This window comes from Ensifer adhaerens (assembly GCF_000697965.2).
In the GTDB taxonomy this organism is placed as follows: domain Bacteria; phylum Pseudomonadota; class Alphaproteobacteria; order Rhizobiales; family Rhizobiaceae; genus Ensifer; species Ensifer adhaerens.
This window is the reverse complement of the sequence record NZ_CP015882.1, coordinates 170,841-225,348: the sequence shown is the minus strand read 5'-3', so window position 1 is coordinate 225,348 and position 54,508 is coordinate 170,841. Positions and strand designations below refer to the sequence as shown.

Annotated in this window: 58 protein-coding genes and 6 pseudogenes (2 of these 64 only partly in view); 35 read left to right on the top strand and 29 right to left on the bottom strand. The window is 59.9% G+C overall.

Annotation, left to right across the window (positions count from 1 at the left end):
* Nucleotides 1-44 carry the 5' portion of a hybrid sensor histidine kinase/response regulator gene (locus tag FA04_RS28610; protein WP_234798862.1) on the bottom strand. 1,963 nt of this gene lie to the left of the window's left edge, so the window shows 44 of its 2,007 coding nt (coding positions 1-44); the start codon lies at nt 42-44; the stop codon falls past the left edge of the window.
* A 28-nt stretch (nt 45-72) separates the two neighbouring features.
* Nucleotides 73-1,581: an ATPase domain-containing protein gene (locus FA04_RS28605; RefSeq protein ID WP_034799898.1), complete on the bottom strand. Its 1,509-nt coding sequence runs from the start codon at nt 1,579-1,581 to the stop codon at nt 73-75.
* 98 nt (nt 1,582-1,679) lie between these two features.
* Between FA04_RS28605 and FA04_RS28600 the strand changes: the two genes are divergently transcribed.
* Complete coding sequence (locus tag FA04_RS28600) at nt 1,680-1,889, top strand: hypothetical protein (protein WP_034799896.1); 210 nt, start codon at nt 1,680-1,682, stop codon at nt 1,887-1,889.
* 98 nt (nt 1,890-1,987) lie between these two features.
* On the opposite strand, the gene FA04_RS28595 is transcribed toward FA04_RS28600, so the two are convergent.
* Nucleotides 1,988-2,959, bottom strand: a complete 972-nt coding sequence (locus FA04_RS28595; protein WP_034799895.1) for a fatty acid desaturase — start codon at nt 2,957-2,959, stop codon at nt 1,988-1,990.
* Nucleotides 2,960-3,199: 240 nt separating this feature from the next.
* Here FA04_RS28595 and FA04_RS28590 point away from each other — a divergent pair, with 240 nt between their 5' ends.
* The 5 genes from FA04_RS28590 to FA04_RS28570 are packed head-to-tail and all read left to right on the top strand — an operon-like array spanning nt 3,200 to nt 8,559.
* Complete coding sequence (locus FA04_RS28590; protein WP_034799894.1) at nt 3,200-4,762, top strand: ABC transporter substrate-binding protein; 1,563 nt, start codon at nt 3,200-3,202, stop codon at nt 4,760-4,762.
* A 42-nt stretch (nt 4,763-4,804) separates the two neighbouring features.
* Nucleotides 4,805-5,782 (top strand): ABC transporter permease, encoded by a 978-nt coding sequence (locus FA04_RS28585; RefSeq protein ID WP_034799892.1) that lies wholly within the window; start codon nt 4,805-4,807, stop codon nt 5,780-5,782.
* Nucleotide 5,783: 1 nt separating this feature from the next.
* Nucleotides 5,784-6,617, top strand: coding sequence for an ABC transporter permease (locus FA04_RS28580; protein ID WP_034799891.1), 834 nt, complete (start codon nt 5,784-5,786; stop codon nt 6,615-6,617).
* Nucleotides 6,614-7,588 (top strand): ABC transporter ATP-binding protein, encoded by a 975-nt coding sequence (locus tag FA04_RS28575; protein WP_034799889.1) that lies wholly within the window; start codon nt 6,614-6,616, stop codon nt 7,586-7,588. The genes FA04_RS28580 and FA04_RS28575 overlap by 4 nt, the downstream gene beginning before the upstream one ends.
* A complete protein-coding gene (locus FA04_RS28570; protein ID WP_034799888.1) occupies nt 7,588-8,559 on the top strand; it encodes an oligopeptide/dipeptide ABC transporter ATP-binding protein in 972 nt (323 codons plus the stop codon). Before FA04_RS28575 ends, FA04_RS28570 begins: the two co-directional genes overlap by 1 nt.
* On the opposite strand, the gene FA04_RS28565 is transcribed toward FA04_RS28570, so the two are convergent.
* Entirely contained in the window at nt 8,541-9,347 is an 807-nt protein-coding gene (locus tag FA04_RS28565; protein ID WP_034799887.1) for a phosphate/phosphite/phosphonate ABC transporter substrate-binding protein, read from the bottom strand. The genes FA04_RS28570 and FA04_RS28565 overlap by 19 nt on opposite strands.
* Before the next feature lie 89 nt (nt 9,348-9,436).
* Between FA04_RS28565 and FA04_RS28560 the strand changes: the two genes are divergently transcribed.
* Both FA04_RS28560 and FA04_RS28555 read left to right on the top strand, forming a co-directional pair.
* Nucleotides 9,437-11,044: an FAD-dependent oxidoreductase gene (locus FA04_RS28560; RefSeq protein ID WP_034799885.1), complete on the top strand. Its 1,608-nt coding sequence runs from the start codon at nt 9,437-9,439 to the stop codon at nt 11,042-11,044.
* Nucleotides 11,044-11,364: a 4Fe-4S dicluster domain-containing protein gene (locus FA04_RS28555; protein WP_034799884.1), complete on the top strand. Its 321-nt coding sequence runs from the start codon at nt 11,044-11,046 to the stop codon at nt 11,362-11,364. Before FA04_RS28560 ends, FA04_RS28555 begins: the two co-directional genes overlap by 1 nt.
* 216 nt (nt 11,365-11,580) lie before the next feature.
* Here the strand turns inward: FA04_RS28555 and FA04_RS28550 are convergent, their stop codons facing one another.
* Complete coding sequence (locus tag FA04_RS28550) at nt 11,581-12,588, bottom strand: LacI family DNA-binding transcriptional regulator (protein WP_234798861.1); 1,008 nt, start codon at nt 12,586-12,588, stop codon at nt 11,581-11,583.
* Between the two features lie 135 nt (nt 12,589-12,723).
* On the opposite strand from FA04_RS28550, the gene FA04_RS28545 reads away from it, so the two are divergent.
* Nucleotides 12,724-13,560 (top strand): phytanoyl-CoA dioxygenase family protein, encoded by an 837-nt coding sequence (locus FA04_RS28545; protein WP_034799881.1) that lies wholly within the window; start codon nt 12,724-12,726, stop codon nt 13,558-13,560.
* Between the two features lie 102 nt (nt 13,561-13,662).
* Here FA04_RS28545 and FA04_RS28540 read toward each other — a convergent pair whose 3' ends face one another.
* Together FA04_RS28540 and FA04_RS28535 are read right to left on the bottom strand one after the other, a co-directional pair.
* Nucleotides 13,663-13,914, bottom strand: coding sequence for an Atu4866 domain-containing protein (locus FA04_RS28540; RefSeq protein WP_034799880.1), 252 nt, complete (start codon nt 13,912-13,914; stop codon nt 13,663-13,665).
* The gene (locus tag FA04_RS28535; protein ID WP_034799876.1) at nt 13,911-14,468 is read right to left on the bottom strand and encodes a hypothetical protein; all 558 of its coding nucleotides are present in this window, start codon (nt 14,466-14,468) and stop codon (nt 13,911-13,913) included. The genes FA04_RS28540 and FA04_RS28535 overlap by 4 nt, the downstream gene beginning before the upstream one ends.
* A 134-nt stretch (nt 14,469-14,602) precedes the next feature.
* Here FA04_RS28535 and FA04_RS28530 point away from each other — a divergent pair, with 134 nt between their 5' ends.
* Nucleotides 14,603-15,529, top strand: coding sequence for a LysR family transcriptional regulator (locus tag FA04_RS28530; RefSeq protein ID WP_034799874.1), 927 nt, complete (start codon nt 14,603-14,605; stop codon nt 15,527-15,529).
* A gap of 90 nt (nt 15,530-15,619) precedes the next feature.
* On the opposite strand, the gene FA04_RS28525 is transcribed toward FA04_RS28530, so the two are convergent.
* From FA04_RS28525 to FA04_RS36300, 4 genes and pseudogenes are all read right to left on the bottom strand, one after another.
* The gene (locus FA04_RS28525; RefSeq protein ID WP_034799873.1) at nt 15,620-16,375 is read right to left on the bottom strand and encodes an SDR family NAD(P)-dependent oxidoreductase; all 756 of its coding nucleotides are present in this window, start codon (nt 16,373-16,375) and stop codon (nt 15,620-15,622) included.
* Between the two features lie 254 nt (nt 16,376-16,629).
* Nucleotides 16,630-16,994, bottom strand: a pseudogene (locus tag FA04_RS36705) (short-chain fatty acyl-CoA regulator family protein); the annotation flags it as partial.
* A gap of 283 nt (nt 16,995-17,277) precedes the next feature.
* Complete coding sequence (locus FA04_RS36305; RefSeq protein ID WP_051659516.1) at nt 17,278-17,631, bottom strand: LysR family substrate-binding domain-containing protein; 354 nt, start codon at nt 17,629-17,631, stop codon at nt 17,278-17,280.
* Nucleotides 17,628-18,224 (bottom strand): LysR family transcriptional regulator, encoded by a 597-nt coding sequence (locus FA04_RS36300; protein WP_051659515.1) that lies wholly within the window; start codon nt 18,222-18,224, stop codon nt 17,628-17,630. The genes FA04_RS36305 and FA04_RS36300 overlap by 4 nt, the downstream gene beginning before the upstream one ends.
* Before the next feature lie 252 nt (nt 18,225-18,476).
* Here FA04_RS36300 and wrbA point away from each other — a divergent pair, with 252 nt between their 5' ends.
* The 6 genes from wrbA (at nt 18,477) to FA04_RS28485 (ending at nt 22,607) form a co-directional block, all read left to right on the top strand.
* Nucleotides 18,477-19,076, top strand: a complete 600-nt coding sequence (gene wrbA / locus FA04_RS28510; protein ID WP_034799872.1) for an NAD(P)H:quinone oxidoreductase — start codon at nt 18,477-18,479, stop codon at nt 19,074-19,076.
* A 91-nt stretch (nt 19,077-19,167) separates the two neighbouring features.
* The gene (locus FA04_RS28505) at nt 19,168-19,935 is read left to right on the top strand and encodes an SDR family NAD(P)-dependent oxidoreductase (RefSeq protein WP_034799871.1); all 768 of its coding nucleotides are present in this window, start codon (nt 19,168-19,170) and stop codon (nt 19,933-19,935) included.
* A gap of 24 nt (nt 19,936-19,959) precedes the next feature.
* The gene (locus tag FA04_RS28500) at nt 19,960-20,397 is read left to right on the top strand and encodes an ester cyclase (protein WP_034799869.1); all 438 of its coding nucleotides are present in this window, start codon (nt 19,960-19,962) and stop codon (nt 20,395-20,397) included.
* Between the two features lie 30 nt (nt 20,398-20,427).
* Nucleotides 20,428-21,198, top strand: a complete 771-nt coding sequence (locus tag FA04_RS28495; RefSeq protein WP_034799866.1) for an SDR family oxidoreductase — start codon at nt 20,428-20,430, stop codon at nt 21,196-21,198.
* Nucleotides 21,199-21,386: 188 nt separating this feature from the next.
* A complete protein-coding gene (locus FA04_RS28490; protein ID WP_051659514.1) occupies nt 21,387-22,340 on the top strand; it encodes an alcohol dehydrogenase catalytic domain-containing protein in 954 nt (317 codons plus the stop codon).
* Nucleotides 22,341-22,358: 18 nt separating this feature from the next.
* A complete protein-coding gene (locus FA04_RS28485) occupies nt 22,359-22,607 on the top strand; it encodes a hypothetical protein (RefSeq protein WP_034799861.1) in 249 nt (82 codons plus the stop codon).
* Between the two features lie 401 nt (nt 22,608-23,008).
* Here the strand turns inward: FA04_RS28485 and FA04_RS28480 are convergent, their stop codons facing one another.
* Nucleotides 23,009-23,923, bottom strand: a complete 915-nt coding sequence (locus FA04_RS28480; protein ID WP_034799859.1) for a LysR family transcriptional regulator — start codon at nt 23,921-23,923, stop codon at nt 23,009-23,011.
* Between the two features lie 100 nt (nt 23,924-24,023).
* On the opposite strand from FA04_RS28480, the gene FA04_RS28475 reads away from it, so the two are divergent.
* From FA04_RS28475 to FA04_RS28465, 3 genes are all read left to right on the top strand, one after another.
* Entirely contained in the window at nt 24,024-24,920 is an 897-nt protein-coding gene (locus tag FA04_RS28475; protein ID WP_034799854.1) for a pirin family protein, read from the top strand.
* Nucleotides 24,835-25,545 carry an NADPH-dependent F420 reductase gene (locus tag FA04_RS28470; protein WP_156553104.1) on the top strand — a complete coding sequence of 237 codons (711 nt, stop codon included), beginning with the start codon at nt 24,835-24,837 and terminating at the stop codon, nt 25,543-25,545. The genes FA04_RS28475 and FA04_RS28470 overlap by 86 nt, the downstream gene beginning before the upstream one ends.
* Nucleotides 25,546-25,767: 222 nt before the next feature.
* Entirely contained in the window at nt 25,768-26,817 is a 1,050-nt protein-coding gene (locus tag FA04_RS28465) for an LLM class flavin-dependent oxidoreductase (protein ID WP_034799851.1), read from the top strand.
* A 70-nt stretch (nt 26,818-26,887) separates the two neighbouring features.
* Here the strand turns inward: FA04_RS28465 and FA04_RS28460 are convergent, their stop codons facing one another.
* Nucleotides 26,888-27,532: a TetR/AcrR family transcriptional regulator gene (locus FA04_RS28460; RefSeq protein ID WP_234798860.1), complete on the bottom strand. Its 645-nt coding sequence runs from the start codon at nt 27,530-27,532 to the stop codon at nt 26,888-26,890.
* 20 nt (nt 27,533-27,552) lie between these two features.
* On the opposite strand from FA04_RS28460, the gene FA04_RS28455 reads away from it, so the two are divergent.
* On the top strand, nt 27,553-28,371 hold the full coding sequence (locus tag FA04_RS28455; RefSeq protein WP_034799841.1) for an SDR family NAD(P)-dependent oxidoreductase: 819 nt from the start codon (nt 27,553-27,555) through the stop codon (nt 28,369-28,371).
* Nucleotides 28,372-28,807: 436 nt separating this feature from the next.
* Nucleotides 28,808-29,242 carry a DoxX family protein gene (locus tag FA04_RS28450; protein ID WP_034799839.1) on the top strand — a complete coding sequence of 145 codons (435 nt, stop codon included), beginning with the start codon at nt 28,808-28,810 and terminating at the stop codon, nt 29,240-29,242.
* Between the two features lie 57 nt (nt 29,243-29,299).
* Here the strand turns inward: FA04_RS28450 and FA04_RS36450 are convergent, their stop codons facing one another.
* From FA04_RS36450 to FA04_RS28425, 6 genes are all read right to left on the bottom strand, one after another.
* A complete protein-coding gene (locus FA04_RS36450; RefSeq protein WP_257785215.1) occupies nt 29,300-29,434 on the bottom strand; it encodes a hypothetical protein in 135 nt (44 codons plus the stop codon).
* 29 nt (nt 29,435-29,463) lie between these two features.
* The gene (locus FA04_RS28445) at nt 29,464-29,748 is read right to left on the bottom strand and encodes a DUF1330 domain-containing protein (RefSeq protein WP_034799837.1); all 285 of its coding nucleotides are present in this window, start codon (nt 29,746-29,748) and stop codon (nt 29,464-29,466) included.
* 41 nt (nt 29,749-29,789) lie between these two features.
* Nucleotides 29,790-30,338, bottom strand: coding sequence for a flavin reductase family protein (locus FA04_RS28440; RefSeq protein ID WP_034799835.1), 549 nt, complete (start codon nt 30,336-30,338; stop codon nt 29,790-29,792).
* Nucleotides 30,339-30,394: 56 nt separating this feature from the next.
* Nucleotides 30,395-31,144 (bottom strand): SDR family oxidoreductase, encoded by a 750-nt coding sequence (locus tag FA04_RS28435; RefSeq protein ID WP_034799834.1) that lies wholly within the window; start codon nt 31,142-31,144, stop codon nt 30,395-30,397.
* 146 nt (nt 31,145-31,290) lie between these two features.
* Nucleotides 31,291-32,220, bottom strand: coding sequence for an AraC family transcriptional regulator (locus FA04_RS28430; protein ID WP_034799832.1), 930 nt, complete (start codon nt 32,218-32,220; stop codon nt 31,291-31,293).
* A gap of 292 nt (nt 32,221-32,512) precedes the next feature.
* Nucleotides 32,513-33,487, bottom strand: a complete 975-nt coding sequence (locus FA04_RS28425; protein ID WP_034799830.1) for an MBL fold metallo-hydrolase — start codon at nt 33,485-33,487, stop codon at nt 32,513-32,515.
* A gap of 98 nt (nt 33,488-33,585) precedes the next feature.
* Here FA04_RS28425 and FA04_RS28420 point away from each other — a divergent pair, with 98 nt between their 5' ends.
* Nucleotides 33,586-34,563: a LysR family transcriptional regulator gene (locus FA04_RS28420; RefSeq protein ID WP_034799910.1), complete on the top strand. Its 978-nt coding sequence runs from the start codon at nt 33,586-33,588 to the stop codon at nt 34,561-34,563.
* Between the two features lie 516 nt (nt 34,564-35,079).
* Here the strand turns inward: FA04_RS28420 and FA04_RS35385 are convergent.
* Nucleotides 35,080-35,226 (bottom strand): annotated as a pseudogene (locus FA04_RS35385) (IS1595 family transposase); the annotation flags it as partial.
* A 245-nt stretch (nt 35,227-35,471) separates the two neighbouring features.
* Entirely contained in the window at nt 35,472-36,371 is a 900-nt protein-coding gene (locus FA04_RS28415) for a LysR family transcriptional regulator (protein ID WP_034799828.1), read from the bottom strand.
* A 95-nt stretch (nt 36,372-36,466) separates the two neighbouring features.
* Between FA04_RS28415 and FA04_RS28410 the strand changes: the two genes are divergently transcribed.
* A complete protein-coding gene (locus FA04_RS28410; RefSeq protein ID WP_034799826.1) occupies nt 36,467-36,787 on the top strand; it encodes a nuclear transport factor 2 family protein in 321 nt (106 codons plus the stop codon).
* Nucleotides 36,787-37,566: an SDR family oxidoreductase gene (locus tag FA04_RS28405; protein WP_034799824.1), complete on the top strand. Its 780-nt coding sequence runs from the start codon at nt 36,787-36,789 to the stop codon at nt 37,564-37,566. The genes FA04_RS28410 and FA04_RS28405 overlap by 1 nt, the downstream gene beginning before the upstream one ends.
* A gap of 19 nt (nt 37,567-37,585) precedes the next feature.
* Here FA04_RS28405 and FA04_RS28400 read toward each other — a convergent pair whose 3' ends face one another.
* Nucleotides 37,586-38,053 (bottom strand): MarR family winged helix-turn-helix transcriptional regulator, encoded by a 468-nt coding sequence (locus tag FA04_RS28400; protein ID WP_034799823.1) that lies wholly within the window; start codon nt 38,051-38,053, stop codon nt 37,586-37,588.
* Between the two features lie 142 nt (nt 38,054-38,195).
* Here FA04_RS28400 and FA04_RS28395 point away from each other — a divergent pair, with 142 nt between their 5' ends.
* Together FA04_RS28395 and FA04_RS28390 are read left to right on the top strand one after the other, a co-directional pair.
* Complete coding sequence (locus FA04_RS28395; protein ID WP_034799821.1) at nt 38,196-38,978, top strand: alpha/beta fold hydrolase; 783 nt, start codon at nt 38,196-38,198, stop codon at nt 38,976-38,978.
* 199 nt (nt 38,979-39,177) lie between these two features.
* Nucleotides 39,178-40,806: a GMC family oxidoreductase gene (locus FA04_RS28390; RefSeq protein WP_034799819.1), complete on the top strand. Its 1,629-nt coding sequence runs from the start codon at nt 39,178-39,180 to the stop codon at nt 40,804-40,806.
* Between the two features lie 380 nt (nt 40,807-41,186).
* Here the strand turns inward: FA04_RS28390 and FA04_RS28385 are convergent, their stop codons facing one another.
* Complete coding sequence (locus FA04_RS28385; protein ID WP_034799817.1) at nt 41,187-42,362, bottom strand: MFS transporter; 1,176 nt, start codon at nt 42,360-42,362, stop codon at nt 41,187-41,189.
* Nucleotides 42,363-42,408: 46 nt separating this feature from the next.
* On the opposite strand from FA04_RS28385, the gene FA04_RS28380 reads away from it, so the two are divergent.
* From FA04_RS28380 to FA04_RS34575, 4 genes and pseudogenes are all read left to right on the top strand, one after another.
* Nucleotides 42,409-43,026 (top strand): winged helix-turn-helix transcriptional regulator, encoded by a 618-nt coding sequence (locus FA04_RS28380; RefSeq protein WP_234798859.1) that lies wholly within the window; start codon nt 42,409-42,411, stop codon nt 43,024-43,026.
* Nucleotides 43,027-43,122: 96 nt separating this feature from the next.
* Nucleotides 43,123-43,212: pseudogene (locus FA04_RS36050) on the top strand (helix-turn-helix domain-containing protein); the annotation flags it as partial.
* 372 nt (nt 43,213-43,584) lie between these two features.
* Nucleotides 43,585-43,763 (top strand): annotated as a pseudogene (locus FA04_RS28370) (transposase); the annotation flags it as partial.
* An 18-nt stretch (nt 43,764-43,781) separates the two neighbouring features.
* A pseudogene (locus FA04_RS34575) lies at nt 43,782-44,115 on the top strand (exonuclease/endonuclease/phosphatase family protein); the annotation flags it as partial.
* An 8-nt stretch (nt 44,116-44,123) separates the two neighbouring features.
* Here FA04_RS34575 and FA04_RS28365 read toward each other — a convergent pair.
* Entirely contained in the window at nt 44,124-44,999 is an 876-nt protein-coding gene (locus FA04_RS28365; RefSeq protein WP_034799908.1) for a hypothetical protein, read from the bottom strand.
* A gap of 423 nt (nt 45,000-45,422) precedes the next feature.
* On the opposite strand from FA04_RS28365, the gene ku (FA04_RS28360) reads away from it, so the two are divergent.
* The 3 genes from ku (FA04_RS28360) to ligD (FA04_RS28350) are packed head-to-tail and all read left to right on the top strand — an operon-like array spanning nt 45,423 to nt 48,266.
* Nucleotides 45,423-46,328: a non-homologous end joining protein Ku gene (ku, locus tag FA04_RS28360; protein WP_034799814.1), complete on the top strand. Its 906-nt coding sequence runs from the start codon at nt 45,423-45,425 to the stop codon at nt 46,326-46,328.
* 11 nt (nt 46,329-46,339) lie between these two features.
* The gene (gene ku / locus FA04_RS28355; RefSeq protein WP_034799812.1) at nt 46,340-47,152 is read left to right on the top strand and encodes a non-homologous end joining protein Ku; all 813 of its coding nucleotides are present in this window, start codon (nt 46,340-46,342) and stop codon (nt 47,150-47,152) included.
* 55 nt (nt 47,153-47,207) lie between these two features.
* On the top strand, nt 47,208-48,266 hold the full coding sequence (ligD, locus tag FA04_RS28350) for a non-homologous end-joining DNA ligase (protein WP_034799810.1): 1,059 nt from the start codon (nt 47,208-47,210) through the stop codon (nt 48,264-48,266).
* 6 nt (nt 48,267-48,272) lie between these two features.
* Here ligD (FA04_RS28350) and FA04_RS28345 read toward each other — a convergent pair whose 3' ends face one another.
* The 4 genes from FA04_RS28345 to FA04_RS28330 form a co-directional block, all read right to left on the bottom strand.
* Nucleotides 48,273-48,650 (bottom strand): DUF4112 domain-containing protein, encoded by a 378-nt coding sequence (locus FA04_RS28345; RefSeq protein ID WP_034799808.1) that lies wholly within the window; start codon nt 48,648-48,650, stop codon nt 48,273-48,275.
* A 30-nt stretch (nt 48,651-48,680) separates the two neighbouring features.
* On the bottom strand, nt 48,681-51,323 hold the full coding sequence (gene ligD / locus FA04_RS28340; protein ID WP_034799806.1) for a DNA ligase D: 2,643 nt from the start codon (nt 51,321-51,323) through the stop codon (nt 48,681-48,683).
* A 342-nt stretch (nt 51,324-51,665) separates the two neighbouring features.
* Complete coding sequence (locus FA04_RS28335) at nt 51,666-52,076, bottom strand: hypothetical protein (protein ID WP_034799804.1); 411 nt, start codon at nt 52,074-52,076, stop codon at nt 51,666-51,668.
* A 358-nt stretch (nt 52,077-52,434) separates the two neighbouring features.
* On the bottom strand, nt 52,435-52,752 hold the full coding sequence (locus FA04_RS28330) for a hypothetical protein (protein WP_034799802.1): 318 nt from the start codon (nt 52,750-52,752) through the stop codon (nt 52,435-52,437).
* A gap of 272 nt (nt 52,753-53,024) precedes the next feature.
* Here FA04_RS28330 and FA04_RS36045 point away from each other — a divergent pair, with 272 nt between their 5' ends.
* The gene (locus tag FA04_RS36045; protein ID WP_234798858.1) at nt 53,025-53,495 is read left to right on the top strand and encodes a DUF6438 domain-containing protein; all 471 of its coding nucleotides are present in this window, start codon (nt 53,025-53,027) and stop codon (nt 53,493-53,495) included.
* A 112-nt stretch (nt 53,496-53,607) separates the two neighbouring features.
* Nucleotides 53,608-54,126, top strand: a pseudogene (locus FA04_RS36040) (NAD(P)H-dependent oxidoreductase); the annotation flags it as partial.
* 78 nt (nt 54,127-54,204) lie between these two features.
* Here the strand turns inward: FA04_RS36040 and FA04_RS28315 are convergent.
* Nucleotides 54,205-54,508, bottom strand: partial view of an SDR family oxidoreductase gene (locus tag FA04_RS28315; protein WP_034799800.1) — the 3' end only. 479 nt of this gene lie beyond the right edge of the window; only the last 304 of its 783 coding nucleotides appear in the window; its start codon lies off the right edge, out of view; its stop codon occupies nt 54,205-54,207.

Here is a 54,508-nt window from a genome sequence, read left to right as displayed (position 1 = left end):
GCTTCCGACAAAAGCGCGGCCGCGATCTGCGCGTCCCTTCCCAAAGGGGCATGGATCAGAGCAATGGCGTCTCTATTTGGAATCGTCCTCGCCCTCACTTGACTTCAGCAGCGGTTGGTTTTCACCGACAAAGGTCGGGACGCCGCGTAACACGCCCTGGAAATCCGAAAGAGGATCTCCAAGCGAAAGGCCGCCCTGGCCGATCGTAAACTCCCTTATCGTGTCCTCGTGTTTGCCGGTCCGCTTTTTCACGACGGAGATCGCCCTCCTGACCTTGCCGACCGCCTCGAAGTAGCGCAGCAGAACGACGGTGTCGGCGAGATAGGTCACGTCTACCGGCGACTTCATGTCACCGACCAGCCCATGCTGCGCCACCGTTACGAAGGTGTTTGCGCCCTGGCGGTTCAGATACTGCAGCAGCTCGTGGATGTGGAGGACGAGCGCGCTTTCCTCCGGCATGGAGGCCTGATAGCCGTTGATGCTGTCTATGACGACCGTCTTTGCGTCAAATCTGGTAACGTGCTCGCGCACACGCTGGGCGAACTCGCCAGGTGAAACCTCAGCTGCATCCAACTGCTCGATGTGAATCGAGCCGTCCCGCTGGTAGTTTTCCAAGTCAAAGCCAAGGTCTTTCATGCGCCGGAACAGCAGCCCCAGTTCTTCATCGAAGATGAAGAGGGCGGCCTTTTCGCCACGCTTGACGGCCGCTTCGACGAATTGAAGCGCAAAGAGACTTTTACCCATGCCCGCAGGACCGATCAACAGCGTGCTCGATCCCCGCTCGATGCCGCCACCCAGCAACGCGTCAAGTTCAGCGATCCCGCTCTTTAACGTAGAGCGCTCGAACTCCGTGCGGTGCTCGATCGCTCGCAATCGCGGAAAGACGGAAACACCTCCAGTCTTGATGATGAAGTCGTGATAACCACCGCGGAATGCCTGACCGCGGTACTTGGTAATCCTCAGGCGGCGTCTTTCCGAACCATAGCTCGGCGCCAGTTGTTCAAGGTGAATAACCCCGTGCACTACGCTGTGAACCGTCTTGTCGAGACTGTCGGAGGTCATGTCGTCGAGGAGCAAGACCGTGGCGCCTGTAGACGAAAAGAAGTGCTTCAAAGCCAGAATTTGCCGGCGATAGCGAAGGGAGCTTTGGGCAAGCAGCCTGATTTCCGACAGGCTGTCGAGCACGACGCGGTTCGGCTGAACCCTTTCGAAAACCTCAAATATCATTTTGGTGGTCTCGCCGAGTTCCAGATCCGACGAGTAGAGCAAGCTCTGCTGTTGTTCGGCGTTCAACAGGCTCTCAGGCGGAACGAGCTCGAATATTTCGATATTTCTATGGATTTCCATCCCGTGCGAGAGCGCACTGTCGCGTAGCTCATCCTCGGTCTCGGACAACGTGATATAGAGACATTTCTCACCGAGCGCGGCGCCCTGCTGAACAAACTGCATGGCGATCGTGGTCTTCCCCGTGCCCGGCGCCCCCTCGAGAAGGAATACGTGTCGACGTGACAAACCGCCCGAAAGGATGTCGTCCAGCCCTTCGACACCTGTTTTGGCCTTCGACATAACGCTTGTGTCCATTTTTGCCCTCCGTTGATCACAGGTAACTAGTGTCGAGCGGAGCGAAGGCAACAGGCGAGTCGTCACCATACGCATGACACCTACGGCTGAACCGAGGATTGGCGACCACGATCATGGCGCCGTATCCGAACCTCCCGGTTGTCCTGGCGACCGGCTACGCGGACGTCGAACGCATCGGCGCCACGTCACGTTTCCGGCCACTTGCAAAGCCCTATGCGCGACGGCCGCTCGCTGAGGCTTTGTCGGCAACGGCCGTGAAGGTTGAAACCCTGCCGGCATGCGGTTTCTGCGAAACCACCAATATTTAAGCGATATAGAATGCTCTGCGCATCGGAAATACCCACCAGCATTCCGGCCGTGCACACTGGAATCCCGCCGCCGAAGATCTGTCGTGCAATCCTCTCCTCTACAGATACTCGCTAGAGATCATTGACGACGAGCTTCTGTGAAGGGGATGACGCAGGTCGTCATGCGGCCGGAAGAAGTAGCGGCGCGCCACGTCGAGATAGCCGTCATAGATGAGCCCGCCATTGATCAACACAAGCGTCTGCTTGTGCCGTTGGTAAAGCGCCGGGATCCGGTACCAGGGAACACCCGGCCGCTGGTGGTGGAGGACATGCAGGTTGTTGTAGAGAAACAACAAACCAAAGAGCGTGCTGTTTTCGACGATCGCTGTGCGCTCGTCGTGATGATCGGCGTAACGGTGCTCCGCATAGGAGCGCAACCGGGTCAGGGCCGCGCCGACATAGACAAAGCCGAAGAGGTAGAGCCACAGAGGCATGCCGCAGACGGCGATGACCCAGACCAGAACGGCGGCTACGCCGATCGCGTGACGGATCCAGAAGTTGCTGCGGGCTCGGTCCCCTTCGAGGAGGAGTGCTGCCTCCTGCGCCAAGAAACTGACGATCATCACCAGCGGACCCAGGATCAAGCGCCCGAACAGGGTGCTGTTCCACCTGGCCAGAGACCGCCCGACGAGACCCAGCCGATCCCAGCCTGCCTGGGTGAGATAGGATGACTCCGGGTCCTCTATGGGATCCGTCAGATGTTCATCGCGGTGATGGGTCAAGTGTCCCTCGCGGTAGATCGCGTAGGGCAGCCAAAGCGACAGCGGCGGCCAGCCGATGGCGTCGTTGATGCTCCGATTTCGGGTTGGATGGCCATGGATGACCTCGTGTTGCAGCGATCCATGCCAGGCAATCAGCCATCCGCCGAGCGCGATGACAACCGCAAGGGGGAGCGATTGCCAAAACCAGGTAAGCCCAAGAAAGCCGCCATAAATGACGAGCGCGAGAACGGCGGTCTGCCACTCAATACGGGTGATGCTGGAGAGGGACGATTGTGACGGAAGGTCTTCTGAAGACCGAGAATTGGACATGTCGTGTTACCCGGAAAGCGAAAAAAGCAATAGAATTCAACCGCCAATATAATCGCGCTGCACCGGAACCCGCGCCGCATGTCTTTGCAAGACGGCGCTGAAAAACGGAAAACTGGTTGCGTCAGAAGAACGAAACGTAAAATATTTATTCTATGTAATTGATGTATTATTAGCTCTAATGCGCCCATCGAATTGACGCGCTGCCCTGCCCTGGGGAGCGCCAATCCTGGAGGACATGCCATGACATTCAACCCCACGCGACGGCAGGTACTTGTCGGCGGCGCTTCCCTCGCGACGATCGTTGCGCTTGGTGGCGTCCATCCGGCCTTTGCCGGCGCCGATCGCACCAAGATCACCGTGCGCGTCGAAAAGGATCTCTCGAACCTCGATCCGGCCAATCGATCCGGTCCGATCGACCTCAACGTCATCTGGTCGGTGCAGCAGGGGCTGATCTCCTTCAAGCCCGGCTCGACCGAATGGGAATTGGATGCGGCCGAAGAACTGGAACAGGTGAGTGATACTGAAATCCGCTTCAAGCTGCGCAGTGGCCTCGCCTTCACCGGCGGCTACGGCGACCTGACAGCGGAAGACGTGAAGTTCTCTTTCGAACGCTTCATCACGCCAGACGCGGAAGGCAAGCCCGTCACCTACGCGAAGGACTGGTCAGCGCTCGATCGCGTGGAGGTAACCGCGCCGCTCGAGGGTCGGATCATCCTCAAGAATCCGGCGCCGGCGCTCTATACGATCGCGCTCGCCGACGGTTCCGGCCGCATCGTCTCGAAGAAGGCTTTCGAGGCGCTCGGCAAGGATATCGCCACCAAGCTCGTCGGAAGTGGACCCTACGTGCTCAAGGAATGGACGCCGCGTGAACAGTTCGTGCTTGAGATCAACCCGGACTACAAGGGACCGATCAAGGCGCATTTCCATCAGATCGTCGGCAAGCCGATCGGCGAGCAGAAGACCGCCGAAATCGCCTTTAAGTCCGGCGAGATCGACTTCACCGCGATCGATCCCGAAAACGGAAAGTCGATGGCGGCGCTGCCGGATGCAAGCATCACCGAGATCCCGGCGATCGACTATGTCTGGTTCGGCCCGAACATCGAGAAGGCGCCGTTCGACGATATCCGCGTGCGTCAGGCCATCCGCTATGCCGTCGATATCGATGCCATCCTGCAAGGCGCCTATTCCGGCCTTTATCCGCGCGCTAACGCTCTGCTTGCCCCGAGCCTGCTGGGCTACTGGAAGGACGCGCCGGTCCATGCCCGTGACCTCGATAAGGCGCAGGCGCTGCTTAGAGAGGCGGGTCACGCCGACGGTTTCAAGACGAAGCTCACCATCGAGGCCAATGCCCGCTATGAGGCGATCGCCCAGATCATCCAGGCAAACTTTGCCGAAGTGGGTATCGAGGTCGAGATCGAGGCGTTAGAATCGGCCGCCTACTGGGCGCTCGGCGAAAACGACGCCAGCAAGGACCTCGAACTTTCGCTCATCAAATTCAACGGCAAGTTCGACCCCGGCTTCCAGACACAATGGTTCACCTCGGCACAAGTCGGTCAGTGGAACTGGCAACGCTGGAAGAATGCCGATTTCGATGCCTTGCACGAGAAAGGCGGCGTCACGGTCGATCCGGCCGAGCGCGAGAAGATCTACATCGAAGCGCAGAAGCTGCTCGACGAATCGGCTGCCTTTATCTGGATCACCCACAACCTCAACGCGTTCGCTTCGCGAAAGTGGCTGAAGCCCGGCGTCCTGCCGAACGGCAATAACTGGCTTTACACCGCCTTTACGCAAGCGACGGCTTGACCTGATGGCAGCCTGCGTTGCGACAGAAGAGGATGCGCTGCAATGAGGAGCGCGTCCCTTCAAATCCATCTTGGCTTCAAGCTGGCGACGGCGGCACTTGCCGTGGCCGGTTCAGTCGTGCTCCTGATGGCCCTGACGCGGCTAATCCCCGGGGATCCCGCGACCGTGATCCTTGGGTCGCGCGCAACGCCTGAAGCGGTCGCGACACTCAATGCCCGCATCGGCCTCGACAAGCCGCTGATCGAACGGGTTTTCACCTTCTTCGGCAGGCTCGCCTCCGGCGATCTCGGAGAGGACGTCTTCAACGGGCGGCCGGTCCTCAGCCTGGTTCTGAATGCGCTGCCGAACACGGCCGCGCTTGCGGTCGCATCAATGCTGTGCGCCGTAGCCCTCGGCTTGCCGTTGGCGCTTTTCAGTGCCCGCTGGCCGGGCGGCAAGACAGATCGAATGGTCGCGTTCCTGAGTGTCGGATTCATTTCGACGCCGAGTTTCGTCGTATCGGTCTTCCTGCTGATGGTGTTTTCCGTGCATCTGCGCTGGTTTCCGGTGCTGGGCGCCGGGGAAAGCGGAAACCTCGGCGACCAGATTTGGCACCTCGTATTGCCGACGGCGGCGCTCGCGGCCGGCTGGGTCGGCTACATCGCCCGGCTCCTGCGCTCATCGCTGCTCGAGGTCCTTGGGGAAAACCACGTTCGCACGTTGCGTGCCTATGGTGTCAGCCAAACCAAGATCATGATGAAATACGCACTCAAGCCGGCAATCCTGCCGACCCTGGCGGTGCTTGGCATGGGTTTCGGCGAACTCCTCGGCGGCGCCGTGTTTGCCGAAGTGATCTTCAACCGCCCGGGCCTCGGCTCGCTGATCTACGACGCCATTCGCACACGCAACTATCCGGTCGTCCAGGGCGGCGTCTTCGTCATCGTCATGCTCTATGTGCTGACCAATCTGATCGCCGACCTCTCCCAGAGCCTGATCGATCCACGCGAGCGCGCCCGCCTTACATCTGGTCAGGGACACTGAGATGCAAGCCTTCATCGCTCTTTCCCGTCGCCCGGGTGGCACGTTTGCAATGCTTGCGGTGACGCTTCTCTGTCTGGTGGCGATCGCCGCACCGGTGATTGCGCCCTATGGCCCGAACGCAATAGCGCCGGCGAACCGGTTGATGGAGCCGTCGTGGCAGCACCTGCTTGGAACGGACCATCTCGGTCGCGACATCCTCAGCCGGCTGATCTATGGAGCACGGGTGGCGCTCGGCATTTCACTCTCGGTCATTGCCATTTCCTTGAGCGCCGGCGTCACTTTCGGGATTGCGGCCGCCCTTTCGCCGCGTGCAATCGATCTCGCCGTGGTCGGCGTCTTCGACATCGTCACTTCGTTTCCCAGCATTATACTGGCCTTGGCATTGGTGGCCGTGTTCGGCCCTGGCCTCGGTAATGTCGTGCTGCTTGTCAGCATTGTTTTCATTCCCCATTTCGGCCGAGTTGCCCGCGCCCAGACGATCGCCATTCGCAACAGTCCCTTCATCGAGGCCGAAAAAGTGCTTGGGGCAGAGACCTGGCGGGTCGTGCTGCATCACGTAACCCCGAACATCATTGGTCCGATCTTCGTGCTGGCCTGCATGGATATCCCTGTTGTCATCACCATCGAGGCGGGCCTGAGTTTTCTCGGGCTTGGCGTGCGTCCGCCGCTGGCAAGCTGGGGCAACCTCTTGAATGACGGCTATACCTATCTCGACCAGTCGGTTTGGCTCGCGACCTTTTCCGGACTGGCGCTCGTCCTTGCTACCCTCGGCTTCGCGCTTCTCGGCGAGGCCTTGCGCGACACGCTCGACCCGAAGCTGAGGAAAGCCCTTTGACTGACGCCCTTCTCACCATCGAAGACCTGCACGTGTCCTACCGGGGTCACGAAAGCACGGCTCACATCCTCGACGGCGTCGATATAACCATTGGTCGCGGACAGTCCGTCGGTCTCGTTGGCGAAAGCGGCAGCGGCAAGTCAACGGTCGCCTTCGCCCTGCTCGGGCTGCTTGACGGCAACGCGCAGGTTTCCACGCGTCGGGCCGCCTTCGATGGGCGCGAAATGCGCTTTGGCGTAGACGAAACCAGGGCGTTGCGAGGGACCGACATCGCAATGATCTTCCAGGATCCCATGACCGCGCTCAATCCGATGTTTACCATCGGAACGCAGCTCGTCGATATCCAGCGGCGGCGCTTCCCCCGGGAGAGCCGCAACAGGCTCTGGGGCCGCGCGCAAGCAATGCTTGTCGATGTCGGCGTGCCGGATGCGGCAGCGCGCATGCACCGCTATCCGCACGAGTTCTCCGGCGGCATGCGCCAACGCGTGGTGATCGCCATGGCACTCCTGGTTGAACCGAAGCTGTTGATTGCCGACGAGCCGACAACCGCGCTCGACGCGACGATCGAAGCGCAAGTGGTCGAGGTGCTGGACCGGCTACGACAGCGCACGTCCGCCTCCATGCTGGTGATCAGCCATAGCATGGGCCTGATCGCCGAACTCTGCGACAGCGTAATCGTCATGTATGCAGGCACGGTGGTGGAACACGGACCCGTGCGCGTCGTCTTCAGCCGCCCGCGCCATCCTTACACCCGCGCGCTGCTCGCCTGCGAGATCGATCCCTATGCGGCCTTCGATCCCTCGCAGGATCTGGCAACCATTCCCGGCACCGTGCCCGATCCTGCACGCCGTCCCCAAGGCTGCATTTTTGCCAGCCGTTGTCCTGCCCGCCACGACCGCTGCAATGAAAGGCCGCCCCGGCGGCAGACGCGAGAGGGGCGAACCTATTCCTGCTGGCAGGAGGCTGCGTAATGGCCCGCCCCATTCTAACCCTCGATAACGCGATGGTACGCTACGATCGGCTCACCGCGGTCGACAACGTCTCGCTTGAACTGCGGCGTGGCGAAACCCTGGGACTCATTGGTGAAAGCGGTTGCGGCAAGTCCTCGATCGCCCGCGCGATCGTCGGGCTGCAGCCGCTTTCCGAAGGCACGCTTGCCGTGGAGGGCGAGACACTAAAGGATGCCTCCAGGCAACACCGCCTCATCCTGCAGCGCCGGATCCAGCTCCTGTTTCAGGATCCCGTCGCGTCCCTTTCGCCTCGTCTGACGGTCCGAGCCTTGCTTAGCGAGCCCCTGAAGATCCGCAACGCCTTCACGGCCGAGAACTGGGGGCGGATCATGCGGCTGGCCGAAAGGATCGGGCTTGGCGAGCAGCTTCTCTCTCGCTATCCCCATCAGCTCAGTGGCGGGCAGGCGCGGCGCGTGGCTCTGATCCGCGTGCTTGCAGCCGAACCGTCGATCGTCGTCGCCGACGAACCGACCGCCGGCCTCGACATCTCGGTACAAGGCGATCTTTTGAACCTTCTGCGAGGGCTCAAGGATCACCTGGGCCTCAGCTATCTGCTGATCTCCCACAATCTCAATGTCGTCGGGCGGGTCGCGGACCGGGTTGCCGTCATGTATCTCGGACGCATCGTCGAGAGCGGGCCGACCGCCGCTTTGTTTCGCGGCCCCGCGCATCCCTATACCCAAGCGCTTCTTTCGGCCAATCTGACGCTCGATCCCAGCCGCCGACACGAACGAATCGTTCTTTCCGGAGAATTGCCGAGTCCCGCCCATCCGCCGGCCGGATGCCGGTTCCATAGCCGCTGTCCCTTGGTGCAGCCGATTTGCGCAGCAGAAGCCCCTGCCCTTCGGGCGGGCGAAGACGGACGCGCTGTCGCCTGTCACTTTCCGCTGGCCGCAAGGCCGGCCGTCATCCCTCAGACGATAGCAGGGTAACCATGGCGTGCAGCGTCCCGATCAAGCTCGGCCAGTGCCTCGTAGTCGGAATCGCCCAGGAGGCTGATACCTTTGAGCGAGAGCGTGTCGCAGACGCCGCCGAGTTCAGGATCGCCGATCGTCTCCGCCAGTGTACGACGCAGGATCATGAGGTCTTTGGCCGAGGTCAAGGCGGATGTGATGAAGGGCAGTCCGGGTCCTTTCGTCGTCTCAGCAAGAACACGGACCGCGGCCACGCGATCGGGATCGAAGCGCAGTGTGTTGCCGAACGTAACGCAGTCGATTGCCGCGACGTCGGCCGCGCCAGTCGCTACGGCATCGATGCTTGCTCGGTGCCCGCCCGTCTCGATGACCGACGAGAAAAAGCGGCCGTCGACCGCATGTGGCGCCACCGCAGCTCGAAACAGGTTGTAGCCGGAATTGCTGCCCGGTTCATTGATCGCCGCACGCATCCCGCGCAGATCGCCGAGCGAGCTGGCCGACGACCGGGCATTGACGATGATGAAACTGCATTTGTGCGGGCCGTCGCAGCCAGGCAAGTCGTAAACGGGCGTCGCCACCAGTTGAACCCTCCCGCGAAGGTGCTGGACATAGGGATATCCGCAGGTCTGGCCGAACAGCAGGTCCGGACGAAACCACGCCTCGTTGTAGGCGACGGTCTCGTCAAGCGCCCCGGGCGCATCAAGGCCATACCCACGCAATCGGTCCCCCAATGCTTTCCAGAAAAGCCGCGTCGCCTCCTCGATCGGCGGCGGACTTACATACATGGCGAGGCTGGCGAGAGGCATGGGCGGGCTCCGGCAAAAACGACTCAAAAATCTATGCATTGCATAGATTTAAATCGCAACGATATTTCTTGGTCGAGAGGATCCCTGTCATGAGTGTGCCATTGCAACAGTCAGGTGAGGCAAGCGTCGCCGCCGTCGAAATCGGTTGCGACGTGCTCGTGATTGGCGGTGGACCCGCCGGGTGCTGGGCCGCCACCGAAGCTGCATCCAGCAACGCTAAGGTCGTGCTGGTCGACAAGGGATATTGCGGCAGCTCCGGTGCCACGGCTTCGGCCGGCACCCAGATCTGGTATGTGCCGCCGGACCCGGCGGAACGGGAGGCAGCCATGGCCAGCCGCGAGGCGATGGGCGGTTATCTGTCCGAACGTTCCTGGATGGTGCCCGTCCTCGACAAGACGTTCGAGAGTGTTAATCGGTTGGCGGACTGGGGCTACCCCTTCCCCCGTAACGACGACGGGGAAGAGCAGCGTATCTCGGTCCAGGGGCCGGAATACATGCGGCTGATGCGGCGCCGGGTAAGGAATGCCGGGATCACCATTCTCGATCATCATCCGGCGACGCAACTGCTGACACTGGAAGGACGCGTCGTCGGCGCAAGCGGCCTGCGGCGCCAGGCCGGCGGTCATTGGGTGGTGAACGCCGGCGCCGTCGTTCTTGCCGCTGGCGGCTGTGCCTTCATGAGCAAGGCACTCGGCTGCGACGTCTTGACCGGAGACGGCTATCTGATGGGCGCGGAGGTTGGCGCCGAACTCTCGGGCATGGAATTTTCCTCCGCCTATGCGATTTCGCCCGCCTTCGCCTCGATCACCAAGACGGCGCTTTACCGCTTTGCGCAGTTCTACCGGAAGGACCACAGCCTGATCGAGGGAGCGGGTTCGGCCCGTGGGCGCTCGATCATCGCCCGCACCTTGCTTTCGGAGCCGGTGTTTGCGCGGCTGGACCTTGCCGGGACTGATGAGGTCAAGGCGATCCTCAGGCGCGCGCAGCCGAACTTCTTCGTTCCGTTCGATAGGCGCGGCATAAATCCCTTTACCGATTTCTTCGAAGTCAAGCTGAGGCTTGAAGGTACGGTCCGTGGTACAGGTGGATTGAGGCTGACCGGCCTCGACTGTTCAACGACTGTTCCGGGGCTTTACGCCGCTGGCGACAACGCCACCCGCGAGCCGATCTGCGGCGGGTTCACCGGCGGTGGCAGCCACAACGCGGCCTGGGCGATCGCCACAGGTGCCTTTGCTGGCGCGGCTGCCGCGTCCTATTCATTGCAGCGGGTAAGCGCTACCGATTTCGGCCCGGCATGCATCGCGCTCTCTGACACGAAGGGCATCGACCCGGCAGAGATCATCAAGGCTGTCCAGAACGAGGTATTCCCCCTCGACATCAATTACTTCCGCACGCATTCGGCCCTTTCGGCATCTCTGAAGCGGCTGGACGCGCTTTGGGAAAACGTCGGACGGGCAACCGCTCTCAACGAGGATCATTCCCTCAAGCTACGGCAGGCGCAGGCCATGCTGGCAACGGCGCGTTTCATGTATCGCGCGGCGCTTTCTCGTACCGAAACGCGCGGTATGCACAGACGGGAGGATTATCCGACGCAGAACCCCGCCCAACACCACAGGCTCATCCTCAGCGGCCTCGACCACATCGCCGTTCGGCAGGAAGCGGTCGATCCCGGCGTATACAAGCAAGCAGCAGAATAATGATTGAAGTTCTAGACACCAACACATGCACCGACTGCAATCTTTGCGTCCAGGTCTGCCCCACCAACGTGTTCCAAGCACAGCGCGAAGGACCGCCGCTCATCAAGCGTCAGGATGCATGTCAGACCTGCTTCATGTGCGAACTCTACTGCCCCGTCGATGCGCTGTATGTTGAACCGGATGCTGAGGCCGTCCACGGCCTGACCGTCGAAGGCGTGCATGAAAGGCAGCTTTTCGGCAGCTACCGAAAGGCAATCGGCTGGCACAAGGACACTCGCCACCGCCGTCTCATCGACGACCATTTCCGATTACCGCAATAGACAAGAGCCACGTCGTGACGTCACGCGCCGCCGGATCAGGCGTCAAGACCGGCGACGCGCGCCGATGGCTCGGAGTGGGATAGCTGGTAAGGTTTCGGGGGCGATGCATTTCTCTTGGCCATTTCCGTCTTACGCGGGTGAGCAACACGCGCGCTCTTGGAGCGCAATTTCCAAGATTTTCGTCCGCTGAAATAATTACCCATCGCCTTGATCTTGTCAGGCCGATTTACGACTGACCGAGCCCCGGACGACCAACGTGCAGCCAAGCTTTTTTAGGCTGTGATGGCCTGAGCGCGGCTTCTTTGCAAGGTGCTCAATCGCCCAGGCGCCCATCGGCCGGTGCGGAAGCTCCAGGGTAGTCAGTTGCGGTCGCAGATGGCGCGACAGTTCGTCGTCATCGTAGCCGACGACAGAGATGTCCCGCGGAACGCGCAGACCTGCTTCGCCAATTGCCATTAGGCAGCCCATCGCCATCTTGTCGTTCTGGCAGAAGATCGCCGTAGGCGGCTCTCGAAGCGACAGGAGTTTTTGGGTAGCCTCGAAACCGGATGTCGGTGTCCAGTTTCCTTCAGCCACCAGGCCGTCATCATAGGGCAGCCCCGCCTCCGCCAGCGCCTCACGATAGCCCGCGAGGCGATCCTGCGCCGCCTCCATGAAGCTCTCCCCGACGATCGTTGCGATGCGTGTATGCCCCTTCCTGATAAGGGTCGCCGTCGCCATGCGCCCGCCGGTCACCTCATCGGGAACCACTGCGGGAAAACGGTTATCACTGGTATAGCAGTTGAGCAGCACGAGCGGAACGGGTAGGTCCTCGAAGACCGGGTCGAGCGATATGCGGCGGGTGAAAACGGACATGTAGACGATCCCCTGCGCACCGGCCTGCAGAAGGCTGGCCACCGCTTTGCGCTCGTGCGTGGCCCGTCCCTGCGTCTGCGCCACGAGAATTGTAACATCGTTCTCCCAGGAAGCGTGCCGCGCGCCCTCGATGGCGTTGACGGCTTCCGGGGTCGTCGCGAGCTGATCGACGATGAAGCCAATACAGCCGCCGCGAAGATCCTCAAGGCCCGCGCGACGGATGGGGCTTGCAAGCCCGTAGCCAAGCCTATGCGCGACATCCAGCACGCGCGCCCGAAGCTCAGGGGATATCTTGATGTCCGTGACATTGTTGAGAACCACCGAGACCGTCGCCTGCGAACAGCCGGCCGCCTTGGCCACATCCATCATGGTTACGCGCGTCTTCTTTTTTCCACCGCTCATGTCGCCCCCGTTTTGCCCTCTCTACACCAACTAATAAAAATCGGCCATTGACTAATATTTATTAGTCGCAGTAGCCTTGTTGAAAATTGGGAGGAGAACCGGATGAAAACGAAGCCAGCACCCGACTACGATATTGCTGCGCAGATGGCGCAGCTGGCGGCAGACGGCATCATCGGGCTGAAGGGTGCTTTCAGTCTGGCATGGGCCGACGATATGCACGAGGACATGATGACGGCCTTCTGGTCGGCCATTCAAAGGCCCGGCGGCGCGGTCAGCCGGGGACCGCGCCGCTGGTATGTCGAAATCCATCCCCAGGCCTTCCGCGGCTTCGTCGATCTCATCACCCATCCATGGGTGGTGGATGTCTGCACCAACGTGCTTGGATCGGACTACCAGATCGTGGAGATAGGCCTCGACGTGCCGTTCCAGGGCGCGAAATACCAGCCGTGGCACCGCGACTTCCCCTCGCCTGTAGATACCTATCGAGACCACCAGATTACCTCGCTTGCCTTCAACCTCACCGGCGTTGACGTCACCGAGGATATGGGGCCGTTCGAAGTGGCGCCGGGAACGCAATATGACGATGGCCGGGAATGGAAGCACGAAATGTTCCCGGACAAGGCGCTCTGGAGCCGGTTTCAAGAGCGTGCGACACGCAAGTATCCGCAGCGCGGCGACATTTCCTGCCGCTCGGCGCTGACGGTGCACCGAGGCACGGAGCATCAGTCCCCTATTGCACGACCCGTCATGGTGCTGGGTGTGGACAGGCCGGGCGCTGGGCATGCAGAGTTGCACGACATGATGGTCACGCGGGATTGGTATGATGCCCTGCCGGAAATCGGCAAGAAGCACCTCGTCTGCCGCGTGGTGGACGAGCTCGTGCCGATTACGCAAAAGCACGACATCGAGGGACTAGTCATGGGCGCCGATCCAAGTTGATCATTGGCCCAGCCGATTGCTCCGAAGAGGCCCTGACGCACGCCCGGATCGGGCACGAAGAAGGCGGCCCGCTGAAAGCCGCCTTCTGATCGTGGGGATGCTTCACGGTTTGCGATACAGCACCATGCCCGCATGATAGAGCACGCCATCGACAAAATCGCCATCCGCCGTGAACCCGGTATCATCCCAGTATTCGATATGGTCGCCGGTCACTACATAGCGCCCCTGATAGGCGCTTTCGCGCCGCCCGCGCGCCTCGTCGTAGCGGCCGTTCGGCAGAAGCGCGTGCCGGATGTTGCCATCGGCCGTGACCCACATGCCGGCATAGGGGTGTGGTGAGGTTTTCCCGGTCATTGTGCCTTCCCCAGGAATTTTTCGATTGTTTTGGGCTCGACCGTCCAGGCGTAGTTCAGCTCATGGCGGATCTTCCATGCCCCCTTCACGCATTGCCAACCCAACTGCGAACGACCGTCGAAAGCAATCACTTTTCCGTCGAGGCGTTCGATCCGGCCGACAAAGCCCAGAGTGGTCGAGGCAACGCTGTCTCCGATGATCTCATCGTGCCCGTCGGTCAGGCCGTGGGCAACGGACCGTGCCGCATTCTGCAGGTCTTCCCAGTTTGCACCGTAGCGGGCCGCATTGCGGAAGAGCTGTTTCTCACCGGGCGCAAAATTATCGTAGAAAACGCCGGTGGTGTTCTCCAGGTCGTAATATGCGCGCATTTTCTCGGCGAATACGAAGCGGGGATCACCCTCATGCCGTTCCCATCCCGTCATGATCCAGCTCTTGTGGAGCGACAAGGGAGCTTTGTCGCCCTGCTGGGGGCAAGCGGCGTCCCGGGCGGCGGCCGGAGCTGTGAATGCGCCAGCAATGGCGGCTGCAGCCAGCATAAGCTTCAAAGAGGTCATCGTTCTTCCTTTCATCCTGGGTGGGTTTCGATCTCCACTCGCCTTGTGCGTTGTGGGATGAAAGAAGGATAGACGGCGTTGATTGTCGTCGGTATCCCATTATACATAACCATATTGGTTAGCAGGACGCGACAATGACAATCGACTTAAACCTGTTACCCCTCTTCCTCGCGGTGGCCGAGGAGGCGAACTTCGTGGCCGCCGCTGCTCGCCTCGGTGTTACGCGCTCGGCCGTCAGTCAGGGCATCCGGCGGTTGGAAGATGGCTGTGGGATCGCGCTCGTCACGCGCACGACGCGCAGCGTCAGGCTCACTGAAGCGGGCGAGCGCCTTCGCGACACGCTTTCTCGCCCCCTGGCCGAGGTCCTGTCCGCGCTTGAAGACGTCGGCGGCAACGTCAACCCCCACGGCGTGCTTCGCATCGCGGCGACCTCGATTGCCGAAGAATTTCTCTCTGGCCCGCTCATTGCGTCGTTTGCCGAGGCTTACCCCAATATTGTCTTGGATGTGACGGTGACGGACGACACGTTTGACATCGTCTCCGCCGGTTTCGATGCGGGGGTACGTCTGGGGGACATCATTGAACAGGATATGGTGGCCATTCCGCTATCGGGCGAACAAAGGGAAGTCGTCGTGGCGAGCCCGGCCTATTTCGAAGCCAATGGATTGCCGACCCACCCAAGGGATTTGATTCATCATCGTTGCATCGGGTGGCGCCCAGCGCCGGACACTGCACCATATCGGTGGGAATTCGTGCAGGAGGGAGAAGCCTTCGATGTTTCCGTCGAACCCCAGATAACGACCAATGACCTGCGCCTGATGATGCGGACGGCGCTCTCCGGCGGCGGTATCACATTTGCGCTGGAGGAGACGTTTCGACCCTATCTCGAACGGGGCGAATTGATTTCAGTGCTGAAGGATTTTCTGCCGCCCTTTCCGGGGCTCTTTCTCTATTTCCCCAGCCGGCGCAACATGGCGCCCAAGCTGCGGGCGCTTATCGCGCATGTTCAGCGCTTTCGACGGGAACACCGAACCAGAGCGGACACCACGTCTGTGGCGTGAGGCATAAGGTTTCCGGGGCCATCGGCAAATAGCTGCCGAAGGCCCCGAAATTTACGGACCACTAACAATTTTCGGGCAATGGCCCCTTCCTTACTTGATCTGGACGCTATAGCCGCCATCGGCCATCACGACGGAGCCAACGATGAAGCTTGCGCGGTCGGACGCGAGGAACGCCACAATTTCCGCGATCTCCGACGGCTGGGCGGCACGGCCGATCGGCGCACCCTTGCCATGCTCCGTGAGAAAGCCGGGACCGTCTTCCATGAAGCTGTTCAGCAAGTTGGTGACGACATCACCCGAGCCGATCGCATTGACGCGGATGCCATGCTCGGCAAGCTCCAGCGCCAACGTCCGGGTCAACTGTGCCAACGCGCCTTTGGACGACGTGTAGGCGGCGATTGTCGGAAAGGCGAAGTAGGAGGCATAGGACGCGATATTCACGATCGCTCCGCTCTTCTGCTTGATCATCACCTTCGCCGCTTCGCGGGAGTGAAGGAAAGCACCGGTAACGTTCGTCTCCATCACATAATCCCAATCATGGCGAGTCATCTCCACGACGGGCTTGTAGACGATGCGGGCCGCATTATTGACCAGCAAGTCGAGCTTTCCGAAATGCTCCAGAGCAAGCGCGACAGCCTCCTCGGCGCTGCCATCCCTGGAAATATCGGCCACCAAAGGCACGATTCCGTCCGCTTTTAGCGATCTCACGTCGGGATCGACATCTTCGGCGATGACTTTCGCGCCGCGCGCACGCAGCAGTTCGACAGTTGCCTTGCCGATTCCGCTCGCGGCACCCGTTACGATAGCCACCTTGCCTTCGACTTCATTTACTTGATTCACAGTCATTTTCGCTCTCCTGGTTGGAATGTCCTTTATCGGACACAGCCAGACTAGGGGCCTCGAACAAATGCTGCTCTCGCACGCTTGCTACCATCATCGGGCTCTTGCGCTTTTATGAGCGCGGTTCGCTTTAGGGGCACAAACGACTGGCTGACCGCTGAAATCCAAGCACGAATTGTTTTCTCCCGTCGTGGTAGCTCGAAGCAAATGTTCGGGAAGCACGAAGGACGACAGTTTTTCGCCCGCTGGGCGGATTGAGCAGGGATAGCTCGGCGCTTGTTGTGCTCCATTACCAGCCGCCCTTTCAAGGGTGGCACGGCGCGGCTGCCGCATTGGGTGCGCTCGCAGATGCGCCAGGAAATAGCGGTCGAATTTCAAACCGTGGAAACTGTCTGCGCAGGAAACCTCACAGCTGAGTGCCAGCACATAGTGTTGGCGACCGCCGCGCGAAACATGCGTGGAAAGGCAGAGTAACGCACCCCGTCCGGCGTTTCGGCGAGCTGGCCGAAAATTCGGCCGGGATTTTCGAAGGCCTGGTGCCCGTTCCACAGCGGACAGGCGCAAAAGCGGACGAATTGAAACGCGTGCCGCTGTGGTGCTTGGTGCTGTTGTCGGCCTGGTCGACTTCGATCTCGCTACCCATCGCGGCTATGACTCGGATCATTCCCGCGTCGTCGGCCGGTGTCCGAAAAAGGCCTCATCCCTGATGCTCGGTACATATTGCCAGAAATCCGGCGGTTCGTTGGTCCCGGCACAAATGTCATCGATGCCGGCCGCGCCGTGCTCGACCTCGAGGGCCGTCTGAGGAATCGACGGGGGAAGCCCCTGCCGGAGCACTCAACCACATTGTTACCGTCCTTCCCGACATTGCCGCCGCCGCAACCCCTATGCATGTCTGCAGGCGATGATTAATGACCTCGTGATCGGGATTCGAGATCAGAGCCTGCCGGCGCGCGGCGTGCCGCTGAGTGCCATGTGCACGACATCATGTGCCCCTCGCGGAATGTGACGGCCGACGGGTTCGGTTCGTCGTCCTTCCAGGCGAGCAGCAGTTCATAGGGCGTGGAAAAATCCGCAAGATCGCGAAACACGACGCCTGGCTGGGGAAGCTTCGCCACCCATTTCGGCACCAGCGTCACGCCAAGTCCGGCGCTGACGAGCGAGAGCAGCGTGTGCAATTGTCCGCCCTCTTGCGTCACGCGCGGGGCAAAACCCGCACCCGCACAGGCCGTCTTCAGCAGATCGAGAATGCGGCTGTTCATTTGCAGGGAAAGGTCACGAAGGGTTCCGCTGCCAGCTCCGCCATCTCGACCTTGGACCTCAATGCCAGCACGTTCGCGGATGGTAGCGCGACCATGAGCGGCGCCGATATCAACACCTCGGTCCTGACGGCCGCGGCAAGATGAGAGGGCGCCGGGATCATGCCGATATCGATCGTGCCCGCAGCGATAGCCTCGACCTGAACGCCGCGGTCCATGGGGATAAGCTTCAGATCGACATGCGGCCAGCGTTCACGAAAATCGCGGATGATCGGCGACAGCAGCGTCCACAGCACATTATCCACGAAGCCGATGGACAGGCGTCCGACAATGCCGCTCGCTGATGCCTTCAGCCGCCGCACCGCCTCCTCCGTTCGTTGCAGGATTTCGCGCGCCTCGGGTAGAAAAACCTCGCCCAGCAAAGTCAGGCTAACATCCTGGCGCGAACGCCGGATGAGGGTGAAACCGAGTTCGTCCTCCAAAAGCTTTAGCTGTTGGCTGATGGCCGATTGAACGACATGCGCCCGCTCGGCGGCCCTACCGAAATGAAGTTCCTCAGCCACGGCAACAAAGTGGCGAAGTCTGCGCAAATCCATGACCGGCTCCCTCGATCGCACCGCTTCTTGCGTCGTCGAGAAGGCTACACCTCTAAAAAATCGGCAACAGCGGCAAAGATTCGAGGGTTATGGTCGATTAAATAGAACGTCCGAACAAATGCAGCCATCGCTATATCGTTCGATTTTTTCGACCGTAACCAATCATTTTATTCGACTATTCCCCCAAGCGGTTCGATGCGAGTTTTTTGCCAAGCCGCAAGGGCGACTGCCTCAAATCAAAGGAGAACAAAAATGGCGAAGGTACTGGTCCTTTATTATTCGACCTACGGACATATCGAGGCGATGGCCTATGCCATCGCAGACGGCGCCCGCAAGGCTGGCGCTCAGGTCGATGTCAAGCGGGTCCCCGAGACTGTTCCGGAGGAGATTGCCCGCAACAACCATTTCAAGCTCGACCAGACAGCACCGATCGCCACAGTCGCGGAACTTGCGGATTACGACGCCATCGTCGTCGGCACCGGCACCCGTTTCGGTCGCATCTCTTCACAGATGGCAGCCTTCCTTGATCAAGCCGGCGGCCTCTGGGCGCGCGGCGCCCTGAACGGCAAAATCGGCGGCGCCTTCTCCTCCAGCGCCACCCAGCACGGCGGGCAGGAGACCACCCTGTTCTCGATCATTACCAATCTCCTGCACTTCGGCATGATGATCGTCGGCCTTCCCTATAGCCACCAGGGCCAGATGAGCGCCGACGAAATCGTCGGCGGTGCCCCGTATGGTGCAACCACGGTGGCCGGCGGCGACGGATCGCGCCGGCCGACCGAGATCGACCTCGCCGGCGCCCGTCACCAGGGCGAACTGGTGGCGGCCGCGGCTATCAAGGTCTTCAGCTAAGCCGATCTGCCGGAGGTTCACGTCTCCGGCCCCACTCCCCCAACAATCAACCGGAAACATCGTCCCGCACGGGCGGGCGAGGAGCGAAGCCATGTCTGCGGATTTCGACGGCAAAGTGGTACTGGTCACCGGCGCAGGCTCGGGGATAGGCCGGGAGGCGGCACGGCTGTTTGCCGAGCGCGGCGCCCATGTTTTCGCGGCCGACCTCAACTTGGACGGCCTTGAGGAGACCAGGGACATCTCCGCAGCCGGGAAAATCGAGATCTTCGGTGTCGACGTTTCGAGCGAAGAGCAGGTGAGGGCCTTCCTTGCGCGCATCGAAAAGGATGCGGGACGGCTGGATGCAGCATTCAACAATGCCGGCATCACCGGCGGCACCTACCGCATCGAGGACTACCCGATCGAGGATTTCGACCGGGTGCTGACCGTCAATCTGCGCAGTGTCTTCCTCGGCATGAAATATGAGCTTCCGCTGATCGCCAAGACCGGCGCCGGCGCGATCACCAACACCGCCTCCGTTGCCGCGCTGACCGGACCTGGCGGCATGAGCGCCTATGCCGCCTCCAAACACGGCATCCACGGCCTCACCCGCGTCGTGGCGATGGAAAACGCCAGCCGCAATATCCGCGTCAATGCACTCGCGCCCGGCTGGACCGAAACGCCGATGGTCGTGTCCAACAGCGCCCAGAACCCGGCTTTCGCCGATCTTGCACGGAAAGCCATCCCCGCCAAGCGGGGCGGACAGCCGCGCGAGCTCGCCGAAGTGGCCGTGTGGCTGAGCTCCCCGGCCGCAAGCTACGTCTTCGGCCAGATGATCGTCGTCGATGGCGGCATGACCATCGGCGGCTTCGAACTTTGACCCCTGACATCGAAGGATAAGACCATGACCAGAAGTGCAGAAAGCGAAGCGGCGATCGCAGTGGTCCGCCGGAACACCGAAGAGGTGCAAGGAAAGGGCAATTTCGCCATCTTCGACGAAGTCTTTTCGGAGGATTTTCTCGATCACACGCCGCAGCCAAACATGGTGCCGGACAAGGAAGGCGTGCGCGGCCTCTATGCCGGCCTGCGCAAGGCTTTTCCGGATTTCCATGCGGTCATCCACTGGCAAACGGCCGACGGCAATCTCGTGACAACCTTCAAGACCTACTACGGCACCCACAAGGGAACCTTCCTCGGCATTGAACCAACCGGCAAGACGATCCAGTTCGAGACGGTGGATGCCATGCGCGTCGTCGACGGCAAGATCACCGAACACTGGGGCGTCGCCAATCTCTATTCGCTCGTCGGCCAGCTCGGCCTCCAGCTTCAGCCGAAGGGCTGAGCCATCCCATTTTTCTGAAGGAACAGTGCCATGAGTGACATTCTGAAGAACAAGGTGGTCATCGTGACCGGCGCGTCGAGCGGCATCGGCCGCGCCATCGCCATCCGCGCCGCCGAACACGGGGCGAAGGCCGTGATCGTCGCCGACATCACCGAGGCCCCGCGCGAAGGCGGCCGGCCTACGGTCGAGGAGATCGAGGCGATCGGCTCGGCCGCCCGCTTCGTCAAGACCGACGTCAGCAAACGCGCCGACAACGATGCGCTCGTCGAAGCCTCGGCCGAGTTCGGCGGCGTCGACGTCATGGTCGCCAATGCGGGCATTACGCTCCGCACCGATGGCGCCGACGTGCCGGAAGACGACTACCACCGCCTGCTGTCGATCAATCTCGACGGCCCGCTGTTCGGCGCGCAGGCCGCTGCCAGGCAAATGAAGGCGAACGGCAAGGGCGGCAGCATTGTGCTGATGGCCAGCATGGGCGGCATATCCGGCGCCGGAATCACCGTGGCCTATTCCACCAGCAAGGGCGGCGTCGTGCTGATGGCAAAATCGCTTGCCGACGCGCTCGGCCCGGACGGTATCCGCGTCAACGCGGTCGCACCTGGCACGATCGACACCGAGCTTTTGCGCACTAGCCCCGGCATTGCCGAGGCTTCAGAAGGCTTTCGCAAGCGCACCCCGCTGCGCCGCCTCGGCCAGCCCTCCGAAGTGGGCGACGCTGTGGCCTATCTCGGCTCGGACCTCTCCAGCTACGTCTCGGGCATCGCCCTCCTCGTAGATGGCGGCCTGCTGGCCGTCCTCTGACCCATAAGGGAATCGGCGATAAAACGCCGAACGTGCTGGTTCATCAGGACATTGCCGTCCGGTGCCAGGCTTGGGCCAGCTCGGCATTCGAGGGCTAGAACCCCGAGGCCGGCCGTCTCAGGCGACGGCAAACCCTCATCATTTGAATCCGCTTGGCGGCAGGTCATGCCTGCCTAATGGAGAAGACCATGTCCTACGTCGTCAAATACAGCCAGTGGGGCGGCCCGTCCGTCCTGCGCATCGAGCAGGAAAATGCCCGCGCCCCGGGCGTCGGCGAGGTTCTGATCAAACAGGAAGCCATCGGCGTGAACTTCGTCGATACCATGTTCCGGGATGGAACGTTCAAGGTCGCCCTGCCTGCCGTCGCCGGCGTGGAGGGTGCCGGCACTGTGGAGGCGGTCGGACCGGGCGTCACCCGCTTCGCCGCTGGCGACCGGGTCGCCTACTTCTTCGCCCCCGGCAGCTATGCCACCCAGCGCATTGTCAGCGAAGACGTCCTCGTGAAGGTGCCCGACGACATCTCCGCAGAGAAGGCAGCGACAATCCTTACGAAGGGCCTCACCGCGTGGATGGCAATCAATGCCATGGCGAAGCCCGACAAAGACGACCGCGTGCTCGTTCAGGGCGCGACGGGCGGCGTCGGCAATCTGCTTGCCCGCTGGCTGAGGGCGCGCGGCATAGCGGTCATCGGAACCGGTTCGAGCCGCAAGCTCGCCGATCTGGAGCAGGCGGTCGACCATGCGTTTGCATATGAAACACTCGCGCTTAACGACCACATCCGCAGCCTCGCTCCCAATGGCGTCGATGTCGTTTATGAATTGGTGGGAGCAACGACTTTCGCATCGACGCTCGGCTCCATCCGTGACGGCGGGACGATCGCCGTGATCGGCGCCGCATCCGGTGGCGCCGCCATCGACGAGGCGGAACTCAGCCGTCGCGGCATTCGCCTCGTGCGCGGCAGCACCGGGCAGCATGTGACGAAGGCCAACCTGCAATCCGCTGCCGACGAGGTGTTCGATGCCTGGCGCACCGGTGTGTTCGGTAAGATCAGCGCGCGGAAATATCCGCTCTCCGAAGCGCAGCGCGCCCATGCCGACATTCTCGAACGCCGCAGCAGCGGTCCGATGGTGCTTATCCCTTGATGCTCGGAGGAAACCGTCATGTCCGATTGTGACAAACTTCATCCCGCCTTCCGGAATCTCGAGACGATCGAGGAGGCCCACCGCCGGCGCCTCAGCCCGTCGCTGGTGGAAGCTGTGGCGATGGCTGTCGTCCTGCTGCTGTTGCTAGCGACCAACTTCGATCGGTGGACCGGCAGTGCCAATGCCCCCTCAAAGGTCGCCGTTATCCACGAGAATGCGCTTGAACTCGATGATTGCCGGGCCGCTTTCCTGCCCGGCGACTGCTAAAGACAGCGATGGCGTCGCCTCGGAACGTGACGCCATTTTACCATGCGCCCTCTAGACCGAGCACCTGCCTTCGGCTGCAAAGGCACGGTTGCCGCGGTGATGCAAGCTACGCCTTGCGCTCAGTCTCGATCCATAACCGCTCAGTATCCAGAATGAAGAGGTTATGGGCTTCACGGGCATCGACTGCGCATTCCATGCTGGCAAGGCACTCCTCGATCAGCGGCACGGCCGGGCTTCGGCGTCAGGCCGAAACATTTGAACTTGTCGACTGCCCAGCCCGTTCAATTGCGAACCAGGCATCTCTTCTGCTCATTGAGGACGTCGTTCCCCATATCGAGAATGACAGTACGCTCGTGCCCACGCCAAGCGGTCGAAGCCGGAAGAGGGGGTCAACGCGTCTGCTAAGCAGCGGCGATGGGCTCATCCACATCCTGACTTCGGAAATGGTCAACCAGGAAACTGGCCGCAGGGCCAGGGGGCGCATCAGTGCGATACACTGCCTGAAGGCGATAGGGGCCGCCTTTGCAATCGGGAAGGTCAAGCTGCACCAAACGACCCGCCACGATGTCATCACGTACCATCGGCTCGGGCATGTTGCCCCAACCAATGCCCTCTTTGAGAAGCATATGCTTTGCGCCCAGGTCGGCCAGACGCCACGTGTGATTTCCGACAACAGCAAACTCATGTCCCTGAGTGAGCGGAGACCTGTCGGTCAGGACCAACTGAATGTGTCTTCGTGCGGCTCCGGGCGGATGTGAACCGCCCGCCAGCGGATGGTCACGCGAGGCCACCGGTATCAGTTTGACGAACCCCACGCCGATGCGTTCAAGCCCGGCGATTTCGACATCGAGCGGGCCGCTAATGCCGATCCCGGCGTTTCGGTTCAGCACCATCTGGGTGACCGCTCCGAGCGCCTCAACATACAAGCGAAGCGATACGCTCGGGAACTCCTTCCGAAACGCCTTCAGCGCATCCATGACGCGCGCGGCGGGCAGCATGACATCAAGTGCGAGGTGAACCTCCGGCTCTACGCCGCGAAGCATGCTCTTCACCTTGGCACGGAGGTTATCGATGCCATGAGCAACGCTCTTCGCCTCAGCAAGGACTGTCCTGCCCTCCAAGGTTAGCTGCGGCTTCTTCGTCGATAGCCGATCGAACAGCGTCACGCCCAGTTGCGCTTCAAGATTGGCGATCGTGTAGCTGATGACCGAGGTGGCTCGGTTAAGCTTGCGGGATGCGGCCGCGAAACTCCCGGTTTCAACCACGGTGATGAACACTTTTAGCTGATCCAGCGTCGGCTGGCCGGGATCTGACATTTCGAATTCCTCGATCGTTTCCGCCGAAATTATCTGAGTTTTCCGAAACGTCTAGTGGACTTATTTTCAGCTCATCGAAATTCAACCGTCGGAGCTGACGATGTCCTATTTGTCGAACGCTGATATCGAACAGGTGATCTTGCCTTCGAGCCGAGACCTTGGAGGTTTCTCTGTCCGCCGCGCGCTTCCTTCGGCCATGCGCCAGATGGTTGGTCCGTTCATATTTCTCGACAGTTTCGGACCGGTTCGTTTTGGGGCCGGCGAGGGGATCGATACCCGCCCCCATCCGCACATTGGACTATCGACCCTCACCTATCTTCTCGAAGGCGAACTGCTGCATCGTGACAGTGAAAGCTACGTACAATCGATCAGCCCGGGCGAAGTCAATCTGATGGTGGCCGGCTCCGGCATTGTTCACTCTGAACGCACGCCGGAGCACATTCGCAAGGACGGAGGGAAGCTCGCAGGCCTGCAGAGCTGGATTGCTCTTCCGAAACAGTCCGAAGAGACGACACCACGTTTCCAGCACCTAAGCGTCAACGAATTGCCGACGGTCAGTGGCGAGGGCATCAACATGAAGCTTCTCGCCGGCACCCTGCACGGCCGGCGCGCACCCACCACCACCTTCTCTGATCTGTTTTCCGCCGACATTCAGCTTCAGGCCGGCGCCCGCTACAGGATCGATGGCGAGCATATCGAGCGAGCGATCTTCGTTGTCGACGGTGCAATCGAGATCACCGGTCAGGACGGGACCCACGGGCCTGACCGTCTGATCGTGTTCAAGCCCGGCGCAGAAATCGTAGTGAAGGCGAGGCAACCATCCCGGTTCCTTGCGTTTGGAGGAGAACCGCTTCCGGAAAAGCGTTTCATCCGCTGGAATTTCGTAGCCACCGATCAAGATCGCATCCGCCATGCCGCCAATCTATGGCGCGAACGGCAATTCCCCGGCGTGCCGGGAGACGACGAGTTCATTCCCCTCCCCGACAACTTCAACTGACAATCGCAGCATATCAAGGAGAACGACTATGACGACATATGCAATCATTGGTTCTGGCGCGATCGGCTCTGCACTGGCAGAACGTTTCCACGCCGCAGGCATCGATGCCGTTATCGCCAACACACGCGGTGCGGCTTCGCTTCAGACGATCACCGACAAGTTTGGCAGCACGGTGAAGGCTGCGGAACTGGAGCAAGCTCTTCATTCCGACGTCATTATTTTGGCAGTGCCGTATGATGCTGTACCGCAAGTCGCTAAGAGAAAATCGGACTGGGAAGGCCGCATCATTGTAGATGCGACGAACGCTATCGATTTTCCTGCGTTCAAGCCGCGCGATCTCGGCGGCCGCCTGTCTTCGGAAATTGTCGCCGAACTGTTCCCCGGTGCTGAGCTCGTGAAGGCGTTCAACACGCTCCCGGCCGCTGTTCTGGCTGCGGATCCGGTCAAGGAAAGCGGTAGACGCGTGTTGTTCCTTTCCGGAAACTTTCAGGAAGCGCGCACGACGGTCGCTGACCTGATCGCTCGCCTTGGTTTTGCGCCTTCCGATCTCGGCAGCTTCAAAACTTCTGGCTCTCTGCAGCATTTCGGACAGCCGCTCGTCGCGTTGACCCTGCTGAAGGATTGAAGAATGGAGCCGCCCGCCCGTCGGGCGGCTCTCCCCCGCACTCAGGCTCCGAAAGCCAGGCCGAGACCGAACCGCGCAACTCTCATGTAGAGCTTTTCGATCATTTCCAGCCTCATGATCGGAGATTAGGCCGATCGACCTGGAGATTGGAATTCTTATGTTCCAAAGCGAGGTCGTGACCTTCAATCCGGCGCGACTGGACAGGCGTCGAAAGGAAACAAAATGAAAACCACGAACATCGAGTTCGGTCTGGACACCTTCGGGGACGTTACCCTTGATAACGCCGACCAGCCGGAACATCACGCGCAAGTCATCCGCAATCTTGTCGAGGAGGCCATTCTTGCCGATCAGCTCGGCATCGACTTCTTTGGTATTGGCGAGCACCACCGTGAAGATTTTGCCGTGTCCGCCCCCGAAATCGTGCTTGCGGCGATCGCCGGCGTGACCTCCCGCATAAAGCTGGGTTCCGCCGTGACGGTGCTGAGTTCGGATGACCCCATCAGGGTCTTCCAGCGCTTTTCCACCCTCGATGCTGTTTCGAACGGTCGTGCCGAAGCGATCCTCGGCCGCGGTTCCTTTACCGAGTCCTTTCCGCTGTTCGGTTTTTCACTCAGCGACTACGAAACTCTCTTTCAGGAAAAGCTGGACCTGTTTTCCGACCTGCTGGAGCAGAGGCCGGTAAGCTGGTCCGGGACCACCCGGCCGCCATTGAGCGAGCAGAGCGTGTTCCCGCACGTGGAAACCGGTCGACTGAAGACATGGATTGGCGTCGGCGGCAGTCCCAACTCCGTGATACGCGCTGCGCAGTACCGGCTGCCTCTGATGCTCGCCATCATCGGTGGAAGCCCATATCGCTTCAAACCCTATGTCGATCTCTACCACGAGGCGACACGAAAGCTCGGCTTTGAACCGCTGCCCTTTGGCATCCATTCGCCTGGGTACATCGCCGACAGCGACGAGCAAGCAAGGGACGAGTTCTGGCCGCACTATCGAGCGATGCGCGACAGAATAGGAAAAGAACGCGGTTGGGGCCCAATTACCATGGACGAATATGTCGCAGAGATCGAGAACGGTTCGCTCTATGTCGGATCAGCGGAGACGGTGGCGGCAAAGCTGGCTCCCGTTCTCCATACTTTGGGGGCTGAACGGTTCCAGCTTAAATACAGCGCGGGAACGCTTCCTCACACATATCTCATGCAAAGCATCCGACTGTACGGCGAAGAAGTGATCCCCGCCGTCAAGGCGCAACTCGCCAGCAAAGAAGCGGCGTGAGCTATCCCGACGGGATTGGTGACACCTGATAAACCGCCAGGCGTCGCCGCATGCTGCTCCTTGGCGGGGATCAACTGATGGCTTTGGCAGCCAATCTGGCAAGCCCTTCCAGCCGTTCGCGACCGGCCCCGTCGCGGGCCTGTACTGCCATGCCTTGAATAACCGCGGAAAGATAAACTGCCCTGTCAGCGGCGGCTTCCTCATCGAGCCAGCGCTGCAGCTTTCCTGCGAGCAACGCTGTGAAGGCCGTTCGACGTTCGGAAAGCTGCGCTGCAATCTCGGCGTGATCCGGATGACTTGTCAGCATGCCCATGTTGAGCATGCAGCCCGCTTCGGTGGACGGATCGCTCAGGCCGTGTGCCGTTGCGATAAGGAGAGCAAGCACTGCATCGTCAGCAGTCTCGTATACATCCATGAAGGAGAGATCCGTGGCGCCTCGCAGGCTTCGATATCTGTCGACGGCTTCGAGATAAAGCGCGCTCTTGTTTCCGAACGCAGCGTAAAGGCTGGGTGCCGCAACTCCCATGGCAGCGGTGAGTTGTTGGAACGAGACACCTTCATAGCCGTGTCGCCAAAACAGCCGCATCGCGGTCTCCAATGCCGCGTCACGATCAAATTCTCTAGGGCGACCGCCACCGGGTGATTTCTTAGGTTTCATAACGGTCATTAAATAATGTTTGACAGCGATCGTCAAGCTGTGTTGTTTAACGATCATTATAAAACATGGAGCGATATATGACCAACCATGAAAAGCCAGTGGCTCTCGTCACCGGTGCGTCCTCCGGCATCGGCGCTGGGTATGCCGACCGCCTTGCACACCGGGGATATGATCTCATTCTGGTCGCCCGACGACTGGATCGGCTCGACAAACTCGCAACTGACCTTTCCTGTCGACATGGTTCAAACGTGGAGGTTCTCGAGGCCGATCTCACAACGGAATCCGGTATCACAAAGGTCGAGAATACCCTGCGTTCAGACAGTCGCATCACACTGCTCGTGAACAACGCGGGAAATGGAAAGCTCGGAACAACAACGGACATTTCGCATGAAGATTCGATCTCCATGATCGCGCTGAACGTGACCGCTTTGACGCGGTTGACACGTGCAGCCCTTCCCAACTTTATCGCCCGCGACAGCGGCGCGATCATCAATATCGCTTCGGTGATGGCGTTACATTCCCTGCCGATAACATCGCTCTACAGCGCGACGAAAGCATTTGTCCTAAGCTTCAGCCGGGGCCTTCAGGAAGAATTGGCCGGAACCGCGGTGAAGGTGCAGGTGGTGCTGCCTGCCGGGACCGCAACGGAGTTCTACGACCATGCGGGCATCCCTCTTTCAGCATTTGATCCAGACGTGGTCATGACGACCACAGACCTCGTTGACGCGGCCCTTTTGGGCCTCGACAAAGGTGAACTCGTGACAATGCCGTCGGTAGAGGACCTTGAGCTTTGGGCTTCTTTCGATGTAGCACGAAACAAGCTTTTTGCAGCGACGCAAAGCGGGAAGCCGGCATCACGCTACCAGGTTGCTTCGGGCGGCTCCTCCGAATTATAGCCTGACCTTGTGCTGAGGATCAGGCAACTGCCTTCCACTTTGCCCTGCACGGAGCCGCCTCACCGCGGCTCCGCTTCTGGTCCGGGTACGCGTAGAATCAGGCAATCTACCCGGACTCCATTCTATCGCGGGCGCGCGCACAAGGAGAATCTCTCGCCATGGGCAGCACACTTGCTGACCGCTTCCTAAACCGAGGAGCTTACCCGTGACGAAACTCAAAATATTGATCTTCATTATCTCAGCACGGCAACGAAACTGAACTTCAGGACCCTCCGATCGGACGCGCGCCTTCCCAGCGCGGGTTTTTCTGCGGCATCGTTCGAGATTATCGACGATAATGCGCGAGAATATCCGGCTTTTTCGTCCGATCTCAAGATGGCAGTTTCTCCTCACGACGCAGCCACGGCGGCTGCGCCCCAACACAGGAGAAACGTCGATGTCTTATTCCGATGCAATCGCTGAGCGCGCTGAAACTCTTTCCAAGTCGCTCCTCATTAATGGCGTGGCCCCGCTCGCCGGCCGTGTTCTTCTTGCCGCCATCTTCCTACTTTCCGGCATCAGCAAGATCTCGGACCCGGCCGGAACGATCGGCTATATCAATATGGTCGGCCTGCCCTTCCCCTCGCTGTCCTATGGCGCGGCAGTCGTGACGGAGATCGTCGGCGGCGGGGCGCTGATCCTCGGCTTCCAGACCCGCATCGTTGCCCTGGTCCTGGCTCTGTTCAGCATTGTCACCGCGGTGACGTTCCACAACAACCTCAGCGACCTGAACCAGTTCATCCACTTCTTCAAGAATATCGCCATGGCCGGTGGTCTGCTGCAGGTCGTCGCGTTCGGCGCGGGTCGCCTCAGCCTCGACGCTCGCCGCTAACCTCGCATAAGCCGCAAAAGAGCCCGGGCCTTCCCCCGGGCTCTTTTCGTTCGATGGTCAGCAGCTATGCAGATAGCGCCGAGCGCTGCTGAAACCCTCGGATCTCAACATCGGTGACACAAAGGTCAGGCACCATCGCAAGGAAATATCGGGCTTTGCCTTGAAGAAGGCCACATTGGTCAGTTCGGCCATTTTGATAGTCCTTACCGAGTTGACAGACTTCAGGCGCCCGCGATCGCGATGATCCTCGATTTGGCAGCAGCCTGGCGCTGGGCTGCAAGTGGTTGATATTCTTGCGATGCGAACAACTGGCTGATCGCTTCTTTGTCCGGGAATTCAATGATCAGCATGTTGGTGGCTTCCCAGTCTTCGAGTGCAAGTGGCGTGGCGTCGAGAGCGATCAGGCGGCCGCCTGCTTTGGCAACAAGCGGCAATGCCTTGGAACGATAGTCTTCGATCGAATTCATATCGTGAATATCGAGGTCGACGACGAGATAGGCAGACATAGGGTTTCTCCTCTAGGTTTCGAATGAGGCGGCCGACGCCCTCAGGGCAGATGGCGCCACTTGACCATACGGTCCTTGAGATCGAGCGTTCCGCCGTCGACGGTGAAGGTGCCGTCGCCCCGGTGGTGAAGTGTTCGACGCTCCTTGCGGGTTTCGTTCACCCATAGGCGCTTGGCTTCCAGGATGAACAGGTTGTACGGCTCGACGTTGCGCCGATCGACCACCACGCATTCGATGTTCACCAGGCAGTCGGCGATAAGAGGCGCGGACACCTCCTTCGCCTTTTCGGTGCGCAGTCCAAAACGCTGAAACTTGTCAACGCTGTCGCCCGAGCAGTTCCCCACATCGACAACCGTCTCGGCGAGGTCGAGACCCGGAACGGCGATGACACACTCGCCCGTCGCCAGAATTGTCTCGAAGCTATGGTCCCACGGCCCGATGATGCAGCCGATCAGCGGCGGCGCGTGCTGGATCATCATATGAAAGCCCATCGTCATGACGTTTGGCTTTCCCCGATCGCTGGTCGTTACCATAACGATCGGGCCTGGCTCCAGCACACGGTAGGTTTGTAGTGCGGATACCTCTTTCATCCTACTCTCCCGTGAAGAGGGCCCCACCCTTGGGCAGGGCCCGTTAGGACAGTCGCTTACCAGCCCTGCTCAACCGGCAGGACAAACAGCTCAGCGACGTCGACATGCGCCGGAGCCTGGGCGGCGAAGACGATGGTGTCGCCAATGTCCTCGCCCTGAAGGAAAGTCATCTGGCTGGCCAGCTCATCCATCTGCTTGCGGTAGCCCGGATCGGTGATGTGGTCGTAGAGCTCGGTGGCAACAGCGCCTGGCTGAATGCAGGTCACGCGGATGTTGTGCTTCTGGCCAACTTCCATGCGCAGTCCGTCGGAGAAGGCCGTGACCGCGTGTTTCGTGGCGCAGTAGACCGAAAGACCCTTGAAGACCTTGCGGCCCGCGATCGAGGACATGTTGAAGATGTGGCCCGAATGCTGCTTGATCATCTGGGGCAGAACGGCAGCCGTCGTGTTGAGCACGCCCTTTACGTTCACGTCCACCATCCGGTGCCATTCGTCGACCTTGAACTGGTCGATGTCCGAGAGTGGCATCAGGCCGGCATTGTTGACCAGGATATCGATCGAGCCGTAGGTTTCGACAAGCTTTTTGACGCCGGTTTCGATCGCGCTCGGATCAACGACATCCATCTCGATCACCAGAGCCTCGCCGCCCTTCGCTTCAATCCGCTGCTTCAGGTCTTCGAGTTTTTCGGTCCGGCGAGCGGCGATGCCGACTTTCGCGCCGGCTTCGGCGAGCTTCACGGCGGTAGCGGCGCCAATGCCACTCGACGCGCCAGTTACCAATGCGATCTTTCCGTTGAGGTTGGCCATTGTCTTCACTCCTTGTCTTTGAAGCCCACCACCGCGGTGGGCGTTTCGTTTCGACAAGGAGGAACCTAAGCGTTTCACGCCGGCCCTTCTCACGGGGCCTTGCGCGACCTGTCGCGATCTTGCTCAAATCGCAGACGGATGAAAAATCATCCTCGACGATAGTGGCTCGGCGGCAGACCTGTCTCGCGGCGGAAGACCTGCGCAAAGTGACTCGGGCTCGAATAGCCAACCGACAGGCCAATCTCGATGATGCTCGTCTCAGTTTCCTGGAGCAGCTGCTGTGCCTTGGCGACGCGCTGGCGAATGAAGTAGCGGGAGGGCGAAAGGCCGGTTGCTTTCTTAAACAGTCGGCTGAAATGAAACTCGCTCATGCCTACCGTAACGGCGAGCTGCGCCAGGTTGAACGGGTCAGCCAGGTGCGCTTCGAGATAAGCCATGGCGCGCCGAAGCTTAAAGCCTGGCAGAGCCGTCTGCCGATTGTCTTGCCGATCCTCCGTTACGTAGTTGCGGATCAGGTGCACCGTGAGACTTTGAGCCAATCCTTGCACGAACAATTGGCTGCCTTTGCCTTCAGCGGCAAGTTCCTGATGGATCAAGGCCAATAGATGCGAGAGCTGCTCATCTTTCCCGCCGGAGACGTCGAGCAGCACGGGCGGCCCATCGCCGCCAAGCACCTCTTTGGCGACGCGCTCAAACAGAGGAACCGACAAATACAGATGCATCACCTGAAAGGGCGCCGTCCCAGTCGAACGCCAGCGCATTTCGTAAGGCGTCGGGGAACGGGTCAGGAAGAAGTCTCCGACCGACACGATATTGGATACCCAATCGCCGCCGAGTTCGCGCTCTTCGACATTCGCTTCGCCCGACATAACCCAGACGATCAGCGGTTCCGCAACAGCTGGGACAAGAAACGCTTCCTGCTTGTCGCGGCGGGAATACACCTGAACGAACAGGTCGTTCCACGCCGGGCCATCGCCACTGACAAGCGTCCTGCCCGCGATGTATTGCTCGAGGCCGAGCGGCGAGGTCCGCTCAGGTGGAGCAGCCGCCTCTTCCCGGTCTTGCGCGCCCTGCAAGGAGGGCCCCTTCGATGACCCTCCTTTCGAAAGGACCTCGCGAGAGATTTCTTCCGGCTCTTCCAAATTGACGACCTCCAGGCGAGTGTGCGCGCGCCAGGCTCCGTTTAATCACATCCGGATCGCCCCGTCGTCACCTCTTGATGATCCGATGGCTAAATTGCTTTAGCGGGCAAGCCAAAAACGGCCGTTCTGCGGGCATCGAGGCGCGCAATATCCGGCCACTTCTCGCCTGGGAGATCGACAGTGATCGCTGCGGATGGCGAACCATTCCATGCGTTCGGTCGAGGGTTCAGTAAACCGCCCGGTATACCAACGGCACCCAGTCGTAATTGTCCGCATCGCGGCGAACATGCCCGATCCCAGGAAAAGCATGATGCGCACCGGCGACCAGATAGCGCCCGTCTGCCGCCTCAGCAAAAGCCGTCGCGCGGGTTGCTGCGGCGGCGTTCTGGTCGACATCAAATGCGACCGTGACATCCGGATGGTCATATTGCAGCACGTCGCCATGGGCGACATCGCCCCAAAACACGATCTTTTCCCCCTCGCTCTCGACAATGATACCACTGTGACCGGGCGTATGGCCCGCAAGCAGAACAGATGCAAAACCAGAAATGGGTGCGCCATTGTCATCGAACGTTTCGAGCTTCTCGGCATCGACATAGGGTCCGAGGCACCTTTCGGCCTGGGCGATCTGAGGCCCAAGTACCTGATCGGCTTTCGCTTTAGCATCTGCCTTCAGCCAGAATTCCGCTTCCCGTCGGTTGACGTGCAGAATGGCGTTTTTGTAGACGCGGTCACCGCCCGAAACCAGTCCGCCTGAATGGTCGGCGTGGATGTGAGTTAAAATGACGTCGTCGATTTCAGAGGGCTTGTAGCCCGATGCTTCGATATTCGATACGAGCTTGCCCAGCGCGGGACCCATTAGGTCGCCTGTGCCGGCATCCACCAGCACGAGGCGCTCGCCGGTGTTGATCAGATAGGCATTCACGGAAACTTCTGCCGCGCCCGATTGAAACCGGTCGGTCAAATAGGTGTCGATCTCGTTCTGGGACATGTTCTGGTAGATCTTCGACATCGGCAGTTTTACCGTTCCGTCGGAAAGCGCCGTGATCTCGTAGTTGCCGAGCTTTATCCGATAAAATCCCGCCGCCTGCGCGCCGATCATCGGGGCCTTGGCGAAGCTGGTGGCAGGGAGACCGACCACGGTCCCGGCTGCCGCGCCAAATACGGCTGTATTGATGAGAAAAGAACGACGAGTTTGCATGAAAGGCTCCGGATGTACGCGAGGTGGCAAAAGCGGCCTTGAACTGACCTGGAGAGTAAATATGTACCGTGACATCAACGCGCAAATCGATGCAGGTCATGACAACTATCGATCATTTCAATCTTCGCTCTTTCGATCTCAACCTTCTTGTCGCCTTTGACGCATTGATGGCTGAGGGGAGCGTGACCAAGGCCGCACGGCGTCTGAAAATCCAGCAGCCGGCGATGAGCCATTCTCTTTCGACGCTGCGCGTGCTGTTGCAGGATGAGCTCTTTATACGCGTTGGCCCAACCATGCAGCCGACTGCGCGAGCGCAAAGCCTGGCGGTTCCGATAAGAAAGGCGTTAAGGCAGGCGCAACTGGCGTTGACGGGAGGCGCGGAATTCAATCCCTCTACGGAAGAGCGCGTGTTCCGGATCGCCATGTCCCCGGAAATTGAGCTGCTGCTCATTCCAGATTTGACCGCCAGGCTGCGGCGCCTGGCTCCAGGGATCAAACTCCTAGCGCGAGTGTTTCCGCATGAGGCGGTCGAGCCTTCCTTGGAGGATGGATCGATCGATCTCGCGGTTGGGTGCACCTACACCGTCACCAGCCGCCGGTCGTCCGAGAAGCTGTATGACACCGGGGTGTCGTGCTGTTTCAATGCGGATCTCATGACCCTCAGCAACCCCGTTGGCCTTACTGAGTATCTTTCAGCTGAGCATTCCACCATATCCCAGAACGAGACGCTGCAGGGGTGCATCAAAGATGCCCTGGAAATCGCCGGCGTCGATATCAATGTCGTTGCTGCAGCCCCCGGGTACATGTCTGTTCTTTCGGCCGCGCAACTCAGCCCCGTAATCGCCACCGTCCCGACAAGGATCGCGGAACGCTACGGGCCTCTGTTGGGCTTGGAGGTCAGCCCACTGCCGGTGTCACTCACTTTCCCTGCGGTGAACATGGTTTGGGCGAAACATGCCGACACTGATCCAGCGAATGGCTGGCTTCGCCAGCAGATACGCGAGAGTTTTGCCCGCACAGGCCTTACCGAAGCGATCGCCGAACAAGAACCAGGTTCGAGTCTGGTGTTCGCCTGACCACTGATCACGGTGGCGAAGTCCGGTACGGGTGTGTCTAACCCTTTTCCAAGCGCGGCTTGAGCGTTCAAGCGACTGGCGACTTGCCGGAAAGACGCAGCAACGGCTCCAAATCTTTCCAATAGAAAACCAATATACGTGAGGCAACGCTAAATTAACCAAAACGCTGCAATTTTTGGTTGGTCGCCATCGTTCGTTCACGCACATCCCCGCTGGCACTCAGAGCCGCAGCCACGGAGCAAGTTTGCGGTTCTGCCAATTTATCTCATGGCGCCAGCGCGGTTCTGGCGGGAGGATGACAATGATGGGAAAGGTAATACGCGCCGCAGCAATCGTGCTGCTGATCATCTCAGCCACCGTTCTGATCTGGGTGATTTTGTTGCTCACGTGAGCGGAGCTGATGACGGTAGTGATCTCGCTCGCAGACGGTCGCGATTAAACGATGTCCGTGACTGCGCGCGGCGGCGCAGAGGCGTGGACTGCGAAAGCGCGGCACCTTCCTTCGATACAAGGTCCCTATAAACCAAAGACCGCGACCGCTGATTTGACGATGATCCCACCATCCGGACTTCTGCGCATATGTGGACGGCCCGTCGCGGCGCGAAAGATCTGCAGCAATTGCAGCGCTGGCGGCACTTACCACATGGTTTTCATGCGTTCCCTGGACGCGCTTTTAGTAGCCCGAAGCGGACAATCAATTCGTTACGCAGGGACGCGGTTTTGCGCGCCATTTCGGTTGTCCAGGCTAATCGAACGAGATCCTAGAAGCCGAGGGTCTGCCTTCCGCTCATTCCTTGCGGAATGGCAGATCAGTGACCTACTGGCCGCGAACCGGTCATTCACGCCTTGCAAATCTGTCCGCTTGGAGCGTTGAAGAGACAAGCAAAGCTCTTCCACTGGCGGTTCAATTAGCTCACTCTCGCGAGCTCACGCGCAAGTTCCAAGAACGCCCTAACCCCGGCTGACAGATGTCGGCGCCCAGGGTAGTAAAGGCAAAGCCCCGGATACGGTGGCGTCCAGTCTTCCAGTACACGGACGACGCGCCCCGCCTCAATGTCCGGGAAAATGTCTTGCTCGAAGATGTAGGCTATACCGGCGCTTTCCAGGACAGCGGTTCTCGTGAGGCTAGCCTCGTCCAGCGATATCGGGCCGCGTGCATCGATTTGCACCTGCTCCCCGTCCTTCTCGAAACGCCACCGAAACAGGGAGCCATCGGGGAGGCGAACGCGAATGCATCGATGGCTGAGGAGGTCGGGAGGGACCACCGGCTTCCCATGCCTCTCGAAGTATTCAGGAGACCCAACCACAGCATGTCGCTGAGGCCGGCCGAGCGAAACTGCAATCATGTCGCTGGGAACGAGGCCCGCAACCCTGACTCCCAGATCAAACCCGTCCTTGACGATATCGACCATCTTTCCTTCAGTTACAATATCGACATTCATGTCGGGATAGCGGCGCAGGAACTCAAGCACGAGCGGCGAGATGATTGCGCGCGCCGCGAAGGGCGCCGCGTTGATCCGTATTGTTCCGGAAGGTGTCTCACGTTGCGCCCGCACCGAATCCAAGGCGGCATAGAGATCTTGAAGCGAGGGCGCCACCTGCTGCACAAAGAGCCTGCCGGCATCCGTCAGCGACACGCTGCGTGTGGTGCGGTTGAATAATCGCACCCCAAGCTCCGCCTCAAGCCTGCCTATTGTGTGGCTCAACGCTGTCGTAGACATGCCAAGATCAATGGCCGCTGCGCGGAATGTGCCGCGCCGGGCAATAGCGATTACCGCTTCAAGTTCCTTCAGGTTGGCTTGTTCCATTGTCCCGATCTGTTCATTGCTGCATGCCGGTTTATCCCACTTATTTACGCAATGGTCGAGCGCTACTATCGGGTTAGCCAATGAGGAGAACCACAATGGATATGCCCGATATCGTGAACATGTACTTTGACGCTGACAGCGGCAGCAACGCGGATGCGCTGTCGGAGACCTTTGCGATCGAAGCCGTTGTCGAAGATGAGGGATCGCGCCATCAAGGCGTGGTCGCTATCCGTGAATGGTGGGTGGCTGCGAAGGAGGCGACGCAGTACGTTTCTGAACCGTTCGAATCCACCGTTGACGGCAACAAAGTGCTCGTCCCCGCCAAAGTTGGCGGCCAGTTTCCCGGCAGTCCGGTGACGCTCTCATATGCCTTCACCATCAAGGACGGCAAGATCGCCTGGCTGGAGATCCGGTGATGACAGACTTTCTCAACCTGAGAGGCAAGCGAGCCCTCATTACTGCTGGAACCAAGGGCGCCGGGGCTGCGACCGTCAGCCTGTTTCGGGACCTCGGCGCGCAGGTGTTGACGACCGCGCGGACGCGTCCTGAGAACCTGCCGGAAGAATTGTTTGTCGAGGCCGAGCTCACGACTGAAGAGGGGTGCGCGGCCGTCGCGGACGTTACGCGTCAACGTCTCGGCAACGTCGATATCATCGTTCATATGCTGGGTGGTTCCGCAGCAGCTGGCGGTGGCTTTGGGGCGCTAACTGATGCCGAGTGGTACAACGAAATGTCTCTCAATCTTTTTCCCGCTGTTCGACTGGATCGCGAACTGGTTCCAGACATGGTCGAACGGGGAACCGGTGTGGTTGTGCATGTCACGTCCATCCAAAGATTGCTACCTCTCCCGGAAGCGACCACGGCTTATGCCGCAGCAAAGGCGGCACTCTCGACTTATAGCAAGGCCATGTCCAAGGAGGTATCGCCCAAGGGCGTCCGCGTCGTGCGAGTGTCTCCGGGTTGGATCGAAACGGAAGCGTCCGTTCACTTGGCCCAGCGCTTGGCGTACAAGGCGGGTACGGATCTTGAGGGTGGCAAGAAGATCATCATGGATAGTTTGGGCGGCATACCTCTCGGGCGCCCTGCCAAACCGACGGAAGTGGCAAATCTGATTGCCTTCCTGGCATCGGACCGCGCTGCATCGATCACAGGTACCGAATACACCATCGATGGAGGAACTGTGCCGACAGCCTAGATCGAGACGCCTTCGCAGATCAAGCGGGCGCGTCCCATCCGCCGATCTGTGAATAGATGGCGTCGCGGAGATGCCGGACATCGCGATTCAAGGATGCCAACTCCTGGGGCGTCTGTGTAGAGGCTGCGAGCAATGTGTCGCTGAGGCAGCCGGCCCGGTGCTGCAACGTGCGTCCCTCGTTCGTCAATGCAACGACAACCTGCCGCTCATTGCTCAGATTTCGTGTCCGTCGCAGCAAGCCTGATGCTTCCAGCCGCTTTAGAAGCGGCGTAAGCGTGCTGGATTCCAGAGCGAGGGTATGGGCGATGGCACCAACCGTCTGCTCGTCTTCGCGCCAGAGAACGTTGAGCACGAGGTACTGCGGATAGGTCAAACCCAACTCGTCAAGCACTTGCTTGTAGGCACGCTGGATAGCGATGCCAGCGGTGTAGATTGCGTAGCAGAGCTGATCGCTGAGCGGCGGCGGGTCGTTATGTCGTTTCGTCATTTTGAGCTCCTGTCGGCGCAGAATTAGCAAAAAGTACTGCAAAAAACAATATTGCGATAAATTTTGTTGACACGAAGAATGAAAACTGACAGGCATTATTTATCGCGATAAGAGTTATCGCATGCATCAAGAGGAGAGAGCCATGACCACCAGGACCGTATTGGCCACCGTCGCAGCCGTAGCCGCAATATCCGCCCCAGTGCCTGCGAACGCTGCGGACACGATCCCTGCTAACCAGGCCGTGAAGAACGTCGTACTCGTTCACGGTGCTTTCGCCGATGGTTCCGGCTGGAGGGCCGTCTACGACAATCTCACGAAGCGTGGATATCGTGTCACCATCGTCCAGAATCCGTTGACCTCCCTCGAAGACGACGTTGCCGCCACCAAGCGTGCACTTGAGCGGCAAGATGGACCGGCCATTCTGGTAGGCCATTCATGGGGTGGAACAGTCATTACGGAAGCCGGTATTGATACAAGGGCCGCGGGACTGGTTTACGTCTCCGCGCTCTCACCGGACGCAGGCGAGACGACGGCCCAGCAGTATGAAGGTTTTGCCCCGGCATCTGAATTCGTCATCGAAACCACGAAAGATGGATTTGGGTACGTTAACCCTGGGAAATTCAAGGCTGGATTTGCACATGACGCCAGCGACACCGACGTCGCGTTCATGCGGGATTCGCAGGTCCCAATCAACATGTCGGCGTTTGCCACGAAGCTGGAGAATGCTGCTTGGCGAACCAAGCCAAGCTGGGCCGTCATCGCCACAGAGGACAAAGCATTTGACCAAGCCATGCTGGTCCATATGGCAGAGCGGATTAAAGCCAAGATCACCAAGGTCGCAGCAAGCCACGCTCTGTTCATGACGCAGCCAACGGTGGTCGCGGACACCATCGACGAAGCGGCGAAAACTGTTTCGGCGCAGTAAGTATGGTCGTTCGAGCTTTATCATCGGGACAGGCATTCCTGTTCCGATGATCGGATGCTGGAATGTCCTCACCTCCCATCACACTTACAGGCCGTATGTAAAAACGTCGATCTCCGATTGAGATCGATTGCATCTCGGATGCCAATAGCGCTCGCGGCCAACTTGCAATTTCAGCCCACCAATTCACAAAGGTAACCCCGTGGATCAGAATACGCATGACATAAACCGACGTGAAAATCCGGCGCCACGACATCCTGAGGTCCCAGCCGATTTTGACTTCATAGTATGTGGAGCCGGATCCAGTGGTTCCGTCGTTGCCGCCCGACTGGCAGAATGCGGAAACGCCAGCGTCTTGCTTCTTGAGGCTGGGGGAGACGATACGGCCGAGTCCGTTGTAAACCCGTCGCAATGGCCACTCAATCTCGGTACGAACCGTGACTGGGGTTTCGTTGGAGAGCCGGCGCCTGAGCTCTACGGGAGGCGGCTTCCTCTCAGCATGGGGAAGGGACTGGGTGGTGGTTCGAGCATCAATGTTATGGTCTGGGCGCGAGGCCACAAGGAAGACTGGAATCATTTCGCGGCTGAAGCGGGCGATGAAGCCTGGGGTTATGAATCGGTTCTCGGCTACTATCGGCGGATTGAAGACTGGCGCGGCACACCGGATGCGCTACGCCGCGGGGCTGGAGGACCGGTGTATGTCGCCCAGCCACGTTCGCCACAACCAATCGCAGAGGCTCTGTTGAACGCTGCATCGGCGATGGGCATTCCGGTTTTCGACACTCCGAACGGCGAACTGATGGAAAGTCCCGGAGGTGCATCGATCGCAGAACTGCGCATCCGGGATGGCAAGCGGGAGTCCGTATTCGGATCTTATGTTCGTCCGCTCATGTCGCTACCGAACCTTACGGTCGTAACCGAGGCGTTGGTCACGCGCCTCATCTTCGATGGCAAACGGGCGACAGGCGTTGAGGCTCTCGTCAACGGACAGCGGCGTGCGTTCACTGCGCGATGCGAAACGGTATTGTCGCTGGGTGCGATCAATACGCCAAAGGTGCTGATGCAGTCAGGCATTGGCCCGAAGGACGAACTGAAAGCTCACGGGATATCTGTCGTGCAGCATCTCCCGGGTGTGGGTCGAAATCATCAAGATCATCTCGCGTTCGGCTGCACCTGGGCATATAGAAAGCCGGAAGGCGTCGGCGGGGGAGGCTGCGAAGCAAAACTCTATTGGAAAAGCGACTCCCGCCTCTCTCAACCGGACATTCTGCAGTGCCAGTTGGAGTTCGCCGTTCCTTCGCCGACAGAAACAGGTCTGGAAACCCCGGCACATGGCTGGACGATGTTTTCAGGGCTTGCGCAGCCGAAAAGCCGTGGCCGGCTGAGGCTCTCCGGCCCCAATACAAACAACCCTATCCTGATTGAACCAAATTCTCTCAGTCAGCCGGAAGACATGGCTGCCGCCTTGGCGGCGGTTGAGCTGTGTCGCGAACTCGGAAATGGCGACGCCTTCACGCCGCTGGTCACGAGCGAGGCAGCTCCAGGCACACGCGACCGGGCAGGGATGATCGATTTCATCCGAAAGTCCGCTGTCACTTACTGGCACCAGTCCTGCACGGCCAAAATGGGACGCGACAGCATGTCCGTGGTCAATAACGAGCTCAAGGTCTACGGTATTGAAAGTCTTCGTATCGCAGATGCCTCGATCATGCCGCGTATCACCACGGGAAACACGATGGCACCGTGTGTCGTCATCGGAGAGCGCGCAGGCGATTTGATCAGGAAGACGCATGGTCTTGCTGACTTGAGTGGTGTCGCTCCATTCGCCTGAAGATGCTTTACAAGAGCTCGGCGGTCCGCACACACTGGCGTGCCGAGCTCTTTGCGCCCCTCTTCGGTCAACCGTTCGGCGTATTTCAAGACCTTCCACGAGCAGCTCAATAGACGAGCGCTTACAGAGTTGTGCTCTGCATCGGCAGCGTCGGGCGCCAACGCCAGTCGTCGAGGTCGATAGAGCTTCGCCCCGAAAACAGCCAGTCAACCATTGCATAATCAACCAAGGCAGCCCCGGGCCCGGAGCTCGGCGAAAGCAACGCCTTACCTTTCTCACGATCAGACCATGCGATGCCTGATGGATTCACCCAGACATATCATCTCGCCACGCATCACTCACACACGCCTCTATCGCGCGCATGCCTGTGGCGCGCCTGTTCACGGTGTCGCCAGACCGAGCTCTATCTCAGAACCTTTTCGTATCTGCCAATTCGCCACCTGCGCTATGACAAAGGCCACACCGACGAAGAGACCGCCTATTAGGCCGAGTTGATGGCGTTCAAGCACCGTGATGCCAGCCGCCCCAATGAGACCGGCAGCCGATACGCCGACATAAAGGGCAGCCGAATTCAGACCCAGCAAGAGCGACGCCGATGCGGGAGACAAACTGATCAACCGGTGCTGTTGGGGAACCAACAAGCCCCAACCGCAAATGCCCCAGACAACCAGAGCCAGGGCAGAACTCCAAAGGTCCGCACTGCTCCACGGCATCAATGCGAAGTTCGCCACGGCGATCGCAAGCGAGCCGTTGACAATCATCCGATTGCCGAACCGATCGGTAAAGTATCCGGCTGCCAGGTTGCCAGCGGTGGCTGCGATACCCCAAAGGAGCAGAAGTGCGGCCAAGACCTCGGGCCTTCCACCGGTCGCGCGATCGAAGGTCACTCCGAGATACGTGTAAACCGCAAAGAATCCTGAATACGCCACTAGTGTGGTCAAAAGGGTGAGCGCCACGCGAATGTCTTTGAGTGGACCAAGGCGCGCGCGCAACGATACTGCCGGCAAGGGGGGGACAGCCGGCAACAGCACGTAGACGCCAATAGTAGCGACGGCCCCAACGACAGTGACAAACCACATGGTGGCGCGCCAATCACCCAGCCCGCCAATAAATGTTCCAAGCGGAGATCCCAGGGCGGTCGCACCGGACAACCCGGCCACCACGATTGCTAGTGCACGCGCGCGTTTCTCCGCCGGCACAAGTGAGGCGGCTGTCGCCGTCGCCGTTGGGCTGAACATCGCTGCGCCGAGCCCCGCCACGAAACGGCTCGCCAACACCCATTCGATGGTCGGTGCAATGGCTGTGACGAGATTACCGATGACGAACACCGCCAAGCCGGCGAGGAGAAGTCGCTTTCGCGGCCAGTGAGCCGCCGCCGCGGCGATGACCGGCGAAAGCACGGCGAAACTCAACGCATAGACGGTGACCATTTGCCCAGCGACTGCGATTGAGACGCCGAGGGATTGCGTCACCTCAGGAAGAATTCCGGCGATTACGAAACTGTCTGTACCAATGGCGAACATGCCGACGGCAAGCACGAGCAAACGACGATCCATTGTGGTGGTCCTTAATCCGCGGCATCAGCCGCTGCGCAAAAGTTTCATGTTAAAACTTACCAGAAAAGTTGCACGACGCAACTGTTCTGGCTATATTGCTGGAATGCAACGCAAAGCCTTCAGTGAAATGAACTGCTCGATTGCCCGCGCCCTCGATGAAGTAGGCGAGTGGTGGAGCCTATTGATTATCCGGGAGTGCTTCTTTGGAACCACGCGTTTCGATCAATTTCAGGAACGCCTGGGCATCGCCCGGAATATACTGACGACGCGCTTGAGGCGGCTCATCGCGAACGGTGTCGTCGAAAGAGTTTCACTTGAAGAACATGGGCGACGGGAGGGGTATCGCCTCACCGCCAAGGGCGAGGAGCTTTTTCCGGTGCTGGTTTCGTTGCAACAGTGGGGCGACAAATGGGCCGTTGGAGAAAAGGGGCCGCCGATCCGAATGGTTGAACACGAGACAGATAGTTTGCTTGGACCTGTGGGCCCGATCTCGTCAACCGGGCGCATAATTAGTTTTCGTGACGTCCGCCTCGAGATGGGTCCAGGCGGAGGGCCGTCTACCGCAAAACGAATAGCGGACCGAAATCTCGCTATTCTCGGAGTGGCCGATGGAGCGTCCACCGCCGACAAATCGGTGGAACTTGACTCAAAAAGCACCTCGTGAGCGGGCAACCCCTCCCCGTGATTTTGGTGGCCAATGTTTTGATGTGCCAATAATAACATGGCGTGCGTTAGTGGCGCGTGCTTTAACGAAGACCGCCAGCGGGAAATCAATCTGGATCAGATTCGAAAGCTCAGCAAGGAATGGAACATTCCGGCTGGTTCGCTGATCGGCGACGTCGCTGCTTAAGGAATCCCACAGCTTCCGCAGTTGAAACGGTCCCGCGCCCTGTCCTCCAGGCGGGTGACCTCCTTGATGCGATCGATCGCGCCCGCATCTTCGAACCTGAGCATGTTTGGGAACAAAGCCGGCGCGAGCGCCAAACAGCGATCGCAAGAATGATCGTCAAGAGCACGAACATCGTCTGATATGAGAGATCGATCAGGCTCACGGAGCGCGGATCGAGCACCAGCGCGATGATGTCAGCATCACTGAACCCGCCGTCGGTGGCGCCCGGCATCCGGGCGAACGAAGACGCGCGGTGGATGCACGAGAGGTGACCTTGCCCCGTTGAAATAATCCATTTTGAAGTAAGCTCTGGCCCATTGAGAGGACCAGGGAATGAAGCGCAATCGTTTCACAGACGAACAGAACATCGGGATTCTGAAGGAGCACGAGGCGGGCACGCCGGTCGCGGAGCTTTGCCGCAGGCACGGCGTCAGCGATGCCAGCATCTATAAGTGGAAAGCCAAGTCGGCGGCATGGAGCTGTCCGAAGCCAAGCGGCTGAAGACGCTGGAGGTCCGTGGCAAACCGACCATGCCGACGGTATTGGACGTCTACGCACCGTCACGCTGGCGCGACGACGCGCTGTTCCGGCCGGAAGTCCGGAAAGCCTTATGCCGATCTCCTCGCCCAAGGCTGGACCGACGCCATCCGCCATATTCATCCGAAGGAACGCATCTACACCTTCTGGAAATACTGGCGCAGCGCCTGTGAGCGCGATGCGGGCCTGCGTATCGACCATATTCTCCTCAGCCCGGCGCTCGCGCCCTGGCTCAGCAAGGCGAGTGTCCCACGTAGCCCTCGTGGCTTGGAGCACACCACCGGCCATGGGTCGGTCATCATCGAGATCGAACCACCATCGGATTGAAGTCAGGCCTAAGCCTTTTGTCTGGCCCTGCGTTCGCGCGCCTTGGCGGTCAGCCGCGCCTCGCGCAGTTCCTCAAGAGTCGGCAGCCACCAGCCGCGCCGGCGCTCACGCTCTTCCGGCGCCCTTTTCGAGGGCCAGGTCTGCACCAGCTCCTCCAGCGAAGGCGTCCGCCATAGGCCCCAAACGTGATCCCCGGCGATGTGTGGATAAAGGTCGGCAACCTCATGGCAATCGACCAGCTCGCCGGTTATGTCTCCAACTACGACGATCCCGTAGAGCGGCGTCGCAAGCGGCCGACCTATCGGGGGCAAATCATCGACGGCAAGTGGGATGCGCCGGCGCTTGCGCTCGACCGCCCGGCGGCGGGACAGTCTTTCCTCGTAGGTTCCCTTGCGCGCCTCGGCGCGCTTGCGTTTTTCTTCAGGCTCATTTCGCTGCGCTTCCGCCTCGATAGCCCCCCAGCGATCGACAAGATCATCATAGGAAGCGAATGGCACCCGCCACACCTTATGCTCGCCATCCCAACGGGCAAATGGAACCTGGCGGATTTCGTCGACCAGTTTGCGTGAAAAAGGCGTCCGGATGCGAAACCCGTCCTTGTCGACGTTGAGGTAGGGGCTGAGGATCGGCTCGAACGCATAAGCATCCCTGCCCTTTCCCTCTGCGTGTGGATCGACGCGGAATTCTTCCCTGGCCAGCCAGCGATCGATGCGCCGGCGCGCGGTCGTGCCGGGGACGATCCAGGCCTTTCGCCGGTCGCTCCAGCGGGCGCGTGGAAAAGCCTCGCGAAACCGCTGCACGGTCATACGGTCGAACGGAAATGCGACCGACACGCACTCGCCAGCCCCTTTGTCCTCATGATCAATCTCGACATCGTCGGCCATCGCATCACCCGTCGCTACGACAGAGGGCGGCCCGCGCGCCAATGCTTCCTATGCCAATCTCCGAGACCGCCTTGCCGGGCTTTGCCTCAGTCTTCGCCTTTGTGCGCTGATCGGCGAACGGGGACCCGGTTCACATCGATACTTTCCTTGAACTGGCGTTTCCCGCGGCGCCGAATATAGCGCCTATCGGTTCTGCTATCGACGAATTCACGTTTCGTCATGACATCTCCCTTCCAGTTGTGGCTTCGGAAGAACGCACGCCGCCCCGAAAAGATGCAGCGAATCAGCGGCATGGTCGAGACTGGTTAAAAAGGGCGCCAACGCATGCCTAAGTTATTGATTTTCGATTCCTTTCGAGTCGGAACAAATTCGCTCGTGATTCGCTTGACTCGCTTTGGTTGCGTCGAGTCGGGAGTTTAAAAGATGGCCGGTCATCGTGCCCAGTGGAAGGGCTTCATCAAATTCGGCGAGGTCAGTTGCGCAGTCGGCCTCTACACGGCCGCCAGCACCTCGGCACGCATCGCGTTTCACACCATCAACCGCCGCACCGGCAATCGCGTTAACCGTGTCTTCGTCGATAGCGACACCGGCAAGGAGGTCGAGCGGGAGGATCAGACAAAGGGCTTCGAGATCGAAAACGGCCACTACATCATGATCGATCCGGAGGAGGTGGCCGCTACCGTTCCGGACAGCGACAAGACCCTGCAGATCGAAGCCTTCATTCCCTGCTCCGACGTTGACGACGTCTATTTCGACAAACCCTACTATCTCGTGCCGACCGACCGGGTTTCGTCAGACGCCTTTACCGCGCTGCGCGATGCAATGGAGAAGTCGCAGGTCGCTGCGATCGCGCGCACGGTCCTGTTTCGTCGCATACGCACACTCTTGATCCGCACCCACGGCAAAGGCCTGATCGCCACCACGATGCAGTATGACTACGAAGTCCGCTCATCACAGAAGGCGTTTGAGGAGGTGCCGAAGCTGCGGATCAAAGGTGAGATGCTGGATCTTGCCAAGCACATCATCGCTACAAAGAAAGGAACCTTCGACCCGGCCGCGTTCGACGATCGTTACGAGACGGCGGTCGCTGAGCTGGTGAAGGCGAAAATTGAAGGCAAGGCCTTGCCGAAGCGAAAGGAGGTCAAGGTCTCCAAACCGGACGACCTACTGGCCGCCCTACGCGAAAGCGCGAAGATGCTGAAGGCCGGCGGCGATCAACTGACGCGACCCGCCGCCAATGCCAACAAGGGCGCCGGGCGCAAGCCGGCGTCGCGCGCCGCGGCCTCGAAATCGCGCGGCTCGACGTCCGGACAGCGTAAAGCCGGCTGAGGAGCACGATCATGGCGCCGCGCCCATACTGGAAAGGCTATCTGAAGCTCTCGCTCGTCACCTGCCCGGTCTCGATGTCGCCAGCAACGTCGGAGAGCGAAAAAGTCAGGTTTCACACGCTCAACAAAGAGACCGGAAATCGCGTCGTCTCCCAATTTGTCGACGCGGTCACGCGCAAACCGCTGAAGGATGAGGACGAGATAAAGGGCTATCCCCGCGGCGAGAACGACTTTGTGCTCCTCACGGACGACGAACTGGATGCCGTCGCGCTCGACACCGTCAAAACCATTGACATCGACAAGTTCGTCCCGAGCGACAGCATCGAGTGGATCTATCTCGAAAAGCCGCACTATCTTGTGCCCGACGATCCCGTCGGCCATGAGGCCTTCGCGGTCATTCGCGACGCCATGGCGTCCGACAAGGTGCTCGGCATTTCGAAACTCGTCATCGGCCGGCGCGAGCGGGCAGTCGTGCTCGAACCACGCGGCGAAGGTATCGTGCTCTGGACACTACGCTTCGGCGACGAGGTCCGGCCGGAAGAGTCCTATTTCGAGGATATCGACGATGCGTCGGACCCTGATCTTATTCCCCTTGTCGAGAAATTCATCAAGCAGCACACCAAGACCTGGTCCCCGGACATGGTTTCCGACCCCGTGCAGGACGCTCTCCTCGACATTATCGCGAAAAAGAAGAAGGGGCTGAGGCCCTTGAAGAAGGGCAAGGCCAAGGAAGAGACCGGCGCGGCTGGCAGCAACGTCATCGACATCATGGACGCTCTTCGCCAGAGTTTGGCGGCGAGCGGAAAAGGAAAGCGCTCATCCTGAAAACTTCACGGAAGGCACTTATGTTCGTATTCTCTCTTGCGCATGATGGATCGCCATGAAAGCGAAGCGCCGATCGGCCATACCCTTGCTCGATGACTCCGGTACTGCGCTCCAGTCGCGGCCGGTCCGCCGACGCAATCGCGACCAGCCCACTCTGCCCTTCGATCCGATGCCCGGCCGCATCGAGCCGTGCCTGGCGCTTCTGCGGCCGACGCCGCCGGAAGGACCGGAATGGCTCTACGAAATCAAATGGGACGGGTATCGCCTCGCCATCCACATCGAACCGAAGGGTGTTAGGATCATCACGCGCGGCGGCCACGACTGGACCGATCGCTTTCCACGGATCGTGGAAGCCGCGAAGAGGCTCGACGTCGGGACCGCCATCCTCGATGGCGAGGCCGTGGTCCTCAACAAGGAGGGCCATGCGGACTTCGGGGCGCTGCAACGCTCGCTCGGGGGCCGCGGCGGCAAGCGCGCCTCGACGGAGGCGGTCTTTGCCGCATTCGATCTTCTCTATTTTGATGGCCACGATCTGACGAAGACGGAGCTTTCGGTTCGCCGGCATCTGCTTACGGATTTCCTCGACGGCGCAAGCGGCGCGGTGCAGCTGTCGGAAGAAGCGCACGGTGATGGCGTCGAGCTGCTGGCAAATGCATGTTCGATGGGGCTCGAAGGCATTGTTGCCAAGCACCGCGAGCGGCCATACAGGTCGGGACGAACAGGCGACTGGATCAAGGTCAAATGCGTTCAAAGTGAGAGCTTCATGATCGTCGGCTATGAGCAGTCCGCTGCAGCGCGTAGCGGGATCGGCAGCCTTCTGCTTGCCGCCCGGCGGGGCGATAGCTGGGTGTCGGTGGGTTCTGTCGGGACCGGGTTCAAGGCGAAGGATGCCGAATACCTGCGCAAAACATTGGACAAGCTGAAGACGAAGAAACCGGTCGTGCCAGTCAAGGGCAAGAATTACGTGTTCGCGCTGCCGACGCTGATCGCCGAGATCGAGTTCCGCGGCTGGACGGTCGAGGGAAATCTGCGCCACGCCTCCTATAAAGGCTTGCGCGAAATCCAGGACAATGCCGCGGTGTTCGATATCGCCACGCTTGGAGACCGCAGCTGACCGGCGTTACCGATCGAGGTCAGCGTGGTCGAGGCCCAAGTGGTCCAGCACGAGTTGCAGATTGCGGCGGTTGGACTTGAAATAGATATCGAAGACATCGCCGAGCACCGGCACGCTTCCTGCGACCGTGTCGAAGCCGACATTGACAAGCATCTTCACCAGCGTGTCATTCGGCACGCCGAGACGGCGCGCCTCGTTTACGATGACGAGGCTGATAGCCGCCGCTGCGAAATCGCCCACGCCTGGGATGAGACCAAGAACCGAGTCCGCGCCCACCGATACGCGCGTGCCGGGAATGCGGAGCGCCGTGTCCATCAACCGTACCAGGCCGCGGATGCGCCGAAGGCGGGTCAGGTGCTCGATGGGGACAGTGTGATTTTTCATGCGTCCTATGTGGTCTTGGCGCCCTGCCGTTCAACGCTCATGCCGCAGCCTTTGCTTGCCGAGCCGCTTGATGGCCTGTTCGAGCTCGCGCTGTCCGTCGCAATAGTCCTCCCACGCAATCGTCTTCGTTAGCAGCGCCGGTACGGTCCGCACGGTGAACCGCTTCGGATCGAGATCGGATTTGACCTGCGTCCAGGTTAGCGGCATCGACACCGTGGCGCCCGGACGCGCCCGTGGCGACAGCGGGGCCACCGCCGTCGCCATGCGGTCGTTGCGCAGATAGTCGAGGAAGATGCGGCCTTCCCGCAGGCTTTTCGTCATCTTGATGAGATAAAGGTCTGGATTATCGCGGGCCATCTCCTGGCAGACGTCACGGGCGAAGCCCTTCGCCTGCGCCCATGAAAGCGGCGTACGCGCGTTCACGGCCAGCGGCGTCACCACATGCAGTCCCTTGCCGCCAGTCGTCTTGCAGAAGCTGACAAGTCCGAGATCATCAAGCCGGTCCCGCATTTCACGGGCGGCCGCAACCACAGCCGCGAACGGCACATCCGGACCGGGGTCGAGGTCGAAGACCAGCCGGCCCGGCACCTCCGGATTTCCTGGTTCGCAGTTCCATGGATGTAGTTCGATGCCGCCGATCTGGGCGACGGCGACGAGGCCTTCGACACGGTCGACTTGCAAATACGGCTTCTTGTCGCCGAACACCTTGACCAGCTCCAGCAGGTTTGACGTACCCGGCATGGCGTGGCGTTGGAAAAACTGTTCGCCGCCAATGCCGTCAGGCGCGCGGATGATCGAACACGGCCGGCCCCTGACATGTTCGATCAGCCAAGAGCCGACCGCTTCGTGATACCGGGCCAGCTCTTCTTTGGTGACGGCCTTGCCGTCGTCGGCGTCCGGCCATAACGGTTTGTCCGGATTGGAGATGAGCACGCCCATGACCTCGGCCTTCGCGCCCTTGCGGCGCGGGACATTGTTCACCATCGGCGCGGGCTTGGGCGTTTTGGTCGTCGCGGGGGATGCAGGCTTTTCCGCCTCCACCTCATCGGCCGGCTTGTCCTCCCGCAGGCCCTTGAAGGCGGCCTGGCGGACTTGCCCGTCTGCGGTCCAGCCAGCGAATTCGATCTCGGCGACCAACTCGGGTCTCACCCAGACGACTTCCTTTTCGTTCTTCGGCGCGCCGATCCCCGTGAACGGCGACTTCGTCGTTTCCACAGCCTTCAACTTTGGCAGCAGTGTTTCGACCTTCTTGGCGCTGTAGCCTGTGCCGACGCGGCCGACATAAACGAAATGCTCACCGCGATTGACGCCGGCAAGTAGCGACCGGAACTTGCCATTCGTCTTGGCGTATCCGCCGATAACCACTTCATGCCCGGCGCGGCATTTCGATTTCGCCCAGGTGTCGGTACGGCCGGACTGGTAGGGCGCATCGGCATGCTTCGAGACAATGCCCTCGAGGGAAAGCTTGCACGCAGAACGCAGGACCGCATCGCCGCCCGTCTCGAAATGCTCGACGAAGCGAAGACGAGGATTGTCGGTCGCATCTGCTAGCAGCTCCTGCAAACGCGCCTTTCGATCGGTAAGCGGCCTCGGCCGCAAATCCTCGCCGCCGTCGAACAGGAGGTCGAACGCGAAATAGACCAGGTTGCCGGTGGTGCCTTCCGACAAGGCGGCCTGAAGCGCCGCGAAATCCGGAGCGCCATTGTCGTCGAGCGCGCAGATCTCGCCGTCGATAATGCAGTCGGGCAGTTGGGAGGAAGCTCTCGCTATCTCCGGATATTTGGCCGTCCAGTCCAGCCCTTTGCGGGTCTTCAGCATGACCTCACCGTCAGCGACCCGCATTTGGATGCGGTATCCATCGAACTTGATCTCATGCAGCCAGTTCTTCCCGACCGGCGGGCGCTCCACGGTTTCGCAGAGTTGCGGAGCAATGAAGTCGGGCAAGTCAACCCCGGTCGACGCCGCCACATCCGTCCGACCCCTCTCTTTGCGTTTACCGGCTGCGCGCCCTTGCTTGCTATCCCAGACTGCGTCGGCCTCGACCTCACCGCTCGCCATCATGAACGGCTTGGGCTTGCGCCCCTTGCCGCTTGCGATCTGCTCCATGGTTCGTCCGGAAGCCACCGAGGTCATGTTCTCATCTAGGATGGCAGCGCCGTTCTCTTCAACGGAATGATCGTCATGATGCTTGATCAGCAGCCAATTGGTGCGCTTACCGCCGTCGCGGTCGTTGCGCATCCGCACGAGCACGAAGCTGCCATTTAGGCGCTTACCCTGCAGCACGAATTTCAAATCGCCCTTCTTCAGGGCTTCCTCCGGCGACTTGTTTCCTTCCGGCTCCCAATAGCCCCGGTCCCACAGCATGACCGTGCCACCGCCATACTGGCCTTTCGGGATGGTGCCCTCGAAATCCCCATAGCCGAGCGGATGATCCTCCACCTCGACCGCCAGCCGCTTGTCATGCGGATCAAGTGACGGCCCCTTCGTCACAGCCCAGGACTTGAACACGCCGTCGAGTTCGAGGCGAAGATCGTAATGAAGGCGCGTCGCGTCGTGTTTCTGGATGATGAAGCGAAGCCGATTGGCCGGCTTGACAGCGGCCGCGCCGCTCGGTTCCTTTGTCTGCTTGAAGTCCCGTTTCTTCTTGTAGGTTGAGAGCTTGTCAGCCGCCATGATCGACCTCAATCCATCCCATCAGGAAATTCCTTACACTGGAGTCGAAAACCCCCGCGCCGGATTGTTGTTCCTCCAAGGACAGGTCCCGCCTGTCCGATGGCAGGTGTTTCGTGTGAAGAATATCCTCTGCCGGCGGCGCGGTGGTTAGGCACAGCCGATGCCATTGCCAAGCAACCTACCGAGCTGCCTTGTCCGTCAATGGGCTCGCAGACCGTCAAGGTGCTTGATGGGATCTGCCTAGTCACTCGGCGCCTTGAGGGACATCGCCGCTCCCTTTTGGGATCGGCCTGGTGGTCGCTACCGCAGGCGCTCCGTTGGCGGCGGCGCCGACGATTCTTTCTAGCGGTAAATGTCGAGCGTGCGATTACGGTGGTTCGGATGGGTGCTGTAGACGAAGATGCGGTTGAGGTCGCGGTCCGTCAGCATGCGCAGGAACCGCGCTTCGATAATGTTGTTACCATGCACCCGCTTTGTCAGGCAGCCGACCATCTGGATGCGGGCGCTCGGGATGTCCAGGTAGAAATTCTGTGGCAGCGTGTACTGCGTGAGGATGCTGATCAGGGCGCCGCTTTTCGAAAGCTTGATGATTTCGCAGCGACGAGAGCTCAGTTGCGTCATGCCCTTCTCAGTGTATTCGATGCGCGCATCGTTCCGCGTGTCCTCCATTGGGAAGTTGGTTTCCCGATCGTACATGAAGGACTCTTGCTTGTTCAGGAAGTGCTGATACATCACCGGCGCCGCGCCTCTCATCAAAATGCCTTTCCGTATCCCCTTTTGAAACAGACTAGCGGCAGAGATTTAACAGAGGGTTTGGACGACCGATCCACTGAGCCGTCAACCCGTCGGCTTCCAAACGTCGCGCGGTAACCTTGCTCACCGCTGTCGACCGCTGAATTGGGAGGAAAGCTGTTCGCCTTCGCCAAGCCAGCCTACATTCGTTTCGCATGCGACGGCGAGACTCTTGGGGATCTGCGAGCCCCGATTATCCCCGCGGACCCCGGCCGAGTTCCATCGATATTCCCGGAATGGAGCTGATTGGCGCGTCCTCGGTCGCCGCTTCCCGACGGGGGGCGATCCTGGCTTGAAAAACCGGCCTTGAAGCGAGAGGTCAGAAGTTGCCGGGATCGCGAAACGGAAGCGCGACCGATATTATTCGACGAAAAGTCGCCGTATCGCGTGATCTCCAAAGGGCCCATGAAAGCCCCGCAAAGGCAATGGTTACAGCCGCGCCTACCAGTCGATACGTCCTTCGCCTCGGACGAATTGCCACTATGCCCATGTTCTCAACACGCGTCTGCAAGCGACGCACCTGCTTTCTAAGTCGATTGATTTCCTTAGCAGTGTTTCTCTGCTGTGCCGGAATGCCCACGAAATCTTTAGTGGGATCGACGATCGCCTTCGGAATAGGCAGCCCGATATCGGCCATGTTTGATCCTCCTGCATATTTGTAGGTAAACAGTACCTTGGGAGTTTTGTTCCAACCGACCGGCCCCTCGCTAAGGGCAGACGCGTGACCCGCCCGGATACAGGTCAAGATTGTCAGCCACAAAAGGGCGTTGACTGGGACTGCGTATTGGTTGAGGTTGACTTCTTAACACGCAAAAGATGCTGACCCGTGACACACGTGTTGAGCGGACCTGACGACCGGCCCAGGGTCCTGAAAGGGTGCACGATATGATTCTGGTTGCGAAGATTATAATGGCTGCGGCAGCGCTGCTGGTGGAGCAAAGCCAGACGCCGAGCATCATTGTCGAACGCAAACCATGTCTCGGCGAGTGCCCAGTTTACCGTTTCCAGGTGAGCGCCAGCGGGGGTATGTTCGAGGGCCGGCGCTTTACAAGCGTTCATGGCGAACAGCCTTTCTCGATCACGCCAAAGGAATGGTCCACCTTTCAGTCGGCACTCGCACCGCATCGGCCACAAGGAACGGAGACCATTACCGTGGGGCATGCGCGGTGCAGACAGTTTGCCACGGATCATGCTTCAGTCTCGGTGACGTGGATCGAGGTCGGACGTTCTGACCAGCTTGTCTTCAATTTCGGCTGCAGGGATCCGCGGAACGATGCTTTGGCGCGGACGCTTGCGGATGCGCCCGATTTGCTTCAGGTGGGGAAACTGATCGAGGATCGCCGTCTTGAGGATGGAGCCTGGGATCGTCCAGCAAAGTGAGGCTCTGAGGGCGACTTACGACCAGGGCCTTAGAGTTAATCGCTGGGACGCTTGTGGGTTGAAAAGCAAGAGCCGTCGCCTTCCGCCTCCTTAGCGCACTGGGGGTACTTGGGAGCATTTCGGGGCTGAGGTGTGCTTCATCTGATCCCTCCGGCTTACCGCTTCCGGATGATGCACCCGTGCGCCATCCGAAGGTCCAGGAACGCCGGGAACTTTCGGCATGGTCGGAGGGCCAGGTCTGGGGCAGCCCGGAGCGCCCCAGGATCATGAAGGCGCAGATCGACTGGATCCCGCTGTCCGTCGGCTCGATCTGTGCGACGCAGGGGAAGTCCCTTGCGGTCATGCAAGTCGGGTGGTTCTCAGTCCTTCGATGCCATCAATACCCTCCGGCTGCCCGGCTGCTGGATGCGCATGATCACGATCCCCAAACGTCAGTCGCCAAGGCCTATCAGGAGTACGACGGAAATGGGCGTATGAAGCCATCGTCCCACTACGACCGCGTTGTCGACCTCTGCGAGGAGCTGATGAAATTCACGCTGCTGACGCGTCGGCCTATCTCGTCGACCGATACAGCGAGCGCAAGGAAGACGCGGAGAAGCCGGAACAGCGCGTCAAACTCAAGTCGATCTGATCATCAAAGGGTATTCGATAATATTCGAATACCCTCTGACACGGAAATGAGGTCCGCGATGCCGTGAGACGTTGGAACTTAAGCAAGCGTCGACCTGAAAGCGCCACCGTCGAGCAGAATGTTCTGGCCGACAATATAGCCTGCGTACTGGCTGCAAAGAAATGCCGCGGCAGCGCCGAACTCCTCAATCGTGCCGAAGCGCCCGGTCGGATTCTCCGCATGCGCCTCCTGCCGCGCCTGGTCGATTGAGATGCCCTTCACTTCTGCCCGTCGCTGGAGAAGCACGGCTACACGATCAGTCTCATGTGACCCCGGTAGGAGGTTGTTGATCGTTACGCCATGTTTCGCGACTTGCCTTGCCGTCCCTGCCACAAAACCGGTC

Excerpts from the sequence above, each read along its gene's own strand:
- FA04_RS28555 (WP_034799884.1), top strand. The coding sequence starts at position 11,044 with ATGATTGAAGTTCTAGACACCAACACATGCACCGACTGCAATCTTTGC.
- FA04_RS28570 (WP_034799888.1), top strand. The coding sequence starts at position 7,588 with ATGGCCCGCCCCATTCTAACCCTCGATAACGCGATGGTACGCTACGAT.
- FA04_RS28380 (WP_234798859.1), top strand. The coding sequence starts at position 42,409 with ATGTTAAAACTTACCAGAAAAGTTGCACGACGCAACTGTTCTGGCTAT.
- FA04_RS28395 (WP_034799821.1), top strand. The coding sequence starts at position 38,196 with ATGACCACCAGGACCGTATTGGCCACCGTCGCAGCCGTAGCCGCAATA.
- FA04_RS28490 (WP_051659514.1), top strand. The coding sequence starts at position 21,387 with ATGTCCTACGTCGTCAAATACAGCCAGTGGGGCGGCCCGTCCGTCCTG.
- FA04_RS28405 (WP_034799824.1), top strand. The coding sequence starts at position 36,787 with ATGACAGACTTTCTCAACCTGAGAGGCAAGCGAGCCCTCATTACTGCT.
- FA04_RS28500 (WP_034799869.1), top strand. The coding sequence starts at position 19,960 with ATGACCAGAAGTGCAGAAAGCGAAGCGGCGATCGCAGTGGTCCGCCGG.
- FA04_RS28400 (WP_034799823.1), bottom strand. The coding sequence starts at position 38,053 with ATGACGAAACGACATAACGACCCGCCGCCGCTCAGCGATCAGCTCTGC.
- FA04_RS36305 (WP_051659516.1), bottom strand. The coding sequence starts at position 17,631 with ATGAACAGCCGCATTCTCGATCTGCTGAAGACGGCCTGTGCGGGTGCG.
- ku (WP_034799814.1), top strand. The coding sequence starts at position 45,423 with ATGGCCGGTCATCGTGCCCAGTGGAAGGGCTTCATCAAATTCGGCGAG.
- FA04_RS28410 (WP_034799826.1), top strand. The coding sequence starts at position 36,467 with ATGGATATGCCCGATATCGTGAACATGTACTTTGACGCTGACAGCGGC.
- FA04_RS28505 (WP_034799871.1), top strand. The coding sequence starts at position 19,168 with ATGTCTGCGGATTTCGACGGCAAAGTGGTACTGGTCACCGGCGCAGGC.
- FA04_RS28535 (WP_034799876.1), bottom strand. The coding sequence starts at position 14,468 with ATGACCTCTTTGAAGCTTATGCTGGCTGCAGCCGCCATTGCTGGCGCA.
- FA04_RS28550 (WP_234798861.1), bottom strand. The coding sequence starts at position 12,588 with ATGATGGATGTGGCCAAGGCGGCCGGCTGTTCGCAGGCGACGGTCTCG.
- FA04_RS28440 (WP_034799835.1), bottom strand. The coding sequence starts at position 30,338 with ATGAAAGAGGTATCCGCACTACAAACCTACCGTGTGCTGGAGCCAGGC.
- FA04_RS28480 (WP_034799859.1), bottom strand. The coding sequence starts at position 23,923 with ATGTCAGATCCCGGCCAGCCGACGCTGGATCAGCTAAAAGTGTTCATC.
- wrbA (WP_034799872.1), top strand. The coding sequence starts at position 18,477 with ATGGCGAAGGTACTGGTCCTTTATTATTCGACCTACGGACATATCGAG.
- FA04_RS28540 (WP_034799880.1), bottom strand. The coding sequence starts at position 13,914 with ATGACCGGGAAAACCTCACCACACCCCTATGCCGGCATGTGGGTCACG.
- FA04_RS28525 (WP_034799873.1), bottom strand. The coding sequence starts at position 16,375 with ATGACTGTGAATCAAGTAAATGAAGTCGAAGGCAAGGTGGCTATCGTA.
- FA04_RS28385 (WP_034799817.1), bottom strand. The coding sequence starts at position 42,362 with ATGGATCGTCGTTTGCTCGTGCTTGCCGTCGGCATGTTCGCCATTGGT.
- ligD (WP_034799810.1), top strand. The coding sequence starts at position 47,208 with ATGAAAGCGAAGCGCCGATCGGCCATACCCTTGCTCGATGACTCCGGT.
- FA04_RS28435 (WP_034799834.1), bottom strand. The coding sequence starts at position 31,144 with ATGGCCAACCTCAACGGAAAGATCGCATTGGTAACTGGCGCGTCGAGT.
- FA04_RS28445 (WP_034799837.1), bottom strand. The coding sequence starts at position 29,748 with ATGTCTGCCTATCTCGTCGTCGACCTCGATATTCACGATATGAATTCG.
- FA04_RS28335 (WP_034799804.1), bottom strand. The coding sequence starts at position 52,076 with ATGAGAGGCGCGGCGCCGGTGATGTATCAGCACTTCCTGAACAAGCAA.
- FA04_RS28455 (WP_034799841.1), top strand. The coding sequence starts at position 27,553 with ATGACCAACCATGAAAAGCCAGTGGCTCTCGTCACCGGTGCGTCCTCC.
- FA04_RS28345 (WP_034799808.1), bottom strand. The coding sequence starts at position 48,650 with ATGAAAAATCACACTGTCCCCATCGAGCACCTGACCCGCCTTCGGCGC.
- FA04_RS28365 (WP_034799908.1), bottom strand. The coding sequence starts at position 44,999 with ATGGCCGACGATGTCGAGATTGATCATGAGGACAAAGGGGCTGGCGAG.
- FA04_RS28485 (WP_034799861.1), top strand. The coding sequence starts at position 22,359 with ATGTCCGATTGTGACAAACTTCATCCCGCCTTCCGGAATCTCGAGACG.
- FA04_RS28420 (WP_034799910.1), top strand. The coding sequence starts at position 33,586 with ATGACAACTATCGATCATTTCAATCTTCGCTCTTTCGATCTCAACCTT.
- FA04_RS28565 (WP_034799887.1), bottom strand. The coding sequence starts at position 9,347 with ATGCCTCTCGCCAGCCTCGCCATGTATGTAAGTCCGCCGCCGATCGAG.
- FA04_RS28605 (WP_034799898.1), bottom strand. The coding sequence starts at position 1,581 with ATGGACACAAGCGTTATGTCGAAGGCCAAAACAGGTGTCGAAGGGCTG.
- ligD (WP_034799806.1), bottom strand. The coding sequence starts at position 51,323 with ATGGCGGCTGACAAGCTCTCAACCTACAAGAAGAAACGGGACTTCAAG.
- FA04_RS28460 (WP_234798860.1), bottom strand. The coding sequence starts at position 27,532 with ATGATCGTTAAACAACACAGCTTGACGATCGCTGTCAAACATTATTTA.
- FA04_RS28330 (WP_034799802.1), bottom strand. The coding sequence starts at position 52,752 with ATGGCCGATATCGGGCTGCCTATTCCGAAGGCGATCGTCGATCCCACT.
- FA04_RS28470 (WP_156553104.1), top strand. The coding sequence starts at position 24,835 with ATGCCGCCAATCTATGGCGCGAACGGCAATTCCCCGGCGTGCCGGGAG.
- FA04_RS28415 (WP_034799828.1), bottom strand. The coding sequence starts at position 36,371 with ATGGAACAAGCCAACCTGAAGGAACTTGAAGCGGTAATCGCTATTGCC.
- FA04_RS36450 (WP_257785215.1), bottom strand. The coding sequence starts at position 29,434 with ATGGCCGAACTGACCAATGTGGCCTTCTTCAAGGCAAAGCCCGATATT.
- FA04_RS28560 (WP_034799885.1), top strand. The coding sequence starts at position 9,437 with ATGAGTGTGCCATTGCAACAGTCAGGTGAGGCAAGCGTCGCCGCCGTC.
- FA04_RS28590 (WP_034799894.1), top strand. The coding sequence starts at position 3,200 with ATGACATTCAACCCCACGCGACGGCAGGTACTTGTCGGCGGCGCTTCC.
- FA04_RS28465 (WP_034799851.1), top strand. The coding sequence starts at position 25,768 with ATGAAAACCACGAACATCGAGTTCGGTCTGGACACCTTCGGGGACGTT.
- FA04_RS28545 (WP_034799881.1), top strand. The coding sequence starts at position 12,724 with ATGAAAACGAAGCCAGCACCCGACTACGATATTGCTGCGCAGATGGCG.
- FA04_RS28585 (WP_034799892.1), top strand. The coding sequence starts at position 4,805 with ATGAGGAGCGCGTCCCTTCAAATCCATCTTGGCTTCAAGCTGGCGACG.
- FA04_RS28595 (WP_034799895.1), bottom strand. The coding sequence starts at position 2,959 with ATGTCCAATTCTCGGTCTTCAGAAGACCTTCCGTCACAATCGTCCCTC.
- FA04_RS36045 (WP_234798858.1), top strand. The coding sequence starts at position 53,025 with ATGGCTGCGGCAGCGCTGCTGGTGGAGCAAAGCCAGACGCCGAGCATC.
- FA04_RS28495 (WP_034799866.1), top strand. The coding sequence starts at position 20,428 with ATGAGTGACATTCTGAAGAACAAGGTGGTCATCGTGACCGGCGCGTCG.
- FA04_RS28580 (WP_034799891.1), top strand. The coding sequence starts at position 5,784 with ATGCAAGCCTTCATCGCTCTTTCCCGTCGCCCGGGTGGCACGTTTGCA.
- FA04_RS28530 (WP_034799874.1), top strand. The coding sequence starts at position 14,603 with ATGACAATCGACTTAAACCTGTTACCCCTCTTCCTCGCGGTGGCCGAG.
- ku (WP_034799812.1), top strand. The coding sequence starts at position 46,340 with ATGGCGCCGCGCCCATACTGGAAAGGCTATCTGAAGCTCTCGCTCGTC.
- FA04_RS28475 (WP_034799854.1), top strand. The coding sequence starts at position 24,024 with ATGTCCTATTTGTCGAACGCTGATATCGAACAGGTGATCTTGCCTTCG.
- FA04_RS36300 (WP_051659515.1), bottom strand. The coding sequence starts at position 18,224 with ATGGATTTGCGCAGACTTCGCCACTTTGTTGCCGTGGCTGAGGAACTT.
- FA04_RS28450 (WP_034799839.1), top strand. The coding sequence starts at position 28,808 with ATGTCTTATTCCGATGCAATCGCTGAGCGCGCTGAAACTCTTTCCAAG.
- FA04_RS28425 (WP_034799830.1), bottom strand. The coding sequence starts at position 33,487 with ATGCAAACTCGTCGTTCTTTTCTCATCAATACAGCCGTATTTGGCGCG.